The sequence below is a fragment of the Amycolatopsis pigmentata genome (genome assembly GCF_042684065.1).
Classification (GTDB): Bacteria; Actinomycetota; Actinomycetes; order Mycobacteriales; family Pseudonocardiaceae; genus Amycolatopsis_E; species Amycolatopsis_E pigmentata.
This window is the reverse complement of sequence record NZ_JBHUKR010000024.1, coordinates 169,503-224,205: the sequence shown is the minus strand read 5'-3', so window position 1 is coordinate 224,205 and position 54,703 is coordinate 169,503. Positions and strand designations below refer to the sequence as shown.

At 68.6% G+C, this 54,703-nt stretch carries 59 protein-coding genes (1 of these 59 running past the window's edge); 28 read left to right on the top strand and 31 right to left on the bottom strand.

Features of this window, described 5'->3' with window-relative positions; genetic code table 11:
- On the bottom strand, positions 1–1,097 hold the 5' portion of the coding sequence (glpK, locus tag ACFSXZ_RS37905; protein WP_378271027.1) for a glycerol kinase GlpK. 406 nt of this gene lie to the left of the window's left edge; only the first 1,097 of its 1,503 coding nucleotides appear in the window; its start codon is at positions 1,095–1,097; the stop codon falls past the left edge of the window.
- Between the two features lie 13 nt (positions 1,098–1,110).
- A complete protein-coding gene (locus ACFSXZ_RS37900) occupies positions 1,111–1,860 on the bottom strand; it encodes an MIP/aquaporin family protein (RefSeq protein ID WP_378271026.1) in 750 nt (249 codons plus the stop codon).
- A gap of 231 nt (positions 1,861–2,091) precedes the next feature.
- Here ACFSXZ_RS37900 and ACFSXZ_RS37895 point away from each other — a divergent pair, with 231 nt between their 5' ends.
- Positions 2,092–3,792, top strand: coding sequence for a glycerol-3-phosphate dehydrogenase/oxidase (locus tag ACFSXZ_RS37895; RefSeq protein ID WP_378271077.1), 1,701 nt, complete (start codon positions 2,092–2,094; stop codon positions 3,790–3,792).
- A 176-nt stretch (positions 3,793–3,968) separates the two neighbouring features.
- Here the strand turns inward: ACFSXZ_RS37895 and ACFSXZ_RS37890 are convergent, their stop codons facing one another.
- The 13 genes from ACFSXZ_RS37890 to ACFSXZ_RS37830 all read right to left on the bottom strand — a co-directional run bounded on the left by ACFSXZ_RS37890 (position 3,969) and on the right by ACFSXZ_RS37830 (position 15,266).
- On the bottom strand, positions 3,969–4,694 hold the full coding sequence (locus ACFSXZ_RS37890) for an AMP-binding protein (RefSeq protein WP_378271024.1): 726 nt from the start codon (positions 4,692–4,694) through the stop codon (positions 3,969–3,971).
- A gap of 92 nt (positions 4,695–4,786) precedes the next feature.
- On the bottom strand, positions 4,787–5,314 hold the full coding sequence (locus ACFSXZ_RS37885; protein ID WP_378271076.1) for a GNAT family N-acetyltransferase: 528 nt from the start codon (positions 5,312–5,314) through the stop codon (positions 4,787–4,789).
- Between the two features lie 20 nt (positions 5,315–5,334).
- Positions 5,335–5,679 carry a DUF1707 SHOCT-like domain-containing protein gene (locus tag ACFSXZ_RS37880; protein ID WP_378271075.1) on the bottom strand — a complete coding sequence of 115 codons (345 nt, stop codon included), beginning with the start codon at positions 5,677–5,679 and terminating at the stop codon, positions 5,335–5,337.
- A 22-nt stretch (positions 5,680–5,701) separates the two neighbouring features.
- Positions 5,702–6,232, bottom strand: a complete 531-nt coding sequence (locus tag ACFSXZ_RS37875; protein ID WP_378271023.1) for a DUF1707 SHOCT-like domain-containing protein — start codon at positions 6,230–6,232, stop codon at positions 5,702–5,704.
- Between the two features lie 82 nt (positions 6,233–6,314).
- Positions 6,315–8,093, bottom strand: a complete 1,779-nt coding sequence (locus ACFSXZ_RS37870; protein ID WP_378271022.1) for an acetyl/propionyl/methylcrotonyl-CoA carboxylase subunit alpha — start codon at positions 8,091–8,093, stop codon at positions 6,315–6,317.
- 138 nt (positions 8,094–8,231) lie between these two features.
- Positions 8,232–8,846 carry a Maf family protein gene (locus ACFSXZ_RS37865; RefSeq protein ID WP_378271021.1) on the bottom strand — a complete coding sequence of 205 codons (615 nt, stop codon included), beginning with the start codon at positions 8,844–8,846 and terminating at the stop codon, positions 8,232–8,234.
- A gap of 32 nt (positions 8,847–8,878) precedes the next feature.
- Positions 8,879–10,330 carry a DHA2 family efflux MFS transporter permease subunit gene (locus ACFSXZ_RS37860; RefSeq protein WP_378271020.1) on the bottom strand — a complete coding sequence of 484 codons (1,452 nt, stop codon included), beginning with the start codon at positions 10,328–10,330 and terminating at the stop codon, positions 8,879–8,881.
- Entirely contained in the window at positions 10,314–10,955 is a 642-nt protein-coding gene (locus ACFSXZ_RS37855; RefSeq protein WP_378271019.1) for a PadR family transcriptional regulator, read from the bottom strand. The genes ACFSXZ_RS37860 and ACFSXZ_RS37855 overlap by 17 nt, the downstream gene beginning before the upstream one ends.
- A 281-nt stretch (positions 10,956–11,236) precedes the next feature.
- Positions 11,237–11,455, bottom strand: coding sequence for an acyl-CoA carboxylase subunit epsilon (locus ACFSXZ_RS37850; RefSeq protein ID WP_378271018.1), 219 nt, complete (start codon positions 11,453–11,455; stop codon positions 11,237–11,239).
- A 62-nt stretch (positions 11,456–11,517) separates the two neighbouring features.
- Positions 11,518–13,158, bottom strand: a complete 1,641-nt coding sequence (locus ACFSXZ_RS37845) for an acyl-CoA carboxylase subunit beta (RefSeq protein WP_378271016.1) — start codon at positions 13,156–13,158, stop codon at positions 11,518–11,520.
- A 49-nt stretch (positions 13,159–13,207) separates the two neighbouring features.
- Positions 13,208–14,098 carry an SRPBCC family protein gene (locus ACFSXZ_RS37840; RefSeq protein WP_378271014.1) on the bottom strand — a complete coding sequence of 297 codons (891 nt, stop codon included), beginning with the start codon at positions 14,096–14,098 and terminating at the stop codon, positions 13,208–13,210.
- On the bottom strand, positions 14,099–14,422 hold the full coding sequence (locus tag ACFSXZ_RS37835; protein ID WP_378271013.1) for an ArsR/SmtB family transcription factor: 324 nt from the start codon (positions 14,420–14,422) through the stop codon (positions 14,099–14,101). It abuts the gene before it with no gap.
- Positions 14,423–14,453: 31 nt separating this feature from the next.
- Positions 14,454–15,266, bottom strand: a complete 813-nt coding sequence (locus ACFSXZ_RS37830; protein WP_378271012.1) for an AraC family transcriptional regulator — start codon at positions 15,264–15,266, stop codon at positions 14,454–14,456.
- 75 nt (positions 15,267–15,341) lie between these two features.
- On the opposite strand from ACFSXZ_RS37830, the gene ACFSXZ_RS37825 reads away from it, so the two are divergent.
- Positions 15,342–15,752, top strand: coding sequence for a DUF2000 family protein (locus ACFSXZ_RS37825; RefSeq protein WP_378271010.1), 411 nt, complete (start codon positions 15,342–15,344; stop codon positions 15,750–15,752).
- Positions 15,753–15,784: 32 nt separating this feature from the next.
- On the opposite strand, the gene ACFSXZ_RS37820 is transcribed toward ACFSXZ_RS37825, so the two are convergent.
- Positions 15,785–16,729, bottom strand: coding sequence for an NADP-dependent oxidoreductase (locus tag ACFSXZ_RS37820; protein ID WP_378271008.1), 945 nt, complete (start codon positions 16,727–16,729; stop codon positions 15,785–15,787).
- A 310-nt stretch (positions 16,730–17,039) separates the two neighbouring features.
- On the opposite strand from ACFSXZ_RS37820, the gene ACFSXZ_RS37815 reads away from it, so the two are divergent.
- A complete protein-coding gene (locus tag ACFSXZ_RS37815; protein ID WP_378271006.1) occupies positions 17,040–17,543 on the top strand; it encodes a MarR family winged helix-turn-helix transcriptional regulator in 504 nt (167 codons plus the stop codon).
- 168 nt (positions 17,544–17,711) lie between these two features.
- Positions 17,712–18,521, top strand: a complete 810-nt coding sequence (locus ACFSXZ_RS37810; RefSeq protein WP_378271004.1) for a class I SAM-dependent methyltransferase — start codon at positions 17,712–17,714, stop codon at positions 18,519–18,521.
- A gap of 32 nt (positions 18,522–18,553) precedes the next feature.
- Here ACFSXZ_RS37810 and ACFSXZ_RS37805 read toward each other — a convergent pair whose 3' ends face one another.
- On the bottom strand, positions 18,554–19,975 hold the full coding sequence (locus ACFSXZ_RS37805) for a nitrilase-related carbon-nitrogen hydrolase (protein WP_378271003.1): 1,422 nt from the start codon (positions 19,973–19,975) through the stop codon (positions 18,554–18,556).
- Positions 19,976–20,190: 215 nt separating this feature from the next.
- Here ACFSXZ_RS37805 and sigJ point away from each other — a divergent pair, with 215 nt between their 5' ends.
- The gene (gene sigJ / locus ACFSXZ_RS37800; RefSeq protein WP_378271074.1) at positions 20,191–20,997 is read left to right on the top strand and encodes an RNA polymerase sigma factor SigJ; all 807 of its coding nucleotides are present in this window, start codon (positions 20,191–20,193) and stop codon (positions 20,995–20,997) included.
- 72 nt (positions 20,998–21,069) lie between these two features.
- A complete protein-coding gene (locus tag ACFSXZ_RS37795; protein ID WP_378271002.1) occupies positions 21,070–22,182 on the top strand; it encodes an NAD(P)/FAD-dependent oxidoreductase in 1,113 nt (370 codons plus the stop codon).
- On the opposite strand, the gene ACFSXZ_RS37790 is transcribed toward ACFSXZ_RS37795, so the two are convergent.
- Positions 22,179–22,661 (bottom strand): DnaJ family domain-containing protein, encoded by a 483-nt coding sequence (locus ACFSXZ_RS37790; RefSeq protein WP_378271001.1) that lies wholly within the window; start codon positions 22,659–22,661, stop codon positions 22,179–22,181. The genes ACFSXZ_RS37795 and ACFSXZ_RS37790 overlap by 4 nt on opposite strands.
- Positions 22,662–22,956: 295 nt before the next feature.
- On the opposite strand from ACFSXZ_RS37790, the gene ACFSXZ_RS37785 reads away from it, so the two are divergent.
- Together ACFSXZ_RS37785 and ACFSXZ_RS37780 are read left to right on the top strand one after the other, a co-directional pair.
- Entirely contained in the window at positions 22,957–23,937 is a 981-nt protein-coding gene (locus tag ACFSXZ_RS37785) for an ATP-binding cassette domain-containing protein (protein ID WP_378270999.1), read from the top strand.
- Positions 23,934–24,737 carry an ABC transporter permease gene (locus ACFSXZ_RS37780; RefSeq protein ID WP_378270998.1) on the top strand — a complete coding sequence of 268 codons (804 nt, stop codon included), beginning with the start codon at positions 23,934–23,936 and terminating at the stop codon, positions 24,735–24,737. Before ACFSXZ_RS37785 ends, ACFSXZ_RS37780 begins: the two co-directional genes overlap by 4 nt.
- Positions 24,738–24,775: 38 nt before the next feature.
- Here ACFSXZ_RS37780 and ACFSXZ_RS37775 read toward each other — a convergent pair whose 3' ends face one another.
- Both ACFSXZ_RS37775 and ACFSXZ_RS37770 read right to left on the bottom strand, forming a co-directional pair.
- A complete protein-coding gene (locus ACFSXZ_RS37775; protein WP_378270996.1) occupies positions 24,776–25,741 on the bottom strand; it encodes an asparaginase in 966 nt (321 codons plus the stop codon).
- Between the two features lie 121 nt (positions 25,742–25,862).
- The gene (locus ACFSXZ_RS37770; protein ID WP_378270995.1) at positions 25,863–26,543 is read right to left on the bottom strand and encodes a VC0807 family protein; all 681 of its coding nucleotides are present in this window, start codon (positions 26,541–26,543) and stop codon (positions 25,863–25,865) included.
- A gap of 50 nt (positions 26,544–26,593) precedes the next feature.
- Here ACFSXZ_RS37770 and ACFSXZ_RS37765 point away from each other — a divergent pair, with 50 nt between their 5' ends.
- Entirely contained in the window at positions 26,594–27,181 is a 588-nt protein-coding gene (locus ACFSXZ_RS37765) for a PadR family transcriptional regulator (RefSeq protein WP_378270993.1), read from the top strand.
- A 39-nt stretch (positions 27,182–27,220) separates the two neighbouring features.
- Here ACFSXZ_RS37765 and ACFSXZ_RS37760 read toward each other — a convergent pair whose 3' ends face one another.
- Positions 27,221–28,339: a C40 family peptidase gene (locus ACFSXZ_RS37760; protein WP_378271073.1), complete on the bottom strand. Its 1,119-nt coding sequence runs from the start codon at positions 28,337–28,339 to the stop codon at positions 27,221–27,223.
- Positions 28,340–28,426: 87 nt separating this feature from the next.
- On the opposite strand from ACFSXZ_RS37760, the gene ACFSXZ_RS37755 reads away from it, so the two are divergent.
- The 7 genes from ACFSXZ_RS37755 (at position 28,427) to ACFSXZ_RS37725 (ending at position 34,041) form a co-directional block, all read left to right on the top strand.
- A complete protein-coding gene (locus ACFSXZ_RS37755; RefSeq protein WP_378270992.1) occupies positions 28,427–29,236 on the top strand; it encodes a biotin--[acetyl-CoA-carboxylase] ligase in 810 nt (269 codons plus the stop codon).
- A gap of 83 nt (positions 29,237–29,319) precedes the next feature.
- Complete coding sequence (locus ACFSXZ_RS37750; RefSeq protein WP_378270990.1) at positions 29,320–29,865, top strand: PH domain-containing protein; 546 nt, start codon at positions 29,320–29,322, stop codon at positions 29,863–29,865.
- Positions 29,865–30,806, top strand: a complete 942-nt coding sequence (locus ACFSXZ_RS37745) for a hydroxymethylglutaryl-CoA lyase (protein ID WP_378270988.1) — start codon at positions 29,865–29,867, stop codon at positions 30,804–30,806. Before ACFSXZ_RS37750 ends, ACFSXZ_RS37745 begins: the two co-directional genes overlap by 1 nt.
- A gap of 81 nt (positions 30,807–30,887) precedes the next feature.
- Positions 30,888–31,319: a YbaB/EbfC family nucleoid-associated protein gene (locus ACFSXZ_RS37740; protein ID WP_378270987.1), complete on the top strand. Its 432-nt coding sequence runs from the start codon at positions 30,888–30,890 to the stop codon at positions 31,317–31,319.
- Complete coding sequence (locus ACFSXZ_RS37735; RefSeq protein ID WP_378270985.1) at positions 31,316–31,636, top strand: hypothetical protein; 321 nt, start codon at positions 31,316–31,318, stop codon at positions 31,634–31,636. The genes ACFSXZ_RS37740 and ACFSXZ_RS37735 overlap by 4 nt, the downstream gene beginning before the upstream one ends.
- A 3-nt stretch (positions 31,637–31,639) precedes the next feature.
- On the top strand, positions 31,640–33,763 hold the full coding sequence (locus tag ACFSXZ_RS37730) for a TNT domain-containing protein (protein WP_378270984.1): 2,124 nt from the start codon (positions 31,640–31,642) through the stop codon (positions 33,761–33,763).
- Positions 33,760–34,041: a hypothetical protein gene (locus ACFSXZ_RS37725; protein WP_378270982.1), complete on the top strand. Its 282-nt coding sequence runs from the start codon at positions 33,760–33,762 to the stop codon at positions 34,039–34,041. The genes ACFSXZ_RS37730 and ACFSXZ_RS37725 overlap by 4 nt, the downstream gene beginning before the upstream one ends.
- 68 nt (positions 34,042–34,109) lie before the next feature.
- Here ACFSXZ_RS37725 and hisN read toward each other — a convergent pair whose 3' ends face one another.
- Complete coding sequence (hisN, locus tag ACFSXZ_RS37720; RefSeq protein ID WP_378270981.1) at positions 34,110–34,883, bottom strand: histidinol-phosphatase; 774 nt, start codon at positions 34,881–34,883, stop codon at positions 34,110–34,112.
- Between the two features lie 47 nt (positions 34,884–34,930).
- Here hisN and ACFSXZ_RS37715 point away from each other — a divergent pair, with 47 nt between their 5' ends.
- The gene (locus ACFSXZ_RS37715; RefSeq protein ID WP_378271071.1) at positions 34,931–35,623 is read left to right on the top strand and encodes a response regulator transcription factor; all 693 of its coding nucleotides are present in this window, start codon (positions 34,931–34,933) and stop codon (positions 35,621–35,623) included.
- A 9-nt stretch (positions 35,624–35,632) separates the two neighbouring features.
- Positions 35,633–36,925 (top strand): ATP-binding protein, encoded by a 1,293-nt coding sequence (locus ACFSXZ_RS37710; protein ID WP_378270979.1) that lies wholly within the window; start codon positions 35,633–35,635, stop codon positions 36,923–36,925.
- Between the two features lie 18 nt (positions 36,926–36,943).
- Here ACFSXZ_RS37710 and ACFSXZ_RS37705 read toward each other — a convergent pair whose 3' ends face one another.
- The 3 genes from ACFSXZ_RS37705 to ACFSXZ_RS37695 form a co-directional block, all read right to left on the bottom strand.
- Positions 36,944–37,489: a GtrA family protein gene (locus tag ACFSXZ_RS37705; protein WP_378270978.1), complete on the bottom strand. Its 546-nt coding sequence runs from the start codon at positions 37,487–37,489 to the stop codon at positions 36,944–36,946.
- Positions 37,490–37,572: 83 nt separating this feature from the next.
- Positions 37,573–38,121 carry a GtrA family protein gene (locus ACFSXZ_RS37700; RefSeq protein WP_378270977.1) on the bottom strand — a complete coding sequence of 183 codons (549 nt, stop codon included), beginning with the start codon at positions 38,119–38,121 and terminating at the stop codon, positions 37,573–37,575.
- Positions 38,122–38,155: 34 nt separating this feature from the next.
- A complete protein-coding gene (locus ACFSXZ_RS37695; protein ID WP_378270976.1) occupies positions 38,156–40,114 on the bottom strand; it encodes a sigma-70 family RNA polymerase sigma factor in 1,959 nt (652 codons plus the stop codon).
- Positions 40,115–40,444: 330 nt separating this feature from the next.
- Here ACFSXZ_RS37695 and ACFSXZ_RS37690 point away from each other — a divergent pair, with 330 nt between their 5' ends.
- From ACFSXZ_RS37690 to purE, 4 genes are all read left to right on the top strand, one after another.
- Entirely contained in the window at positions 40,445–41,776 is a 1,332-nt protein-coding gene (locus ACFSXZ_RS37690; RefSeq protein WP_378270974.1) for a glycosyltransferase 87 family protein, read from the top strand.
- 121 nt (positions 41,777–41,897) lie between these two features.
- A complete protein-coding gene (locus ACFSXZ_RS37685; protein ID WP_378270973.1) occupies positions 41,898–42,980 on the top strand; it encodes a glycosyltransferase 87 family protein in 1,083 nt (360 codons plus the stop codon).
- A gap of 7 nt (positions 42,981–42,987) precedes the next feature.
- A complete protein-coding gene (locus ACFSXZ_RS37680; RefSeq protein ID WP_378270971.1) occupies positions 42,988–44,169 on the top strand; it encodes a 5-(carboxyamino)imidazole ribonucleotide synthase in 1,182 nt (393 codons plus the stop codon).
- A 31-nt stretch (positions 44,170–44,200) separates the two neighbouring features.
- Positions 44,201–44,674 carry a 5-(carboxyamino)imidazole ribonucleotide mutase gene (gene purE, locus ACFSXZ_RS37675; protein WP_378271070.1) on the top strand — a complete coding sequence of 158 codons (474 nt, stop codon included), beginning with the start codon at positions 44,201–44,203 and terminating at the stop codon, positions 44,672–44,674.
- A 104-nt stretch (positions 44,675–44,778) separates the two neighbouring features.
- Here purE and ACFSXZ_RS37670 read toward each other — a convergent pair whose 3' ends face one another.
- A complete protein-coding gene (locus ACFSXZ_RS37670) occupies positions 44,779–45,690 on the bottom strand; it encodes an NADP-dependent oxidoreductase (protein ID WP_378270969.1) in 912 nt (303 codons plus the stop codon).
- Between the two features lie 105 nt (positions 45,691–45,795).
- Here ACFSXZ_RS37670 and ACFSXZ_RS37665 point away from each other — a divergent pair, with 105 nt between their 5' ends.
- Positions 45,796–46,782 (top strand): Lrp/AsnC family transcriptional regulator, encoded by a 987-nt coding sequence (locus ACFSXZ_RS37665; RefSeq protein WP_378270968.1) that lies wholly within the window; start codon positions 45,796–45,798, stop codon positions 46,780–46,782.
- Positions 46,783–46,790: 8 nt separating this feature from the next.
- On the opposite strand, the gene ACFSXZ_RS37660 is transcribed toward ACFSXZ_RS37665, so the two are convergent.
- Positions 46,791–48,473 carry a class I adenylate-forming enzyme family protein gene (locus ACFSXZ_RS37660; RefSeq protein ID WP_378270966.1) on the bottom strand — a complete coding sequence of 561 codons (1,683 nt, stop codon included), beginning with the start codon at positions 48,471–48,473 and terminating at the stop codon, positions 46,791–46,793.
- A gap of 101 nt (positions 48,474–48,574) precedes the next feature.
- Between ACFSXZ_RS37660 and ACFSXZ_RS37655 the strand changes: the two genes are divergently transcribed.
- Together ACFSXZ_RS37655 and ACFSXZ_RS37650 are read left to right on the top strand one after the other, a co-directional pair.
- The gene (locus ACFSXZ_RS37655; protein ID WP_378270965.1) at positions 48,575–49,738 is read left to right on the top strand and encodes an acyl-CoA dehydrogenase family protein; all 1,164 of its coding nucleotides are present in this window, start codon (positions 48,575–48,577) and stop codon (positions 49,736–49,738) included.
- Positions 49,739–49,904: 166 nt separating this feature from the next.
- Complete coding sequence (locus ACFSXZ_RS37650; RefSeq protein WP_378270963.1) at positions 49,905–50,141, top strand: hypothetical protein; 237 nt, start codon at positions 49,905–49,907, stop codon at positions 50,139–50,141.
- Between the two features lie 43 nt (positions 50,142–50,184).
- On the opposite strand, the gene ACFSXZ_RS37645 is transcribed toward ACFSXZ_RS37650, so the two are convergent.
- A complete protein-coding gene (locus tag ACFSXZ_RS37645; RefSeq protein ID WP_378270961.1) occupies positions 50,185–50,334 on the bottom strand; it encodes a hypothetical protein in 150 nt (49 codons plus the stop codon).
- Between the two features lie 357 nt (positions 50,335–50,691).
- Between ACFSXZ_RS37645 and ACFSXZ_RS37640 the strand changes: the two genes are divergently transcribed.
- Positions 50,692–51,216 carry a flavoprotein gene (locus ACFSXZ_RS37640; RefSeq protein WP_378270960.1) on the top strand — a complete coding sequence of 175 codons (525 nt, stop codon included), beginning with the start codon at positions 50,692–50,694 and terminating at the stop codon, positions 51,214–51,216.
- 7 nt (positions 51,217–51,223) lie between these two features.
- Here ACFSXZ_RS37640 and ACFSXZ_RS37635 read toward each other — a convergent pair whose 3' ends face one another.
- Complete coding sequence (locus ACFSXZ_RS37635; protein ID WP_378270959.1) at positions 51,224–51,679, bottom strand: GNAT family N-acetyltransferase; 456 nt, start codon at positions 51,677–51,679, stop codon at positions 51,224–51,226.
- 180 nt (positions 51,680–51,859) lie between these two features.
- On the opposite strand from ACFSXZ_RS37635, the gene ACFSXZ_RS37630 reads away from it, so the two are divergent.
- Entirely contained in the window at positions 51,860–52,288 is a 429-nt protein-coding gene (locus ACFSXZ_RS37630) for a GNAT family N-acetyltransferase (RefSeq protein ID WP_378270958.1), read from the top strand.
- Positions 52,289–52,375: 87 nt separating this feature from the next.
- Here the strand turns inward: ACFSXZ_RS37630 and ACFSXZ_RS37625 are convergent, their stop codons facing one another.
- Positions 52,376–52,885, bottom strand: coding sequence for an SRPBCC family protein (locus ACFSXZ_RS37625; protein ID WP_378270957.1), 510 nt, complete (start codon positions 52,883–52,885; stop codon positions 52,376–52,378).
- Between the two features lie 178 nt (positions 52,886–53,063).
- Between ACFSXZ_RS37625 and ACFSXZ_RS37620 the strand changes: the two genes are divergently transcribed.
- Complete coding sequence (locus ACFSXZ_RS37620; protein ID WP_378270955.1) at positions 53,064–53,921, top strand: LysR family transcriptional regulator; 858 nt, start codon at positions 53,064–53,066, stop codon at positions 53,919–53,921.
- A gap of 138 nt (positions 53,922–54,059) precedes the next feature.
- On the opposite strand, the gene ACFSXZ_RS37615 is transcribed toward ACFSXZ_RS37620, so the two are convergent.
- A complete protein-coding gene (locus ACFSXZ_RS37615; RefSeq protein WP_378270954.1) occupies positions 54,060–54,659 on the bottom strand; it encodes a DUF4190 domain-containing protein in 600 nt (199 codons plus the stop codon).
- Between the last annotated feature and the right edge of the window lie 44 nt (positions 54,660–54,703).

Here is a 54,703-nt window from a genome sequence, read left to right as displayed (position 1 = left end):
ATCGCGCCACGGGCATCGGAACGCCAGTACGGAGCGAAGAGCCCGGAGAACGCGGGCACGAAGTAGGCCCCGCCGTTGTCCTCGACGGACCGCGCCTGTTCTTCGACCTCGGCGGCACTGCCGATCATGCCGAGGTTGTCGCGCAGCCACTGCACGAGCGCACCGGTGACCGCGATGGAGCCTTCGAGCGCGTACACCGTGTCCTTCGAGCCGATCTTGTAACAGACCGTGGTGAGCAGGCCGTTCTCCGACATCACCTTCTCCGTGCCGGTGTTGAGCAGCACGAAGTTGCCGGTGCCGTAGGTGTTCTTGGCCTCGCCGGGGGACAGGCACGCCTGTCCGAAGGTGGCCGCCTGCTGGTCGCCCAGGATGCCGGCGATCGGCACTCCGGCCAGCACGCCGCGTTCGCGGACCTTGCCATACTCCTCCGAGGACGACCGGATTTCCGGCAACATCGACCCCGGAATGCCCATCTCACCGGCGATGTCGTGGTCCCAGGACAGCGTGTCGAGGTCCATCAGGAGGGTGCGCGAGGCGTTGGTCGGGTCGGTGACGTGTAACCCGCCCTCCGGGCCACCGGTCATGTTCCACAGCACCCAGGTGTCCATGTTGCCGAACAGCAGTTCCCCGGCCTCGGCTCGTTCGCGCACGCCGTCGACGTTGTCGAGGATCCATTTGATCTTCGGGCCGGAGAAGTAGGTGGCCAGCGGCAGGCCCGTCTTAGCGCGGTACCGCTCCTGGCCGCCGCCCAGCGCGCCCAGTTCCTCGACGATCTTGCCGGTCCTGGTGTCCTGCCAGACGATGGCGTTGTGGACGGGTTTGCCGGTCTTGCGGTCCCACACCAGAGTCGTCTCGCGCTGGTTGGTGATGCCGACCGCGGCGATGTCGCGGGCCGTCAGATCGGCCTTGGCCAGCGCCCTCGCGGTGACGGTACGGGTGTTCTCCCAGATCTCCTCCGCGTTGTGCTCCACCCACCCGGCCCGCGGGAAGATCTGCTCGTGCTCCTGCTGGTCGACGGCGACGACCTGACCGGAGTGGTCGAAGATCATGGCCCTGGTTGACGTCGTGCCCTGGTCTACGGCGGCGATGTAAGGCATGTTCTCTCCCATATCAGGTCAGGTTGTGCACTGCCAGGTAGAGGATGGCGGCGAGCGCGCCACCGGTGAGCGGCCCGACCACCGGAACCCACGAATACCCCCAGTTCGGGTCGGCCTTTCCCCTGATCGGCAACACGAACGCGTAGGCGAGACGCGGGCCGAGGTCGCGGGCGGGGTTGATGGCGTAGCCGGTCGGGCCGCCCAGCGACGTACCGATGACCAGCACGACGAACGCCACCCCGGCATAGCCGAGCGCGGAGTTGCCGAAACTGGGTGTGCCGTCGCCCGATGTCTTGACCGTGGGACTCAGCAGGATCCAGGCGACCAGCACGAACGTACCGATGATCTCGGTCACGAGATTCCACGCCTTGTTGGGGATCAGCGGGCCCGTGGAGAAGATGCCGAGCGTGTTCTCGGGCTCCGGGTGATCATCGAACTGGAGCTTGTAGGTCAGCCAGCACAGCACGGCTCCGAGGATCGCGCCCACCATCTGCCCCGCGACGTACACCGGGACCTCGCTCCATGGCGTCTTTCCCGCGATCGCCAGGCCCAGTGTGACCGCGGGGTTCAGATGCGCGCCGCTCGGCGACGCGAGGCTCGCACCGGCGAACACGGCGAACCCCCAGCCGACGGTGATGAACAGAAAGCCCGCGTTGTGCCCGTTGTTCTTTCGCAGCACGTGGTTGGCCACCACGCCGTTACCGAGGAGGATCAGTGTCGCGGTACCGAGCAACTCCCAGACGAATATGCCACCCGCACTCATTCCGCCCCTTCCCTGCAGTCGGTCGTGCTTCTCCGGGCAAGCGGCGGGCGGCCTCCGGCGCCGTTGCCGTTTACCACCCGGTGCACGTTACTTGTTAGTAGCCGTCATTCCAAGGCTGATTTCTCCGCGAGTGGAACGCCTGTACCAAAGTCGGCGGAGGTGGCGCCGGGCGTGCGATGCTGGTTGCGTGCAGGACCGGGGATCGACGAGGAGGCGTGAGTGACGGACGCGATGCTGGGGCCCGCCGCGAGGGAGGCAGCGTGGAAGCGGCTGGGTGAGGACAAGTTCGACGTGGTGGTGATCGGTGGCGGGGTGGTCGGGTGCGGTACCGCGCTGGACGCCGCCACCCGCGGTCTCAGGGTCGCGCTGGTGGAGGCACGTGACTTCGCCGCGGGCACCTCCAGCCGGTCGAGCAAACTGTTCCACGGCGGGCTTCGTTACCTCGAACAGCTCGAATTCGGTCTCGTGCGCGAGGCTCTTCGTGAGCGTGAGCTCATGCTGACGCGGCTCGCTCCCCATCTGGTCAAGCCCGTGAGCTTCCTCTATCCGCTGACTCACCGGCTCTGGGAGCGCCCGTACACCGCCGCGGGGCTGCTCCTTTACGACACCATGGGCGGCGCCCGCTCGGTGCCCGGGCAGAAGCATTTGACCAGGGCGGGTTCGCTGCGCATGGTTCCGGCACTGAAACGCGGCGCGCTCATCGGCGGGATCCGGTACTACGACGCGCAGTCCGACGACGCCCGCCACACGATGACCGTCGCGCGTACCGCGGCGCAGTACGGCGCCGTGGTCCGGACTTCGACCCAGGTCGTCGAGTTCCTCCGCGAAGCCGACCGCGTCTCCGGGGTGCGGGTGCGCGATGTGGAAGACGGCCGGGAAACCGAAATCGACGCCAACGCGGTGATCAACTGCACCGGGGTGTGGACCGACGAACTGCAGCGGCTTTCCGGCTCACGCGGCCGTTTCCGGGTGCGTGCGAGCAAGGGCGTCCACATCGTCGTGCCGCGGGACCGGATCGTCTCCGAATCGGGGCTCATCCTGCGTACCGAACAATCCGTGTTGTTCGTCATACCCTGGCGCAACCACTGGATCGTCGGCACCACCGACACCGACTGGCATCTCGACCTCGCGCACCCGGCGGCGACCAAGAACGACATCGACTACATCCTCGAACACGTCAACACCGTGCTCGCCACGCCGTTGACCCACGACGACATCGAGGGTGTGTACGCCGGGCTGCGGCCCCTGCTGGCCGGCGAAAGCGAAGAGACTTCGAAGTTGTCACGGGAACACGCGGTCGCCCGGGTGGCCCCCGGACTGGTCGCGATCGCGGGTGGCAAGTACACGACCTACCGCGTGATGGCCGCCGACGCGGTCAACGCGGCGTCAGTGGACCTGCCCGGCCGGTTGCAGTCGTCCATCACCGACCAGGTGCCGCTCGTGGGCGCGGACGGGTACCACGCGCTGGTCAACCAGGCCGACCATCTGGGCGCGCAGGTGGGCCTGCACCCCTACCGCGTGCGGCATCTGCTCGACCGGTACGGCTCGCTCGTGCGCGAGGTGCTCGATCAGGCCAAAGACCGGCCCGAACTGCTGCGTCCGATCGAGCACGCTCCGGATTACCTGGCCGTCGAGGCCGTTTATGCCGCCAGCCACGAAGGCGCGTTGCACCTGGAGGACGTGCTGGCACGGCGGACCCGGATCTCGATCGAGTACCCGCATCGCGGCGTGGACTGCGCCGAGCAGGTGGCGCGGCTGATGGGCGACGTCCTGGGCTGGCCGGAGGCGCGAATCCTGCATGAGGTGAAGGTCTACACCGCGCGAGTGGCGGCGGAGCGTGATTCCCAGTCCCAGCCGTCCGACGAGGCCGCTGATGCCCGCCGTTCCAACGCTCCGGAGGCGCGTGCCCGGCTCACCGAACCCGTCGGCTAGGCAGGCCCGCGCACGGCCGGGCCGACAGGGCGCGGCTGTCAGGGTGACCACAGAGCGCGCTGTCTTTGTCCGCTGTCGGGGCGGCAGGGCGCCCATCCCCCCGACGGGAACGTGTGACGGTAGAAGCGCCCCTGTCGACGCGATCGCGGGGGCGCGCGAACTCGCGGAGAAGGCTCCTAGCGTGCGGGTTTCGGGTTGTCCGGCAGGGGACGGGCCTGCCGCTGGACACGGCGTCCCGCACAGGGAACCCGGGCGACCCCGGCCGATGGCTCACGCATCGGAACGGACGGCTCGCCCACCTGCGTGGCGGGTGTTTCGGGGGAGTGGAGCACCACGGTGTCGCCGGAGAGCAGCGCCTTGCAGGTGATGCGGTTGCCGATGGGATGCGACATCGGCGCGATCAGCAGCACCCGGCGCGGGCCGTCGGGATGGGCGGCGCAGGTGCGGGCGAACTCCTCGTACTCGTCCCGGTAGGAGACGAGCCCCTCGTCGGCGGGGAAGAGGGTTTCGACCGAGCGGGGCAGAACCGAGTCCTCCTCGTCTGCGCCGGCCGGAGCGGATTTCCGCCGGCCGAGCACGAGCGGGTCTTCGGGGTCGGCCGAGACGACGTGGTCGGGGTTGAGGCCACCGAGCGCGCCCGGACACTCGACGTGAGCCACCCGGGCACCCCGCAACTGGGCCGCGATTTGCAGCAGAATGGTTTCCGGCATGTTTCCGCCGGTAATGGCGACGAGATCACCCGGTGCGACGCCTTCGCTTTTCAGCAAGCCGTGCAACCGTCTCAGTGCTTCGTAAGCGTCCCGATACGTCACGGCCGCGCTACCATGGGCGAAAGCGATTTCGTCGCCGCCGTCACAGAGCACGTCGAGAATCCGGGTCAGGAAGAGGCTCGACTCGGCCACGTTTCCCCCGTTCGGCGCTGAAACAGGTACCTGTCCCCAGATCATCACAAGAGACGGTGCCGGTGCGAGGAATTGTGTCCGCTCGCACAGCCCTATCGGGTCGATCGTAGACAACGGAGAAGTTTACGCCCGTCCGGCGACACCAGGGTATCGACGAAACGGAAACCGCACCGCCGCGCCACCGCGGCCGAGGCGTCGTTGCCCTCGTGATAGAGGTAGGCCACCTCTCGCAGGCCCAGTGCGTCCGTCCCGAATCGCACCGCCGCGTTCACCGCGGTCACCGCGACCCCCCGTCTTCGTTCGGCCGGATGAACCCAGATGGTCGCCTCCGCGGTGCCGGAGGCCCGATCGAGGTCCTTGAGACCGACCTCGCCGAGCAGGCGGCCCGTCACCGGTTCGGCGACGGCCCACGAGCATCGCTCTCCGCGCGCCCATTCCGCCGCGCGGCGGGCGATGTAGCGGTCGGCTTCCCCGGTGTTGCGTAACCGGTAGTTGAGTACGAAACGCTGATGGTCGGCGTCGGCGAAGGCCTCGATGAGGGCGGGCCGGTCGTCCAGCAGGTCGTCGGCGCGAAGCTGGCGCAGGTAATAGACCCCCGCGTTGATCTCGACCGGTTCCATCCGGTTCCCGTTCCCGGCACTCATCGGTTTCTGCTCGTCAGCAGGAGCGCGGCCACCGCGGGCAACAGGAACACCAGCCATATCCCCCGGGCCACGGTGAAGAACAACACGACCGCGATGAGCGCGGCGACCGGTACCACGCCCGGGGACAGGCGGCGAGCCGGAGCGGTCCTGACCGGGGCGTCGAGCACGGCCGGACGCGGCGCCGGCAGATCCGCGAACAGTGGCGCCAGGTCACGGCGGGTCTTCGCGGCGCTGGCCTTGGCCGAACGCGCACCGAACTCGTCGAGGTCCAGCCGTCCGGTGCGGACGTGCTCGGACAGTGCCTCGATCGCCTCATCGCGCTCAGCGTCGCTGAGCCGCATGTCCGCGGTCACAAGGCCGATTCTACGGGCGGCCACGGTGGCGGTCGCGAAGATCGCGCCGGTGTTCACGTTCGCGCTCGCGATCACCCCGCCGATGGTCACGTTCACGCTCGCGATCGGCTCGCCGGTCGTGTTCCCACTCGTGGCCCCACAGGCCCCGGCCGACGGCGGTGAGGATGAACGGCAAGGCCATGATCCACCAGAAGTGGGTGGTGACGCCGATGATGACCGCGACGACCCAGAACAGCGGAACGCCCGCGGCCACGGCCCGCTGGTTCAGCGGCCGGTCCGTCCAGGTGGCCGGCTGCGTGGAGGTGGCCGGCGCCGGCGCGGCCTGCTCGGCGGTGGGCGTGCCGGTACCGAACCTGGGGTGCGGTTCCGGAAGGTCGGTGAACAACGCGCCCAGGTCACCCCTGGTCTTCGCCGCGGTGACCTTGGCGGAGCGCTCGCCGTACTCGTCGATGGTGAGGCGGCCATGACTCATGTGCTCGCCCAGGGCGTGCAGTGCCTGTTCGCGGTCGGCGTCACCGATCCGGATTTCCGGGGAGTCCACGAACCAATGTTAGGTCCTATCGCGAAGTTCGTGTCCCCGTTCGCGGCAATGAGCGTCCGCGCCCGGGAAAACGCCCTGGAAACTAGTCTGTGATTTCCAGCAGGGCGGCGCCTTGCGTGACGGCGGTGCCGACCTCGACCGAAACGCCGGAGACCGTGCCGGATTTGTGTGCGGTGACGGGGTTTTCCATCTTCATCGCCTCGAGGACGACCACGAGGTCACCGGCCTCCACCTGCTGGCCCTCCTCGACCGCCACCTTGACGATCGTTCCCTGCATGGGCGCCGTCACGGCATCGCCGCCGGCCGTGGTCTTCGAGCCGCCCGCGCGTTTGCGCGGCTTCGCCTTCGTGGTGGTGCCGTTACCGCCGCCGATCGCGAGGTCACCGGGCAGGGAGACCTCGAGCCGTCGGCCGCCCACCTCGACGACCACGGTCTGCCGAGGCTCGGCGCCTTCACCGGACTCGGGCTCCGGGGCTTCGAAAGGCGGGATCTGGTTGTCGAACTCGGTTTCGATCCAGCGTGTGTGGACGGTGAAAGACTCGGCGAACGCGGGGTCCCGCACCACCGCACGGTGGAACGGCACCACCGTGGCCAGGCCTTCGACCGTGAGCTCGTCGAGGGCGCGGCGGCTGCGCTTGAGCGCCTGCTGCCGGTCGGCGCCGGTGACGATCAGTTTCGCCAGCATGGAGTCGAATTGGCCGCCGATCACGCTGCCGGTCTCCACCCCGGAATCCACCCGCACCCCGGGACCTTGGGGAAAGACCAGCTTCGTGACGGTGCCGGGCGCGGGCAGGAAGTTCCGGCCTGCGTCCTCGCCGTTGATCCGGAATTCGATGGCGTGGCCGCGTGGTTCGGGATCTTCGGTGATGTCCAGCTTCTCGCCGCGGGCGATTTTGAACATTTCGCGAACCAGATCGACGCCCGCCGTTTCCTCCGAAACCGGATGCTCGACCTGCAACCGCGTGTTGACCTCGAGAAAAGAAATCGTGCCGTCGGTTCCGACGAGGTATTCGACCGTGCCGGCGCCGGAATAACCCGCCTCCCGGCAGATGGCCTTGGCCGATTCGTGGATGGTCCGGCGCTGCTCGCCGGACAGGAACGGCGCGGGGGCCTCCTCGACGAGTTTCTGATGACGGCGCTGCAGGGAACAGTCCCGCGTGCCGACCACCACCACGGTGCCGTGCTTGTCGGCGAGCACCTGAGCTTCGACGTGCCGGGGCTTGTCGAGATAACGCTCGACGAAGCATTCACCGCGACCGAACGCGGCGATGGCCTCGCGGGTCGCGGATTCGAACAGCTCGGGGATCTCTTCCTTGGTACGGGCCACTTTCAGGCCGCGGCCCCCGCCGCCGAAGGCGGCCTTGATAGCGACCGGCAGGCCGTGCTCGTCGGCGAAGGCGACGATTTCCTCCGGGCCGTCCACCGGATCCTTGGTGCCGGGCACGAGTGGCGCGCCCGCCTTCAACGCGATGTGCCGCGCGGTCACCTTGTCGCCGAGGTCGCGGATCGCCTGCGGGCTCGGGCCGATCCAGGTCAGCCCGGCGTCGATCACGGCCTGTGCGAAGTCCGCGTTTTCGGACAGGAAGCCGTAGCCGGGATGCACGGAATCCGCGCCTGCCCGCTTGGCGACGTCGATGAGCTTGTCGATGACCAGATAGCTTTCGGCGGCAGTGTCGCCACCGAGCGCGAACGCTTCGTCGGCGAGCCGGACATGCGGCGCGTCCCGATCGGGATCGGCGTAGACGGCGACGCTCGCGAGCCCGGCGTCCTTGGCCGCCCTGATCACCCGGACCGCTATTTCGCCGCGGTTGGCGACGAGAACCTTGGTGACCGATCCGCCATGATTCGCTTGCTGCGGCACGCCCTACCTCCCGTGGTCCGAACGGCTTCACCCGAGCTTACGGCGGAGTAGTCCCCACGTGCTGAGAGGCAGCTCACGCCTACCTCACCCCGAGCCGGGGGGCTCTCCCGGGTGTCTTGCTCTCGGACCGGAATCGATTCAGGAGCGCCAGAGCTTCACCACGCTGACGCCGACCTCGGCGAGCAGGCGCCGGGTGAGCGGCAGGCTGATTCCGATGACGCTCGACGGGTCACCGTCGATGCCTTCGACGAACCAGCCGCCGAGTCCGTCGAGGGTGAAAGCACCGGCGACGTTGAGCGGTTCACCGGTGGCGAGGTACGCGTCGAGTTCGACTGGATCGGGGTCGGCGAAACGGACGGTCGTAGTCTGGCTGCCCACCGCGTGCCGCGTGCGGCCTCCGTTTTCGATCCGCAGGACCGCATGGCCGGTGAGCAGTTCGCCGGTGCCGCCGGCCATCTGGGCCCAGCGTTTGCGCGCGATCTCGGGTTCGCCCGGCTTTCCGACCAGTTCGCCACCGATGGAAAGCATCGAGTCACAGCCGACCACGACGGCCTCACTGTCGGCAACGGTGGCCGCGACAGCTTCCGCCTTCGCCATCGCCAGCGCGGTGACAATCTCACCGGGAGACCGGTCGGCCACCGAGGCGGCCAGGGCATCCTCGTCGACACCGGAGACCATCACGTCCGGTTCGATGCCGGCGGCGCGGAGCACGGCGAGGCGAGCGGGGGAGGCGGAAGCGAGTACGAAGCGCACGAGCCGCAGACTACCGCCTCCCGACTCTCCGGTTACGCGATCGCGGGCTCCGGCTGGGCGGGCTTCTCGGCCTGATGCCGGGGCGTGACGCGCCGCATGGCCATGGCCGCGAACATGCCCAGGACGAGTACCGCCACCGGCAGGATGAGGGTCTCGCGAGTGGCGTCGGTCAGCGCCTTGCCCACGTTGCCGTGCTCACCGGCCATCGACGCGGCGATACGTGCTTGGAGCAGCACGCCGGTCGCGGCGCTGCCGAGCACACCACCCACCTGCCTGGCGGTGTTGAAGATGCCGGACGCCGCACCGGCCAGCTTGGGCTGGACCGAGCCCATCGTCGCGTTGCTCATCGGCGCGAACACCGACCCGGTTCCGATGCCGCACACGAGCAGTCCGGGCACCATCGCCCAGGCGCCGCTGTCGGGACGCACCATGACCGCGATGAGGGTGAGTCCGGCCGCCAGCCCGAACAACCCGAACACCACCAGGTACTTGGGGTTGGTCTTGTCGGACAGCTTGCCGATGAACGGCGCGACGAGGCCGGACAGCAGGGACATCGGCGCGGTCAGCAGGCCCGCCTTGGTCGGTGAGAGTCCCATCACCTGCTGGATGTAGATGACCAGCGGCAGGAACATCGCGGTCATGGTGAACCCGACGGTGACCGAGGTGAGCGTGCCGGCGGAGAAGGTGCGGTTGCCGAAAAGACTCAGCGGCAGAAGCGGTTCCTTCGGGTTGAACCGTTGCCACACCACGAATCCGGCGAGCAGCGCCACCCCGGCGGCGATGAACTCGTAGATGGTGAACGGCCCGAAGACCCTGCCCCAGTCGTAGTACTGTCCATTTTGGAGTCCGAACACGAGCAGGCAGAGTCCGGCGGCGGAGAGCAGGATTCCCGGGACATCGAAGGAATGGGCGTGCTTCGGTTGCCAGTCGGGCACCAGCAGGACGGTCAGCACCATCCCGGCCACACCGATCGGGACGTTGACGAAGAAGATCCATTGCCAGCCCAGGCCGTCCACGAGCACGCCGCCGAGAAGGGGGCCGGCGATCGTGGCCAGGCCCGCGACGCCACCCCACAGCCCCATCGCGGGACCGCGTTTCGACGGCGGGAAAAGGTGCGTGATGAACGCCAGCGTCTGTGGTGTCATCAGCGCCGCGCCGAGTCCTTGCACCGCGCGCGCGGCGATCAGCGTGCCGGCGCTGCTGGAAAGACCACACCACAGCGACGCCAGGGTGAACACGATCAGTCCGGCGAGGAAGACCCGCTTCGGGCCGAACCGGTCGCCCAGCCTGCTGGTGAACAGCATCGGCACCGCGAAGGTGAGGAGGTAGACGCTCAGCACCCAGACAACCGAGTTGAGGTCGGTGTGCAGCCCGGTCACCATCGACGGAATCGCGATGGCCACGATGGTGGTGTCGAGCAGGATCATGAAGAATCCGACGCACAGCGCGAGAAGTGCGCTCCACGGGTTAGCTTGCCTGGTCATCCGTCTCGTCCTTGGTCTCCACAATGGACAGTTCTGGGCGTTGCTCCGGTTTCTCGTCCGGCCAGGTGATCCGGCCGGACTCCAGGTCCTCGATCAGCTTCTCCGTCCACTCCAGTTCGGACTTCCGCTGGTGGTTGACGTAGGCGAAGTCGACCCAGTACATGCGGTTCAGGTCCTCGCCGAGGAGGTGGTCGACGGCCACCTTGTCCGCGGCGAGTTGCTGGCGCAGGTTCATCACCCGGAGACCGAGTTGTTCGAGGAAGTCCTCGCGGGACAACTCGGTGCCCGCGGCCAACGCCATCGGGTATGGCGTGTAGTCCGGCGCCAGCGTGGCGAGCATTTCGCGGGCCTGTTCGGCGTAGGTGTCCCGTCCGAGCTCCGTGATGCCATAGACCGTGCGTTCGGGCCGGCGTCCTTGCCGCTGAGTGTCGACGACCTCGAGAAAGTCCTGCGATTCGAGCCGTTCGACGGTGTGGTACAGCGAACCCGGCCGCAGCTTGACCCGCCGGTCCGTCCGGCGCTGGCGCATCACCTGGGTCATCTCGTAGGGGTGCATCGGACGCTCGTGCAGGAGTTCGAGGACGGCCATCGCCAGCGCGGTCAACGGCTGATTCGACGAAGCCACCAATCGCTCCTCTCGGAAGGATCCACGTCGTTTATTCCATGTGGAATATATCGAAGTGGAGTGGTGGCGTCGACGGCCGGGCGGCCGCTACGCGGAGGTCGTTACGCATTCGTGGCGCGCCGAGCCGCGCCGTCCGCGTGCGGGAGCCCGCGACGGATTCGGCATCGTTCCTGCTCAGGCCGTCTCGTCAGGGCCGTGTTCCAGAGTGGTTCGGCCTCAGGTCTCCACACCAGGTGCGCCCGGGCGCACCTGGGGAAACGCGAGCGTGCTGAAGGAAATTTTCACCGAGGCAGCGAGGAAGCGCGCCAGGCGCCCTCGCCGGGGTGAAGCGGCCGGCGCACCATGGCGGCCCGGTCGGCCCACCACGAACGCCGCCGTGGCCTTTCCGGTGCCCGGCGTGCGGACTCCGCCGCCACGGCCGCCAGGACGACCGTCAGTGCGGCCAGTTCCGCGTCGTCGGGATTGCCTCGCACCACCCGCAGCGACGGACGTTCGCTCATGCCAGCCTCCTGTGTACCGGGGACAACAGGCCCTCCTGCGTTGACCGGGACACCCGCCCCGGTCAAAGAGGGATGTTTCCGTGCTTCTTGGGCGGAAGGGTTTCGCGCTTGTCGCGCAGGACGGCCAGGCCGCGAGCGACGTGGCCACGGGTGTGCGCGGGCACGATGACCGAGTCGACATAGCCGCGCTCGGCCGCCTCGTACGGGTTGAGCAGGGCGTCCTCGTACTCCTGGATCAACTCGGCCCGCAGGGCCTCGACGTCCTTGCCTTCGTCGGCGGCCTTCGCCAGCGTCTTGCGGTGGACGATGTTCGCCGCCCCTTGCGCGCCCATCACCGCGACCTGCGCCGTCGGCCACGCCAGGTTCAGGTCCGCTCCGAGGTGTTTCGAGCCCATCACGTCGTAGGCGCCGCCGTAGGCCTTGCGGGTGATGATGGTGACCAGCGGAACGGTCGCCTCGGCGTAGGCGTAGATCAGCTTCGCGCCACGCCGGATGATGCCGTTCCACTCCTGGTCCGTGCCCGGAAGGAAGCCCGGCACGTCGACGAAGGTCAGCACCGGCACATTGAACGCGTCACAGGTGCGGACGAAGCGCGCCGCCTTTTCGGCCGCGTCGATGTCGAGACAGCCCGCGAACTGCGTGGGCTGGTTCGCCACGACGCCGACACTGTGCCCGTCCAGCCGGCCGAACCCGATCAGCACGTTCGGCGCGAACAGCTCCTGGACCTCCAGGAACTCGCCGTCGTCGAGCACACGGGTGATCACCTCATGCATGTCGTAGGGCTGGTTCGGCGAGTCCGGGATCAGTGTGTTCAGCTCGAGGTCGGATTCGGTCACGCCGTCCGCGATGGACTCGCCCGCGGGCTCGGGAGCGTCGAAGACGGGCGGCTCCGAAAGGTTGTTGGACGGCAGGAAGGACAGCAGTTCCTTGACGTAGGAAATCGCGTCTTCCTCGTCGCTGCCGAGATAGTGCGCGTTGCCGGACTTGGTGTTGTGCGTCCGGGCGCCCCCGAGTTCCTCGAAGGTGACCTCTTCGCCGGTCACCGTCTTCACCACGTCCGGGCCGGTGATGAACATGTGCGAGGTCTGGTCGACCATCACGACGAAGTCGGTCAGCGCGGGGGAGTAGACGTGCCCGCCCGCGTTCGCGCCCATGATCAGGGAGATCTGCGGGACCACGCCGGAGGCCTGGGTGTTGCGCCGGAAGATCTCGCCGTAGAGGCCGAGCGACACGACGCCTTCCTGGATGCGTGCCCCACCGCCCTCGTTGATGCCGATGATCGGCCGGCCCGTCTTGATCGCCAGGTCCATCACCTTGACGATCTTCTCGCCGTAGACCTCGCCGAGCGAGCCGCCGAACACCGTGACGTCCTGGCTGAACACGCACACCGCGCGGCCGTCGACGGTGCCGTAGCCGGTCACCACGCCGTCGCCGTAGGGGCGGTTCTTCTCCTGCCCGAAGTTGGTCGACCGGTGCCGGGCCAGCTCGTCGAGTTCGACGAACGAACCGGGGTCGAGCAGCAGGTCGATCCGTTCACGAGCGGTCTTCTTGCCTCTCGCGTGCTGGCGCTCCACCGCCCGTGCCGACCCGGCGTGCACCGCTTCCTCGTAGCGCAGGTACAAGTCGGCCAGTTTGCCCGCCGTGGTGTGGATGTCCGGTTCCTCGTCCGGTGGCGTCCCGATCGGTTCCGTCGCGCTGCTCATGAATTCGCAGCTTAATCACTGTCGGGCACCGGCGTTTGTGGCTTGAGACTCAGTGCCCGGCGTCCGGTCCGTCGTTTTCGCCGGCAAACAGGGAGTCGAAGAACTTGTCGAGGTAGCGCCGCCAGTTGGCGAGCGCCGCCAGGCGGGACGCGGGTGGCCCGGTGTGGGTGAGTTCCAACCGCACGCCGAGCGCTCCGTCGTCGATGATCTCCCAGCGCACCCGTCCGGCCGGTTCGCCGTCGCGCCGCAACTGGTATTCCAGAAGGTGGGGAGCCTCGACCGCGGTGACGGGACCGGCCGGCACAGAGCTGCCGGTGGCCGACGCCGGGGGAAGCGCGCCCCGCTTGACCGGTTCCCCTCCGGTGAGGAGTTCCCAGACACGGTCGGCGGGCTGCCACACGACATCACGAGCGAAACGGATTTCGTCACCGTCGATCTCGGGCCGGTCGAGTTCGAACTTCTTGATGTAGTGCCGCATCGCCTGGAGCGAGTCGCCGTTCGCCACGGCGTCGCGGTTCCCGTCGAGAATCCCGGCGAGCGTTTCCAGACAGGTATCCCAGCCGGCCGCGTTGCGTCCCGCGGCGAGCCGTCCGATCGGCCCGCCGCCGAGGGTCTGGGAGAAGAACAGGCGGCAGCCGTCGCCGTCCGGGACCAGTTCGAAGCGAAGCACGTCGGCGTTCCAGCGGAACGTGTACACCTTCGGGGGGTCGAATTCGAGGACCTCGCCCTCGGTCATCTTGAGGTCGATCGGCGCCTCGTCCGGGAAGACGAATCGCATCTTCGCCCCCGCCTTCAACTCCGTTTCGATGGCGGCGGGAAACCAGTGCGCCATCTCGGCCGGGTCGGTGATCGCGTGCCAGACCTTGTGCACCGGATGCGCGAAGCGCCGCTCGAAGCGAAGGACCGCGTCGCCGCCGGTCGTGTCGAGTTCCGCGTCCATTCAGGACTCCTTTGTGGTGTCGGGCATGGCATCGAGATGACGTTCGAGGGCGTCGAAGCTGTCCTGCCACAGACGCCGGTAGGGGGCGAGCCATTCGTCGATCTCCGCCAGCGGCTCCGGACGGAGCCGGTAGTACCGGCGCTGGGAGTCCCGGCGTACGTCGACCAAACCGGCATCGAGCAGGATTTTCAGATGCTTCGACACCGCCGGCTGGGTCAGGGCGAGCCGGTCGACCAGGTCGCCGACCGGTCGCTCACCCCCGCGCAGGAGATCCAGGATTTCCCGTCGCCGCGGCTCGGCCAGCACTGCGAACGTTGATGCCATATGGGAAATATAACCAGTGTGGAATATTCGGTCAAGGGCGGACGGAGGCCTGGAAGACCGTCGGGGTGACGCCGTAGTAACGCTTGAACCACCTGGTCAGATGACTTTGGTCGGCAAACCCGGTCGCAGCCGCCGTCTCGGCCGCTGACTGGCCGGCCGCGAGGAGGCCTCGGGCCGCGCGGAGCCTGAGCTGTCGCTGGTAGTCGCTTGGCGCGAAGCCGTAGGCGGCGACGAAACCACGATGTACCGCGTACCGGCTGCACCCGGCGACTCCGGCCAGTTCGTCCACGCGGAGATCTTCGGCGAACGCGGCGTCGAGCAACTCCCGTGCTCGCGCGACGCCCGCCGGAACGCTCCGGGCGCGGGAGCGAGGCGGGCGCGTGGAACCGCGGCGCACGAGGGCACGCACGGCGTCGCCGAGAGCCTCGTCCTGTGCCAGTCGGCTCTCGCCTTCGAGCGTCGTGTGAAGACGGCGGAGCGCCATGGCGAGCACCGGGTCTTGCAGCACCGGTTCGGCGAACAGCGGCAGGCCGGCCGGGCGTTCCGCGGCGTCGGCGAGTGCTCCGGTGACCAGTTCGATGCCGAGGTGGATCATGCGGTAGGTGAAGCCGTTTTCGATCGCCGAGTGCCCGTCGTGCGGTTCATCCGGATTGAACGCCATCACCATTCCGGTCGCGCTGGTGCGCGCCGCGCCCCGGCAGGTGAACGCCTGTGCACCGGACTCGGTGAATCCGAACGAGTAGGTCTCGTGGCTGTGCCGGTGATACACGTGCCGTTCGAAATGAGCGTGCATCGTTTCCAGCGGCCGGTCCGGGGCGCGCCAGTAGCTCGCCCAATCGCCCATGCCCGCCATTGTCCCGCACCGTTCGCGCACGAGCGTTCAAGACCGCCGGGGTCCGGTGGCGGCATCCTGGACCCCGTGCAAGCCAAAACGAAGATCGCCGTGGTGGTGCGGGACGACCTCGCCACCTGGCAACGCCTCAACGTGACCGCCTTCATGGTCAGCGGGATCGCGGCGCGGTTCCCGGAAACCGTGGGCGAAGACTACGAAGACGGCTCCGGGCAGGCGTACCTGCCCATGTTCGGGCAACCGGTGCTGGTGTACGTGGCGGACGCGGACGCACTCCGGGCGGCGCACCGCAAGGCCGTCGACCGCGAACTCGATGTCGCCGTGTACACCGAGGAACTTTTCGCCACGGGGAACGACACGGACAACCGGGCGGCTGTCCAAGCGGTGCCCACGGAAAAACTCGCGTTGGTCGGCATCGGGGTGCACGGTGGCCGTAACGCGGTCGACAAGGCGCTCAAGGGACTTTCCCTGCACCCGTAACGGATGCCGCGGCCATGACGCCGCCGTCGCTGTCAGGCGGTGGGCGGGACGACGATGGCCTTGCCGTGTACCGCGCCCTCGGCCGCGCGGGCGTGCAGCGCGGGCAGCCCGGCCAGCGGCACCCGCTCGGCGACGGCGACGTGCAACTCGCCGCGGTCGACCAGCGAGACCAGTCGCGCCAGTTGCTCGGCGTCGCTGCGGACGAACAGGTCGATGCCGCGCACGCCGCGTTCCTCGTCGGTGGGCGCGGGCATCCAAACCGTCGTGTTGACCACGACACCGCCGGGGCGGACCAGGCCGGCCAGCGCGGCGAGTTCGGCCGGGTCGACCGGTGCGAGGTTGAGTACGACGTCGACCGGTTCGGTCACCGCGCCGGTCAGGCTGGTGGTGGTGTGGTCGATGACCTCGTCCGCGCCGGCGGCGGTGACCGCCGCGCTGCTGCGGGGGCTGGCCGTGGCGATCACGTGGGCCCCGGCGTTCTTGGCCAGTTGCACGGCGTAGCCGCCGACCGCGCCACCGGCGCCGTTGATCAGCACGCGTTGCCCCGCTGTCAGCTTGCCGTGGTCGAAGAGCGCCTGCCACGCGGTGAGGCCCACCAGCGGCAGGGCCGCGGCGTCGGCCAGCGGGATGCGATTCGGTGCGGGCGTCAGGACCTCGGCCGGCGCGAGGACGTACTGCGCGGCCGCGCCGTCGCGATCCATCGGCAGGAAACCGACGACGTAGTCGCCGATCGCGATGCCGTCAACGCCCTGGCCCAGCGCGTCGACCGTGCCGGCGACATCGAGGCCGGGAGTGTGGGGCAGTTCCACCGGAATGGGGCCACGCATGAAACCCCCGCGGATGTTGCCGTCGACGGAGTTGAACGACGTCGCGGCGACCCGGATCCGGACCTGGCCTGCGCCGGGCACCGGCAGGTCGACGTCTTCGTAGCGCAGGACGTCGGGGTCGCCGTACTCGTGGAAACGCACTGCCTTCATGGGAGTTCTCACCTTCACTGGGGTCGAAGTTGCTTGGAATTCGAAGCAACTGAGGATGAAGCTACTACTGCTTTGAATTCGAAGCAAGTGATGGTCGTCACCGCCGTTATGTGGACGGGTTCATCCCGGCGCCTGGGTCTCCCGTGGCCGGGCGGTGGTGTCGTCACCGGGGCGGCCCGAGGGCGACATTCCCGGACAACTCGGCGGCTTCGGCGAGCATCTGCGGTGTGATCTCGAAGCCCTCAGGGCGTGGCCGGCGTAGTGTCCCGACCGGCGGTACTCTTCGAATTCGAAGCAGTAGACTTCGGTCATGCCCGATTCACCGCCGTCGCTCGACCCCGTCCAGCTCGGTGCCTACTTCGACCTGATCGAGGTGACCAGCTTGCTCCGGCACGCGGTCGAGCAGCAGCTGCGCGAAGCCGGCGACCTCAGCTACGTGCAGTTCCAGCTGCTCGCCCGGCTCGGTGACTCGCCGACGGGGAGTCACCGGATGACCGACCTGGCCGACGGTGTCGTCTACAGCCGTAGCGGTCTGACTTACCAGGCGGGTTTGCTCGAGAAGGCGGGTCTGGTCGTGCGTGCTCCTTCTCCGGACGATGAGCGGAGCATCACGGTCACCATCACCGATGCCGGACGCGCGCTGCTCGCGAAGGTGCTCCCGGGCCATATCGAAGTGGTCAGCGGCCTGCTGTTCGAGCCGCTGTCGCGTGAGGACGTCAAGGCACTCGCCGGTCTGCTGGCGCCGGTGCGCGACCACATGCGCTCGTCACCGCCTCGCTCGGCAGCGCCTCGCCGACGCAAAAGCGGAGCGTAAGGACCGTTTTCGCCCATCGGACCTTCGACGGCCAGATGGGCTTGGCGAGAGGAGCCCGGATCGGCTGCGACCTGATGTCGCCCCGACTCGCCATGCTCTACCAGGTGACACCGCGGCCGACGGGAAAACCGATCGACGGACTGTGGGCGCGGTGTGATGCTCTCGGGCATGGAGGACTACGTCGCGGTCAACAAGGCGAGGTGGGACGAGCGGGCACCGGTGCACGCGGCGTCCGACGAGTACGAGTTCGACCGGTTCGTCGACGATCCCCGGCATCTGAGTCGCGTGGTGCGTTTCGACCAGCCCCGGCTGGGAGATTTGACCGGACTGCGTGGCGTGCACCTTCAGTGCCATATCGGCACGGACACGCTTTCGCTCGCGCGGCTCGGGGCCACGATGAGCGGGCTGGACTTCTCGTCCGAGTCGCTGGTGCAAGCGCGCCGGCTGGCTGAAGCGTCCGGGGCGGACATCGACTACGTCGAGGCCTCCGTCTATGACGCGGTCGAGGCGCTCGGCGGCGAGTCGTTCGACCTCGTCTACACCGGTGTCGGCGCGCTGTGCTGGTTGCCGGACGTGGCCCGTTGGGCGCGTGTGGTCGCCGGATTGCTTCGGCCGGGTGGCCGGCTCTTCATTCGTGAGGGTCATCCGGTGTTGTGGGCACTCGACCAGCAGCTATGCCTGACGTACCCGTACTTCGAGCACGCCGAGCCCCTGGTGTTCGACGACCCGAGCACCTACGTCACCACCGATGTGCCCCTCGAACACGGACTCAGCCATACCTGGAACCACGGCATCGGCGAGATCATCACCGGAGTGCTCGATGCCGGCCTCCGACTGACCGCGTTCGTCGAGCACGACAGTGTGCACTGGAACGCCTTACCGGGCCAGATGGTCGTCGACTCGTTGGGAGAGTGGTGCCTCCGCGAGGGCCCCGATCGGCTTCCGGCCACCTACACGCTCCAGGCGATCAGAGCCTGATCCACAAGTTGTCCACAGGTTGTCCACAATTGTCATGGAGCTGGGGACAACACGGAGGAGAACCGGAGACCCGCGAGCGTGACCAGCGCCAAACCGGTGGACAGCCAGGCGAACCAATCGCCGGACCGGGCGTAGAACGTCGGGCCGGTGCCGGCCGGCACATCGGCGACCGCCACCGCGAACGGAGAGGGCCCGCCGGTGTGCGTCTCGGCGAGGACCCGGCCGTGCGCGTCCGTCAGCGTCGGCATCCCGCGCTGCGCGCTCCAGGCGACACCGAAACCGTTTTCCACCGCACGCAAGAGAGCAGCGCGGCTGTGCTGCCAGCCGTCCACGTCTTCGTCGGACGCCGGAATCGCCGCCAGGCCGGCGCCCAGCCTGCCGTAATCGCGGCTGGGGCGGGGAAAGTTCACGTCCATGCAGACCTCCAGCGCGACACCGTCCGAAATGGACAGATCACGACCGGGTTCGATGTCCGGCGCGCCGCCGGTATTCCACTTCCGGTAGGTCAACGGTGCTCCGGTCGCGCGAAGGTCCAGGGCGGTGTTGAAACGGACGCCCTTCTCGCGGTCTATCAGGCCCGCGACGATGTCGGTCCCTTTGGCGCGCGCTGCCTGTGTCAGGGGGCCGGTCAGCAAGGGCAGGCTGGACTCGTCGGCGGCAAAGCTTCCTTCGGGAAGAACGACGATTCGGACGCCATCCGGCAGTCCCTCTATTGCGTCCACATAGGACTGAACTAGATCACGGCCGGCAGGTGTCGCGACATCGACGGCCCAATGCCGGTCCGTGCGCGCGAGTACGGCGACCCGCCGGGTGTGGTGTTGTTCATCTACAGTGGACAGACGTGCGAAACCGTAGCCGAGAACGGCGGCGAGTGTCACGGCGAGCAGCGCGGGAGCGCGGAGCCGGGCACGAGCGGGGATGCCCGGTGCGGCGAGGACCGCGAGGGCGGCCGGAGCCAGGATGACGAGGAATTCGATTCCCCAGGCGCCGGTGATCGAGGCGACCTGGATGACCGCGGGAAAGTCCGCCTGTGTCGTCGAAAGGGTCCCGATGACACCGGTCGGACTGGCCAGCGACGCCCCGTACAACGCCGTCACCCAGATCGACGGCACGGCGATCGCCGCGAGCAGCGGCCTGCCGTTGGCGAGCAGCGCACGGAAGACCAGGGTGGCCGCGGCGAACACCGCGGCGCTGCCGAGAACGATGACCAGTGCGGCCGGCAGCGGGATCGACAGCGAACGCAGGAAGTAGTCCCAGCTGTTCGTGCTGCCCAGCAGGGAAGCGGCGAAGGCCGAAGCGGCCGCCGTCTTCGCCCGGCATCGAGGGGCCAGAAGCAGTATCGGCAGTGGCGCGAGCCAGGCGAGCGCGGCGACCGGGTGCAACCCGACACCGAAAAAGAAAAGCGCGGCCGAAGCGGCCGTGGCGGCCATGCAGGTGAGATTCTTCTTGGTCAACGCGGAACTCCTTGTCCGTCGCGTCGGACCTTTCCAGGTGGATCACCGCTGATCACGGGGCCCTGCACGAGTGATCGAGGTAGGGCCTGCCCTACGAAGGGGGACACGATATTCCGGCGGACATCTGGTTTGCTGGGAGTGTGGGCGATGTGGACACCGAGAAGCTCGGCAGGTTCGAGGCCGAGCGAGGACGGCTTTTCGGCCTGGCGTATCGCATGCTCGGTGAGGCGTCCGAAGCCGAGGACGTGGTTCAGGACGCCTACCTCCGGTGGCGGCGCAGCGACTCGGTGACGGTGCCGGAGGCCTGGCTGACCAAGGTGGTCACCAATCTCTGTCTGAACCGGCTCACGTCGGCGCGCGCCCGCCGTGAGGTCTACGTCGGGCCGTGGCTGCCGGAGCCCGTCTTCACCAGCGAGCTCGGGCCACTGGAGATCGTGGAACAACGCGACACGGTGTCCCTCGGCATGCTGACGCTGCTGGAACGGCTGACTCCGCCGGAGCGGGCCGCCTTCGTGCTGCGCGAAGCCTTCGACTACAGCCACCGCGAGATCGCGGAGATCCTGGATGTCGACGAAGCCCACGCAAGGCAGTTGTACCGCCGCGCCCGGGAGCACGTGGGCGAGCCGCGCAAACGTTTCACCCCGAGCTCGGAGCAGCGGACCAAGATCGTGGAACGGTTTCTCGCCGCGACGGTCGAGGGCGATCTCGCGGGCCTTGAGCGGTTGCTCGCCGCCGATGTCGTGGCCTGGGCGGACGGTGGCGGCAAGGCCGCCGCCGCGCGGATTCCGGTGCGGGGCCGGGAGCGGGTCGTCCATCTGCTCGCCGGCCTGGCCAAACATCCGCGTGCGGCAGCCATGCGGATGTCGGTCGCCTCGGTGAACGGCGACCCGGCCATCGCCCTGCACGAAGCCGGCGCGCTCGCCTACATCATCGTTCCCGAGATCGTCGACGAGCGGATCGTGGCCGTCCGTACCGTCGCCAACCCGGACAAACTGGCCTACGCGGCCGGTCAGCGGGTGTGACGGTCGCCACTCGATGTCACGGACCGGGTCCTTCGCCGGTTCACCCTTCGACCGCGCAGAAGGGAGAACAACATGACGCACATCGTGGTACTGGGCGGTGGTTACGCCGGGCTTCTCGCCGCCAAGCTCACCGCCAAGCGAACGAACGCGAGGGTGACTCTGATCAACGCCGGCGACCGGTTCGTCGAGCGCGTGCGGTTGCACCAGCTCGCGTCCGGGCAGGCTCTGCGGGAACTGCCGCTGGCCGGACTGCTGCGGGGCACCGGTGTCGAGTTGGTGGTCGGCAAGGTGATCGGGATCGACGCCGAGAACCGGGTCGTCCGCCTGCACGGCATCCCGGAGACGGTGGGCTATGACGCCCTGTTCTACGCACTGGGCAGCCGGGCCGACCTCGATTCCGTGCCGGGTGCGGCCGAGCATGCTCACACCGTCGCCGATGCGGCGTCGGCCGCCCGTCTTCGGGAGCGTGTCCGGGAAGGTGGGGTCGTGGCGGTGGTCGGTGGTGGCCTCACCGGGATCGAAACCGCGACGGAACTGGCCGAAACCATGCCTGGCCTGAAGGTCCGGCTGGTGACCGGTGGCCGGTTCGGTGCCGCCTTCTCCGAGAACGGCCGCCGTTACCTGCGACGCGCGTTCGCGCGGCTCGGCATCGAAGTCACCGACCAGGTCCGGGTGGGCGAGGTCCAGGCGGACGGCGTGCGGCTGTCCGACGGCGGGCACGTCGCCGCCGACACTGTGATCTGGACCACTGGGTTCCGGGTGCCGGAACTGGCACGTGACGCCGGATTCGCCGTCGACCCGGCGGGCCGGATGATCGTCGACGAGACATTGCGCTCGGTGTCTCATCCGGAGGTCTACGCCATCGGTGACGCGGCCGCGGCGAGGCGGCCGGACGGGCAGGAACTGCGGATGGCATGCGCGACCGGGCTGCCGACCGCCGCGCAGGCCGTCGGCGCGTTCGCGGACCGTCTCGCCGGCCGTGACCCGAAACCGTTGCGCTTCCGCTACTTCACCCAGTGCGTGAGCCTCGGCCGCCACGACGGGCTCATCCAGTTCGTCAGCGCGGACGACAGCCCGGTCGGCACGGTGCTCACCGGCAGGGTCGCGGCGCTGGTGAAGGAATCCATTGTGCGGGGCACGGTTTCGCTCGAGCGCCATCCTGTCCTGGCGAAGCTGGTCTCCTAGAACCCCTTGCGGCGCCGGAAGAAACGGCGCCGAGGCGGGGTGCGTGGCGCACTGGGGGTAGGGCCGGGCCGTCTCTTGGCGTGCTCGGCCTTCCACGTCGTGACGACCGCGTCGGCGTCCACGGGCCGGACCGGGACACGGGGTCCCGACGGGGCCCGGAGGTGATCCATGATCCGTTTGTTCAGTTCGTCGACGACCTCACGAACCGCGGTTTCGGTGGGAAGCGGCCGGACCGTCTCGGGCAACCGCTCGATTTCCTTGCGCAGCCTCAACGGAGTCGGCAGCGCCGCCTCCGCGGAAAGCCCCTCACTCGCCATCTTTTGCCTGACCCACCACAACTCGTCGTAGGGCAGGCCGAGGCCGGGTAGCGGTTTGCCCGCACCGGGCAGATTGTCGAAGCGGCCCGCTTCCTGTGCCTCGCGAATCTGCCGCTCGACCCAGGACTCGATGCTGACACCGGGCGGTTTTCGTTCGGTCATGACTTCGATTGTGCCTGCCCACCACCGACGCCGCCCTCACGATCAGGGCCTCCTGCCTCACGTTGAGTAACTGAAGGAAGGAGCGTTTACTACGGACTATCCGTAGTAAACGCTCCTTGCTCCACAACAACCGCAATAGCCGCGCCGAAAACGGTCCTCTGGCGCTGCGGGGCAGGCGGCCCGGACACGGAAAGTGACTGGTCGTGTGCTCGACCGGGTCAGGGAAAAACCAGGAGGTTTTTGTCGGTAGGTGCCGTTACCTTGGCCGTGAACCTCCAGAGGGGAGCGGCGGACGATGACACGACCCGGCGCGCTCGCGGTCGAAGTGCGCGGGCTGGTCAAGCAGTACGGGGCCACCCGTGCGCTCGACGGTGTGGACCTCGAGATCCCGTCCGGCCAGGTACTCGGCCTGCTCGGGCCGAACGGCGCGGGCAAGACCACGATGGTGCGCATCCTGACCACGTTGCTGCGCCCGGATTCCGGCGACGCCATGGTGGCGGGGCACAACGTGCTGACCGAGCCCGACGCGGTCCGTCGTGCGATCGGGCTGTCCGGACAGTACGCGGCCGTCGACGAAAATCTCACCGGCTTCGAAAACCTTTACATGGTGGGGCGGCTCTACGGCCGCAAGAAGGCCGCCGCGCGGGCCCGCGCGCGGGAACTGCTCGACCGGTTCCGGCTGGCCGAGGCCGCGGACCGCCCGGCGAAGGGCTACTCGGGCGGGATGCGGCGCCGGCTCGACCTGGCCGGTGCGCTGGTCGCCGAGCCGAGCGTGGTGGTCCTCGACGAGCCCACGACCGGGCTTGATCCGGCCGGCAGGCTCGACACCTGGGATGTCATCAAGGAACTCGTCGCGGTCGGCACCACGGTCCTGCTCACCACGCAGTACCTGGAGGAGGCCGACCAGCTCGCGGACGCCATCGTGGTGATCGACAAGGGCAGGGTGATCGCGCGCGGCACCGCCGACGAGCTCAAGGCCCGGACCGGCGGCGAGCGGCTGGAACTGGTGGTCGACTCCGCCGGAGAGCTGCCCCTCGTCCAGGAGATCCTCCGCGAGGTCGGCACCGGAGAACCGCTCTGTGACGAGCACGCGCGCCGGGCCGAGATCCTCGTGGACACCGGTCCCAAGGCGCTCATCGAGGCGTTGCGCAGGCTGGACGCGCACAACATCACGGTGCACGACATCGCGTTGCACCGCCCGAGTCTGGACGACGTGTTTCTCGCACTGACCGGTCACGGTGCCGAGGCCGGCGAAGCGAACGGGGAATCTCGATGAACGGGCTTGCCAAGGGCATCTCCGACGGTGGCGTCATCACCTGGCGCAACCTGGTCAACGTCCGGCGCAACCCGGACTGGCTGATGGCCGCCACCGTGCAACCGATCATGTTCGTGCTGCTGTTCGCCTATGTCTTCGGTGGCGCGATCGGCGGCGCCGCGGGCGGTCAGGCCTACCGGGAGTTCCTGATCGCCGGGATCTTCGTGCAGACCGTGGCGTTCAATTCGGCGTTCACCGTGATCGGATTCGCCAACGACCTGCAGCGCGGGATCATCGACCGGTTCCGCTCGCTGCCCATGTCACGGCTCGCGGTGATCCTCGGCCGCACCACGTCCGATCTGGTGATCAGCGTGGTGGCGCTGGTGGTGATGTCACTGTGCGGATTGGTCGTCGGCTGGCGCATTCGCGGTAGCCTCGTCGACGCGGTGGGCGCCTACCTGGTGATCCTGTTGTTCGCCTGGTCGTTGACCTGGGTGGGCGCGCTGATCGGCCTGCTGGCCCGCAGCGTCGAGGTGGCGCAGAGCGCGGGCCTCATCTGGATGTTCCCGCTCACGTTCATTTCGTCGGCGTTCGTGCCGCTGGACACGTTGCCGGGCATTCTGAGGACCATCGCCGAGTGGAACCCGTTCACCGCGGTGATCAACGCGACGCGCCAGCTCTTCGGCAACAGTTTCGGGACCCCGCCGACGGGTTGGCCCTCCGAACACGCGGTGCTCTACTCGATCCTTTGCTGTATCGCGTTGATCGGGATTTTCGCCCCGCTGGCCACCGCGCGCTACCGTCGTGTGTCCAGCAGGTGACTGTCCTATCGGGACGATCGAGGAGGACGGGAAACAAGTCAGAGCGCGGAGAACCAGGTGCGCACCGCTTCCACTCCGCCCGCGCCGAGCGCGACCATGAGGGCGACGCGGGCATGTCCCGGGCTGAGCCCCCGTGCGCCGATGGCGCCGATCTTCGTGGCGAGGCCGCTCGCGTCGTGGGGATCGTCGAGAGCCGACGGGTGCGTGCGAGCGCGGGACGCCACGACGACGGGAATGCCCCATTCGGTCACCTCGCCGATGGTGGTGAACAGCTCCACGGGAACGTTTCCTTCGCCGGTGCCTTCGAGCACGATCCCCCGGGCACCGGCGTCGGCCGCAGCCGTCAGCAACATCGGCGTCATTCCGGGGTAGGTCTTGATCAACGCCACGTCGGATTCGGGTGCGCCTCGCACGTAAGGTGGCCGTGCTGGACGTTCCTGCGCGCTGGTGACGACTTCGCCGGAAGGCGTGACCCGGCCTAGCGGCGCGTAGGGCGCCGAGGAAAACGCCGACGCACGGGTGGCGTCGGTGAAGGTCGCCCACCGGGCCGCATGCAGTTCGTGATTGAAGCAGACGAGCGCGCCGAAGCCGCGGGTTCGTGGCGCGGCGGCGATGGCGGCGGCCAGGTTGCCCGGGCCTTCCCCACCGGGTTCGTCCAGACACTGCCGGGCGCCGGTGAAGACGATCCCGCCGCGTGCGACCGCGTCTCCGGCCATCAGGTCGGTGAGGAACGCGGTCTCTTCGAGCGTGTCCAGACCGTGGGTGACCACCACACCGTCGAAACCGTCGTCCAGCAGCGCCGTGCGCACCCGCCGCGCCAGTGACAGCATCGTGGCGGGCGAGGTGTCCCAACTGGGCTCGGCCATCACGTCTTCGACGTGTACGTCCGAAGTGGACTCTCCGGCGGCGGCAAGCAACTCGGCTCCCGAGGCGACACCCTGTTGCCCGGAGTGGCGGCGGTAGGCCATCACGTCACCGGTCGCCACGAGCAAAATCCGCTTCACGCCAAGAATCCTGTCACGATCGAGGTCGGTGCGGTGCGCCTGCCCGCGCGTGAGGAGGACCCGGCATCGCACGACGCGGTCACCTCGGCGTCGCATCAAGCAGGCAGGTCGGGTGGCTCGGTCACTTCGGGGCAACCGAGTCTCGCGGGCGATCGACGATCGACAGCACGATTCGCCTGGCCGGCACCATGAAACCGACCGCGGCGGCGACCTCGGCCACCCACATCACGGTGTTGACGATGTTGGCGATGTCGATCGCGTGGGCGACGTCGGAAAGCGGCTGGGCGTAAAGGATTCCCACCTGGATGGTGGAGCCGGTGAGCAGGATCAGGCCGATCGCCGCGGTCTGCGCCCGCATGATCAGCCGGTACCGCGGTACGGCACGCCAGGCCGACTCGAAGGCCCTGGCCCGTGCCGGATCCCCGAAACTGGCCAGGGAGGACGTGGTCACCGCGGTTATCGGCTGCTTACGCACCAGCGTGGCCAGGCAGAACAAGCCGCCGATCGACACGTAGACAGGGCCGCGAATGGCGGCGATGCGCGGATCGTGGGTGGTCAGCACGAGCGAGAGCGAGGCGGCGACCTCGAACAGGACAAGCAAACCCAGCATGTCGACGCGCCGGCGGCGCACCGTGGCGATGACCGCGACGATCGCGACGCCGATACCCGGCAAGGTCAGTGACCAGAACACGTCGATGCCCACGGCTCGCAGCACGTAGTACCCGCCGATGGAGATGGCGATCTCCAGCAGTATCGACAGTAGACCGCCCGCCTGCGGTCGTTTCGGCCCGCTCGTAGGCATAGTTCCCCCGGGTCTGCGATAGTACGTAACGGACTAGTACGCTACATCCTATGAAAGGTGAGGGGCAACTGTCGCCGGTCGTGATGGCGGTGTTGGCGCTGCTGGCCGGGGAACCCATGCACGTCTACCGCATGCAGCAACTGATCAAGGAACGCGGCGTGGACATGGTGGTCAACGTGCGCAACCGTTCAGGGCTCTACGCGGCCATCGAAAGGCTCGCCCGGGATGAACTGATCGACGTGCACGCCGTCGAACGCGATACCCGCCACCCGGAGCGCACGGTCTACGCGTTGACGCCGCGCGGCCGCGACGCGTTGTTGGCCGGTTTGCGGCAGAGCCTGGCCTCGCCGAACCCGGAGTTCCCGTCGTTCCCCGCCGCGGTCTCGTTTCTCTACCTGCTCTCCCCGTACGACGCTCGGCGACAGTTGAGCCAGCGTGCGGAAGAACTCGATACCCGGCTGGCCGGGACGCGACGGGTGATCGCGGAATCGGTGCGCCACGGGGTTCCCCGGTTGTACCTCCTGGAACACCAATACACCGAGGGCGTCATCGAAGCGGAACTGAACTGGATCCGCACCGTGTGCGCGGACATCGACGCCGGAACCCTGACCTGGGAGGAGCATTTCCGCACGAGCTGAAAGGTCGTGGGGACACGCGTTCACAGGACGCGGTAATGGTCAATTGGCGGGCCGGCCCGCACCCACGTAATCGTCACCACGGACGTGATAGGTGGCGATCTGCACCGCCATTCCCTCGGTCGGCGCGTTGATCATCAGTCCGTTGCCGAGGTAGATCCCGACATGGTGGATGAACGTGGCCGCGTTACCGTAGAAGACGAGGTCACCCATTTTCGGCTGTTCGCCGCCCGGTACCGCGGAAATGGCCCGGAACTGGGAATCGGCGGTACGCGGAAGGCCGATTCCCGCGCTCTGGTAAGCAGCCGAACTCAAGCCGGAACAGTCGAATCCCGCCGCCCCCGCCTTGGGGCCGTTTCCGCCCCAGACGTAGGGCAGGCCGATCTGGTCGAGGGCGAAACGGATGGCGCGGGCCGATGGCGCCGAGGCGGTCGCGGGAGCCAGCGAGAGCGTCGCGTAGAGCTGCGCGTTGCCCAGCACCTGTTGACGGAACAGCGGTGAGTCGCGGTAGGCCGCGATCGCGTTCCACCAGCCCTGACCCACCTGGAGGTCGGTACCTTTCGCGCACAACGCACGGCCGGCGGCGATCGCCGCGTCGTCGACGGACTGGATGTTCCCGGCGTGGTTGAACTGCTGCTGGGTGAGCTGCATCGGCCCGCCGCGCTGGTCGGCGGCGGCCTCGCCGGCGGCGCCCTGAAGAGGCGTCGGGCCCAGTGGCCTGCTCTCGGTGCCGTCGGGGCCGAGTTGGTCCCCGCCGTAGCGGCCGTGGTCGGAACTGGCTTTGCCGACCCCGGCCAGGGTCACCCACGACAGGTGACAGCCCGGCTGTTCCCGGCGCAGAGTCAACTCAGCGGTGGCGTAGCCGATCAGCGCTCGCTCGGGAATGTCGAGGGGGCCGCTCAGGTTCGCCGCCCATGCCTGGAGCGCGTTCGCGCCCTGCTGCTGCGGGGCCTGGGCCTGTACGGGTGCGCTGACCTGGAGTGCCGACGGCCCGGACTGGCCGGCCGCGGCGCCCGGGTTCTCGGGAACGGCCGCGGGAAGCACCGTCCGTGTGACGCTCGGACGCATGAACAACCAGCCGCCGGCCACCACGACCGCGACCATGCCCAGAGCGATCAGCGCGCGCCCCGCGGCACCCCGTGCCCAGGTCCGGAACCGAATCTCCACCCTCCCACCATCGTGAACAACGCACCGCGAGTCCACTCGTGCCCAACGAACGGAGCATCGACAGGTTATTAACCTTCCGTCATGCCCGGAATCGACGCCGCACGCCTTCGTACGGACCTTATCCCGCCCTACCGGGTGCTCGACGTGGTACCGAGCACTGGTTCGACCAACGCCGACCTGCGCGACGCGGTCGCACGGGGAGCGGTCGACAAAACCGTGCTGATCGCGGAGGAACAGACCGCCGGGGTGGGCAGGCGGGCGCGCACGTGGAGCTCACCATTGGGATCGGGGATCTACGTGAGTGTGCTGCTGAAGCCCGGTGGAGTGGCCTTCCGTGACCTCGGCACGCTGGCCGTCGTGGCCGGTCTCGCGGTGACGGATCTCACCAGTGAGCTAGGCGTCGACGCGGCGTTGAAGTGGCCCAACGACGTCCTGGCCGGTCCCGGGCGGGGCAAGTGCGCCGGCATCCTCGCCGAGGCGGTCGACGCGGACGGGCCTGCCGTGGTGCTCGGCATCGGACTCAACGTGCGGCCGCTCGGTCCAGGTGTCGAACCCGGCCCGGGTGCCCTCCCGCCTACCTCGCTGGCCGAGCAGGGCGCGCGCACCACGGACCGCACGGAGATCGCCGCGCTCCTGCTGAGGGCGCTGGCGGAACGGGAGGAGCGTTGGCGCTCCGCGGGCGGGGACCTCGACCGCGCCGGGTTGCTCGGTGAGTACCGGGCGCGTTGCGAGACGTTGGGCCGGCCCGTGCGGGTTCTCCTGCCGGGCGAGGCGACGCTGACCGGCGAGGCCGTGGACATCGACCTGTCGGGTCAGCTGATCGTGCTCGGCCAGGATCGTCGGCGGCACACCGTGTTCGCGGGCGATGTCGTCCACGTCCGCGCCGGCTAGCGGGCGCTGCCGGACACCGGAGATTCCGGGGGAAATCCCGCCAGGTGGCGTGCATCCGGCCGTGCTCAGAGTACGGTTACGCCATGGCATTTCCGGAGGATCTGCTCAGCGAGAACGAACAGGTCGTCGTGCACAGTCACCCGCACGCGAAGATGCTGATCGGACCGCTCTTCTGGCTCGTCGTGGTGCTCGGGCTCGGTGGCTGGCTCGCCACCCTGGCCCGGACCGCCGCCGCGCCATGGGGTTCGGTGTCGCTGATCGCCATCGCCGTGGTCGGCGTGGTGCTGGTCTGCTGGCTGTTCCTGGGGCCGCTGCTGCGGTGGCGCACCACGCATTTCGTGGTCACCACCGACCGGCTGATCGCTCGCGAAGGTGTGCTCAACCGCACGGGCATCGACATCCCGATGACCCGGATCAACTCGGTGCAGTTCGAGCACGGCCTGGTGGACCGGCTGTTCGGCTGCGGCACGCTGATCATCGAGTCGGCCTCGGACGAGCCGCTGCGTTTCGACGACATCCCCCGGGTCGAGCGCGTGCACACGTTGATCTACCGCGAGGTCAACGACAACCCCTACGACGACTTCGCCGGCCCGGCGGACGGAATGCCGCGCGGACGCGGAAAACGCTGATGGGCGCCAGGGAACTGGGGTTGCCGGAAACCGTCCCCTCGGCCGGTTTGCCTGGCCGGGTCACGATCTGGGAGGTCGGGGCGCGCGACGGGTTGCAGAACGAGCAGACCGTCGTGCCGGTCGAAGTCAAGGCCGAGTTCCTGGACCGGCTCGCGGACGCGGGGCTGACCGTGCTCGAGGCGACGAGCTTCGTTTCGCCGAAGTGGGTTCCGCAACTGGCCGACGCCGAGGAACTTCTGGCGCGGCTCAAGCCCCGTGAGGGCGTGAAATATCCGGTACTGGTGCCCAACGAACGCGGTCTGGAGCGGGCGCTGGCGGCGGGGCGCACGGACATCGCGATCTTCGCCAGCGCCACCGAGACCTTCGCGCACCGCAATCTCAATTCCACTGTGGACGGACAGTTCGAGCGCTTCGAACCGGTGGTGGCCAGGGCGCTCGACGCGGGCGTGCGCGTGCGCGGGTACCTGTCGATGTGCTTCGGCGACCCCTGGGAGGGCGCGGTGGACGTCGACCGGGTGGTGCGCGTGAGTAAGCGCTTACTCGCTCTCGGCTGTTTCCAGCTTTCCCTCGGTGACACGATCGGCGTGGCCACGCCGGGTCAGGTCGAGCGTCTGCTCGGCGCGCTCGGTGACGCCGGAATCGGCCCCGGGTCGCTGGCCGTGCACTTCCACGACACCTACGGCCAGGCACTGTCCAACACGCTGGCCGCGCTCCGCCAGGGAGTGTCCACTGTCGACTCTTCGGCCGGTGGTCTCGGCGGATGTCCCTACGCCGAGTCGGCGACGGGCAATCTCGCCACCGAGGACCTGATCTGGATGCTCGACGGCCTGGGCATCGAGCACGGTGTGGACCTCGGCGCACTGGTCGAGACGAGCGTGTGGATCGCGGGGCGGCTCGGCAGGCCCAGCCCGTCACGGGTGGTCCGGGCGCTGGCGAAGTAGCGTTCGGGTTGGCGGAACCGCCGCGTCGCCTTCCGCGTCAGACTCGAAGCCGATCGCCGTACCGACCCAGGGGAGGGCGCCGTGACCGAGCATCAGGCACAGGTCGACGAGTTGCTCGCGGACTACCGGCGCAGCCGTGACCGGCTGGCGGGTGTGCACCGGGAACTGGCGTCGGTCACCGCCTCGGCCGCCGATCCGGACGGTTTGATCACCGCGACGGTAGGCCCCCGCGGCACCTTGACCGGCCTGGTCATCGACGAAGGCGCGTACCGGAGATACCGGCCGGCCGAACTGGCCGAGCAGATCGTCCGGGCGACCGCCTCGGCCACGGTGCGGGCATTCGGCCAGGCGGCCGAAGTGCTGGCCCCGGCGCTGCCCGCGGGGACGGACCCGCAGGCGCTGCTGTTCGGCACCGCGGACCTCGACGCCGGTGCGATCACACCGCCGGAAAAGCCCCCTGCCGACGAGGAAAGTTTCGAGGACGAGAACTGGCTTCGGGAGCGTTCTCGGTGAGCGGCGGGTTCGAGGCCGACGCCGGGCGGCTCGCGGCACGCGCCCGTGACTTCGCCAGTCTGGTCGATCGCGCCGGTGAGATCGCCGCCGACCTCGACCGTGCGCTGGAGCGCGCGGAGACGGCCTGGGGCCATGACGTGGTAGGCCGGAGTTTCGCCGCCGCGCACGCGGAGCCGGCCCGGCGGGTCGCGGACCAGGTACGGGGACTCGCCACGGGACTGGACCATGTGGGCGGTTCGTTCGCCGAGGCCGCCCGGCGCTACCAGGAGGGCGACTCAGCCGCCGAGAACGCGATCAGTGACGCGGCCAGGGAATAGCCGATGGGCATCGAACTCCCGGACGAACTGGCCGGAGTCGCCTCGGCGACGGGTGCGGCGTGGCCGCAGGCCGACGAGGACAAGCTCCGCGAACAGGCGCGCGCCTGGCGCGATACCCAAAGCAGGCTCACCAGTCTCGCCAGTGACGCCGACCACGCCGCGACCGGCGGGGTCGGGGCCCTTTCGGGCACCGCCGCCGAAGCCGCCGGAACGCTCTGGTCCGGGTATGTGGATCCGGATCAAGGGGTCCTGACGGGAGCCGTCCGGGGCGCGGGAGCCGCGGCCGACCGGCTGGACCACGCGGCCGACCAGGTCGCCGCGGCGAAGGTGGAGATCGTCCGCCACCTCGTCGAGGCCGCCAAGAACACCGACGCCGCCCAAGCGGCCGCGTCGGCCGGGCATCCGTCGGCGTTGCTCGGGGTGGACACCGTGCTGAGAGGCACGGCGACCAATCTGTCCGCCCTGACGCAGGGTTTGGCCACGGCGGTCGGACCAGGGGGCGGGCCGTTGGACGTGAGCCCGCTGGTCGATCCTCACCCCGGCGTTCGTACCCAGGAAGGCCAGACCGGCCTGCTGGGCGCCGTCACCGGAGTGCCGGGCCACGTGCTGTCCGCCAGTGACGCCCTGATGACTCCCTTGGCGGATACGGTCAGGCCGGCCGCTGATCTCACCGGGCATGCTCTCGGCCCCGTGACCGGGGGGACGGGAGACCGTCCCGGCCTGGCCGACGTGGCGCTGGGGGCGGCCAACGACGTCACCGGTCACGCTCGTGGCGCCGTCGATGTCCCGGCCGGGGCGGTGGGAAGCACGGTCGGCCACGCCCTGCCCGCCGTCGACCACGCCGGTGACGGCGCCGCCGGATTCTTGGGGTCCACTATGGACACTCCGAGGCACCTGCCGGAGCCCGCCGCCCTCGGTGCGGCTCCCGACGCCGGAACGGGCCCCATTCACCTGCCCCCGGCCGCTTCCGGGCCCTACGGCGGTTTTCTCGATTCGCGAGGGTTCGATGACGTGGCAACGCCGCCGTCGGGCCTGCGGGCACCGGTGCCCGGCGTGACGGTCGCGTCCGGATTCGCCGATGCCGGCTACTCGCCCCCACCGGAGGTGCGGAACCCGGGTTTCGTACCGGGCATCGCGCCACCGCCCCCGGGTGCCGCGCCAGGCCCCACAGCGCCGCCGCCCTTCAGCGGTCCGCCACCGGTGGGGCCGGTCGCGCCACCTGTTTCGGGTCCGGGGGTGCCGGCGGGTGGTGTTGCCGGTGTGCCGGCTCCCGTGCGGCCACCGAGTGCGCCACCGCCCCGGCCCTTCGTGGCCGCACCTCCACAGCCACGGCCGTATGCCGTGCCGCCGTCGTCGCCGGTGCCGCAGCCCTCACCGGTGCCGCAGCCTTCGCCGGTGCCACGGCCGGAGCCAGCCCGGCCGGTTCCGCCGATGGGCACGCCACGCCAGGAACGTGAATCGGTCGTCGCGCTGTTCCTGGTGCACATGTTTCCCATCGGGCATCTGCCCGTACCGTCCGATCGTCCGGCGAGGCAGCTTCCCGTGCCACCCTCCGACGTCGATTACGCGCCTGGGCTGCGGTTCCCGCCGCATGATCACCCCCGGTCCGACCTGATCGAATCCTCCGGCGCGCTGGAGAAGGTCCAGGCCGGGCTCCGGCGCCTCGCCTCGCCCCCGACGTCGCCACCGGCCGCTGTGCTCGAAGGTCACGATCCGCTCGGCGGTCTGCCCGAGCGGGACTGGGACCGCCGTTTTCTGGTCGGGCTTCGCGACGGAGTCGCGGAGTACGCCTGGCCTCCCGGCGAGCTGTACCCCGAGGGCGGCATCGACGAGGGCGAGCCGCAGGTGCTGGTGGAAGGCACCCTCCTGGACCGGTTCGGCGATATCCGCGGGCGGGTCTTCGCGCCCGAAGGCACGCCGTTCGCACATCGGTCGCTGCCGCCGTCCGCGCGCGACGCCGGGTACCGGCGGTATCGGGTCCTGCAGGACGTGCCGATGTGGCAGGCGTTGTCCGCGGGCTGGTTCGGTCAGCCCGGTGGAGGGGTCCGCTACCGGGCGGTCTACTCCGCCGACGAGCTGGTCACCCTGGGATATCTGGCGGACGTGACCTTCGAGGAGCGGGCGTGAACAAGGAAACGATCGTGCGGTGGCTGGAAAGCATCGGCGTGCCGCGCGAAGTGGTCTCGATCGGCGCCGAGGCGGACAACACTTGGTGCCTGCTGCGCGTGGACGAGTCCGAGGAAGGCGCGCCCGTGTGGGAGGTCTTCTGGCGGGAGCAGGGAAATCGCTACGACTGGGCGCGGTTCACCAACGAGCAGGTCGCCTGCCACTACCTGTTCGGCAGGCTCGCCTGGTCCCAGGTCGCCCGCGGTGCCGTCGGCCTCCTCCCGGTCACCGCGCCCTGACGCCTCGTTGTGGAGCAAGGAGCGTTTACTACGGATAGTCCGTAGTAAACGCTCCTTCCTCCCAAACCTCACGCCTTGAGGATGTCGAGCGCGGCGTCGTGCAGCAGGCCGTTGGACGAAAGGGCGGAACCGCCGTCGAAGCGCGGCTGACCGGACAGGTCGCTGAAGCGGCCGCCCGCCTCCGTCACCAGCACCTGAACCGCCGCGACGTCCCACGGGTTCACGATCGCCTCGGCCGCGAGGTCCACCGCGCCCTCGGCGACGAGACAGTGTGACCAGAAATCCCCGAACGCGCGGTTTTCCCAGCAGGCATCGGTGAGCGCGAGATAGGCCTCTCGCGAGTGGTACTCCGTCCACGAGCCCAGGTGCGTCGTCGACAGATAGGCGTCAGCCAGTGACGACACTCCCGACACGGAAATCGCGCGTTCGCCCGCGGCGTCACGAAGCCAGGCACCCTCGCCCCGGAATGCCCACCAACGGCGGCCCAGCAACGGCGCGCTGATCATGCCGAGCACCGGTGTGCCGTCCTCGATCAGCGCGATGAGCGTCGCCCACACCGGCGCACCACGCAGGAAGTTCTTGGTCCCGTCGATCGGGTCCAGCAGCCAGGTGCGGCCCGAAGACCGAGTCGAGCCTCCGCGCTCCTCACCGGCGACGGCGTCACCCGGGCGTTCGGCGGCCAGAACCTCGCGCACCGCGTCTTCCACGGCCGTGTCCGCGTCGGTCACCGGGGTGCGGTCCGGCTTGCTGCGCACTCGGAGGTCGCGAGCGCGGAAGCGCGCGGTCGTGATCTTGTCGGCCACCTCGGCGAGGCGGGTGGCGAGCGTCAGGTCATCCGGCACGCGACGATGGTGTCACGGGGATCGGTCGTAGAGTTGGGCAGGTGAGTGTGGTGTTACTCGCCGAGGACGACCCGGCGATCGCGGAGCCGTTGTCGCGCGCGTTGCAACGGGAGGGTTACGACGTCCAGGTGGTCGGTGACGGCCCGTCGGCACTCGACGCGACTTCCGAACACCGGGTGGACCTTCTCGTGCTCGATCTCGGCTTGCCCGGAATGGACGGCCTGGAGGTTTGCCGCAGACTTCGCGCGAGCGGTACCGAGCTGCCCGTGCTGATGCTCACCGCTCGCACCGACGAGGTGGACTTCGTGGTCGGCCTCGACGCCGGCGCCGACGACTACGTGGCCAAACCGTTCCGGCTGGCCGAACTGCTCGCCCGGATCCGTGCCCTGCTGCGCCGTCGCGCTCCTGACGTGCTCGACGCCGGTGGGGTGCGGATGGACCTCGCGGCCCGCCTGGTGACCGTCGACGGCCGCGAGATCCAGCTGGCGAACAAGGAGTTCGAGCTGCTCAGGGTGCTGATGAGCCGCGCGGGTCAGGTGGTCAGCCGCGACGAGATCCTGGCCGAGGTATGGAACGAACTGGAGTCCAAGACGTCCAAGACGCTCGACATGCACATGTCGTGGTTGCGCCGCAAGCTGTCGGTGACCGGTGACGGCAAGGGGGCGGTGATCCACTCGGGCGACGGTGAGCGCCGGATCGCCACCGTGCGTGGCGTCGGCTTCCGGTTCAACGTCGATTAGGCACCTTCCATGCGCCGTCGCATCCTCCTCGCCATCCTCTTGGCCGTCGCCGTGACCGCCGCCGCGCTGGGCATCCCGCTCGGCGTGACGGCCTGGAAGCTGGTGGAGAGCATCAGCACGGAGGACCTGTCCGAGCGCGCGTCGCAGATCGCCGCGAACCTGGACAGTGCCATGGCGGACGGGACGCTCAGCCAGGAGGACGTGGCAGGCGTCGCGATCCTCATCCCCAACGGCGGACAGCTGACGGTCGACCTGCCGAGCCACCCGAAGGTCACCGAGGGCGCGGATCCGGGCACGGACGTGGTGGTCGGCTCGGCGGATCTGGCCAGAGGCGGCAAGCTTTCGGTGGCGATCCCGTCGGCTCCGCTGCGGTCCCGGCAGACCACGGTGACCTTCGCGGTGCTTCTGCTCGTCGTGCTGTCGGTGGGCATCGGCACGGTCGTGGCCACGGTGACCGCGCGAAGACTGGCGAAACCACTACGGCACGTCGCGGAGCGTGCCGCGAAACTCGGCGGCGGAGACTTCCGGCCGGACCCCAGCCGTTACGGGGTCGGCGAACTGGACATGGTCGCCGAGGCACTGGACACCTCCGGCCATGCGCTCGCGCTGCTGGTCCAGCGCGAACGCCAGCTCGTCGGTGACGTTTCGCACCAGCTGCGCAGCAGGCTCACGGCGCTGCAACTGCGCCTGGAATCGCTGGTCATCGTCGGTGACGGCGATGTCGCGGAGGAGGCGAGAGCCGCGCAGGAGCAGGCTGACCGGCTTTCCGAGGCCCTGGAAGAACTGCTCGCCGCCGCCCGTGCCGCCGCCGAGGTCGACACCGAAGCCATCGATCTGGCCAAGACCCTGCCGGAGGTCGCGCAGGAATGGCGGGACCTCCTGCGCGTGGAAGGACGGAACCTCCGACTGAGGATCGCGGAGGGGCTGATGGCGAGGGCCACTCCGGGGCGCATGCGTGAGGTCGTCGGGGTGTTGCTGGACAACGCTTTTCGTCACGGCGCCGGCACGGTGACACTCGCGGCGCGACGGGGCGAGGCCGAAGGCACCGTGGTCGTCGAGGTCAGCGACACCGGCTCCGGGATCCCGGACGAACTGGTGCCACACGTGTTCGAGCGCGGGTTCTCCGGAGGAGGCTCGACCGGGGTGGGGCTAGCGTTGGCCCGCGCTCTCGCGGAGGCCGACGGTGGACGACTCGAACTGTCGAGCCGGAGGCCCGCCGTGTTCAGCCTCTTCCTGCGTGCTCCCGGACCGGGCGACGTGCCGCCGGAAGTGCGCTGGCCCTCGGAGCGAGTGCCGCGTTAGCGCACACGCGGCCGGGTGTCACTCGTGGCTGGTATCGACCGGGTGGAGCGGGGTGACGGTGGCGTCGCGGCGACGCCTGCCCAGCTCGTCCGGGAAGACCCATTTCTTGAAGCCCCAGAAACGGAACGCCATCGCCAGCAGCATGCCGATGATCGAACCGCTGACGAAGTCCGCGATCTCCTGCACCCAGCGGTTCACGTGGGGCACCTCGAGGTGCAGGGCATAGCGCGACAGGTACAGCGGAATCAGGTTGATCACCACGGCGAGGCCGCTGATCACGAAGAACAGCGCGGCCTCGTGGTGACGTTCGCGACCGCCCCGGGTCCGGAACGACCATTCCCTGTTCAGGATGTAGGAAACGATGGTCGCGACAATGATGGCTATCGCCTTCGCGGTGGTCGGTTTCGGTTCCAGGACACCGAGTTTGAGGATGTACCACACGCCGTTGTCGACCACGAAGGTCGTTCCCCCGACAATGCCGAACTTGAGCAGCTCCCGATGTTTGATCAAGACCGAGCGCAACGGCTCGGGCGTGTGCGAGAGCACGCTTTCCACAACGGTCACCGAAGTAGTGTACGGAGGCCCGATTACCTGCCAATGGCGGAGTCCCGCGCACTTGGACAGGCCGGGTGCGGGCGGGATGTGGTTCAGGCGGCTCGTTCGTCGCGTTCCGCGACCGGTGGCATCGTGGCCCGCACCATCCGGGTTCGTGCCCCCTCCTGGGGAAACACCCATTTCTTGAAGGCCCACCAGCGGAAGACCATCGCTACCAGGGTGCCCAGAATGATGCCCGAGACGTAATCGGCTATCTCCTGCGTGAGCAGCCCGACATACGGCGTGCGGAGGCCGAGCAGGTAGTGCGATATGGCGAGCGGGACCTCGTTCAGTCCCGCGGCTATTCCGCTGATCACGAAGAACAGGGCCGCCTCGTGGTGACGTTCACGTCCGCCCCGGGTGCGGAACGACCACTCCCGGTTCAGCACGTAGGACACGACGGTCGCCACCAGGACGCCGATCGCGAGAGCGGTGATCGGCCGGCCGGTCAGCACGGTGAGCTTCGCCCCGTAGGTGACCACGTTCGTCACGACGAAGCAGATTCCTCCGACGGTAGCGAACTTCAGCAGCTCACGATGCTTGATCAGCAGCGACCGCAACGGCCGCGGCAGCAGGCCGAGCATCGTGTTGAGACCCACCATGCGGCCGACGCTACTCCTGCCCGCCGGGCCGGTTTCATCGCGGTGCGGAGGTCTTTTCGCTGCTCGTCTCGGGCGGAGCGGAGGGTGTCGCCGGCGGATCGGACGGGGTTTCCGTGACAGGTGGAGCGTGGCCCACCGAGACGGGGAGGTCCACCAGCGCGTGAGCGACGCCGTCCGCGGTGACCGTCCCGGTCAGTCTGCCGTCGCGGGTGCCCGGGTCGGCGACCAGCCGCAAGGCGAGCACGGCGGCCTCGCCGGGGCGGAGGCCATGGTCGATACCGCAGGTCACGGTGTCGCGGCCGACCGGGCACCCAGGGGCGATCGCGTGGATCCCCGGCGGGAGCGTGAGCTTCGCGGCGACCGCCGCGGAGGTCGTTCCGCCGTCGTTGCGGATCGTGAGCGCGAGCCGGACCGACACGCCGGCGGCCTGGATGTCGAGCCGCAGCGGCCCGATCGCGACGAGCCTCGGAGGACGTGGCGCGGGCTGCCCCGGCGGTGAGCCGGGTGGGGTCGTGCCGGGTGGGGTCGTGCCGGGTGGTTGCGGTGAGCCCGGTGGGGTCGTGCCGGGTGGTTCCGGTGAGCCCGGTGGGGTCGTCCCAGGTGGTTCCGGTGAACCGGGCGGGGTCGTACCGCCAGGCGCTGGGGACCCGGGTGGCTGGGACCCACCTGGTGCCGGGGCGCCTGGCGAACCCGGAGTGGACGGGCCGGACGGAGTCGTGCCCGGTCCGGGGGAACTCGGCTGGACGCCGGGCGAGGTGCTGCCGGGGACGACCAGGCCGGGAAGAGGGATGTTCGGCGGCGGAAACTCCGTGATGGGAGTTCCCGGGACCGGGAGGCCGGGAACGGGGCTGCCGACGGGCGGGAGCACCGACGGAACCGCGGGCGGCACGGCGGGCGTCGGCAGTTCGGGGCCTGGCGAGGGAGCGGGCTGTTGTCCGGCCTCGGGCACGGTCGCGGGGCCGCCCGTGGCCAGCGCCGTGGCGACCGCGGCGGCGATCGCGATGCCGGAGACGGCGAGTCCGACGAACTGCCGTGGCCCGCTCATCACCGCGCTCGCGCCCGATCCGCTCGCGCCCGATCCTCCCGCGGCCGGTGTGCTCGCGGCCGGCTCGTTCGCACTTGGTGTGCTCGCGCTCGGTGTGCTCGCGCTCGGGGGCATCGAGGCGCTCGACGCCATGCCCGACGTCGTGGCGGTGGATTTCAGGTAGGCGGAGGCCGCGCCGCCCAGCACGAGGGGGGCGAGAACGGTCCGCAGGGCGGTGTTGATGTCGGCGAGCTCGGCGGCCAGCGCGCGGCAGCTGTCGCAGTCGTCCAGATGCTTCTCCACCTGTGCGCGTTCACGTTTGGACAGGCCGTCACGGGTCCACGCGCCGAGCCGGTCGGCCACCGCTCGGCAGCGTTCGGCGGAAATCTGGTTGAGGTGCACCTGGAGGTAGGCCTGGCGCAGCCCTTCCCGGGCGCGATGGGCCAGTGCCGACACACCGTTGGCGCTCAGGCCCAGCAGGGGCGCGACCTCCGACGGGCCCTGGCGTTCGACCTCGGTGTGCCACAGGACGGCCTGCCAGCGTTCAGGGAGGCGGGCGAACGCCTTCGCCGCGAGTGTCCGTTCGAGGCCGGCCAGCGCGGGGTCGGCGAACGGCACGCGCAGGGTCTCGACGGCACCGCCGAGCGCGGCCATGTCGTCGCTGAGGTCGATCCGCTTGTCCTGCTTCGCTTTCGCGTAAGCGGTGTGGCGCAACGTCGTGAGGAGGTAGGCGCGAAACGCCGCGTCGGGTCCCTTGCCCGCGCGGATCGCGTCGAGCACCTTCGCGAACGCCTCGGAGACGAGGTCGTCGGCTTCGGCCCTCGACCGCGCGAGCTGGCGTGCGAGGTTCCCTGCGGCGGTGGAGTGGCGTTCGTACAGCGTGCCGTAGGCGGTGAGGTTTCCCGCCCGGACCGAGGCGATCAGGTCGGCATCACTCTGATCATCGATACCGGCGGGTTCGGCGGACACTGCTCTTTCCTCCCCGAAAGTGCGTAGCGGCGACAACGAGTGTGGCGGAAAGCGGCCAACCCGTCACCTTCCGGTGCCATTGATGACCCAGAGAGCGCAACGTCTCTCACACCAGCCTGGTGAACGGTCGTCACCCGCGCATCAGGGCACCCCGCCGAACGCACCCGTCCCCGCCACCTTTGACCTGCGGTGATTGGGGAGCAAGGGATGTTTACTACGGACTATCCGTAGTAAATCCACCTTGCTCCACTTCCCGTGAGCAGCCGGCGGGAGGCGGGCGGATTCCGGGGTCTCCGAACGGGCGAACCGGATTCGTGATTTCCTGGTGATGTGACGCAGTCCGTGTCTGCCACTCGTGAGGTCGTTGCGCACCCTCGTCTGGCATTGCGACGCTCGTTGGTCCGGCTGTCCGTGCGTCCGAGGTCGATCCTTCTGCTGTCGGCGGTTCCGGTGCTGGCGATCATGATCGGAATCCTCGGCGCGATCTTCGACTGGCGGCTCGGCGTCGACAGCGCCGTCTACCGCGCCGGGGCGCTGACGCTGATCCACGGCGATTCGCTCTACGACGCCAGCACGCTCGCCCCCGAACCCTGGTGGGCGCTTCTGCCGTTCACCTACGCGCCGTCGGCCGCGCTGCTGTTCGTCCCGCTCGCCTTGGTGCCCACCCAGATCGCCTGGGGAATGCTCACCGCGATCTCGGTTCTCTCGATGGCGCTGGTGATCCGCGTCGCGATCGGCTCGCTGCCCAAGACACCCACCACGTCGGCACGCTGGTGGTCCTCGCCCGCCCGCGCGACGCTGGTGTTTTCGGTGCTGATGCTGTGCCTGGAACCGGTCTGGCGCACGATCTTCCTCGGACAGATCAACCTGGTCCTGATGGCCATGGTGGTGCTCGACGTGCTGGTGGTCACCACGCGCGGGTCGCGGGCGGGCGGAATCCTGGTCGGGATCGCCGCGGCGGTGAAGCTGACTCCGCTCGTGTTCGTCGCGCACCTGTTCTTCACCGGCAAGCGTCGTGACGCGGTCCGCGCGCTGGCCACGTTCGTCGGCCTCCAGGCGTTCATGCTGCTGCTCATCCCGGGCGACACGATCCGCTACTGGACCAAGACGATCTACGACACCGGGCGGATCGGGCCGGTGCACTGGGCGGGCAACCAGTCGCTGAACGGCTTGATGAACCGCTTGACCGATCTGGCGCCGTGGGCGTCGAAGGCGGCGCTGGGCCTCAGTGCGCTGCTCGCGATCCCCGCGGTGTGGCTGGTGCTGCGTTTCCACCGGCGCGGCCAGGCTCTCGCGGCGTTGCTGGTCAGCGCGTTCTTCACGCTGCTCGCCTCGCCGATTTCCTGGTCGCACCACTGGGTCTGGGCGGTTCCGCTGATCGTGTTGCTGGTCTCGCGGCTCCCGCAGACCACTTTCGCGACCGCGTGGCGGCGCTGGCTCGGCACGGCCGCGGTGATCGCGGTGTTCATCAGCTGTGTCCTGCTCTTGCTGCCGAACGGGCGGAACATCGAACTGCACTGGAAGTTCTGGCAGGGAGTACTGGGCAACGCCTACATCCTGATGCCGTTCGTCCTGGCGGTGGTGCTGTGCACCCGCTGGTTCCTGTTACGGCAGCGGCGGAACGCCGCGCTCGCGGGGAGTCCCGGAGGACCAGCTGAGTGACGAGGGGTCAGGCCCGCTCAGACGGGCTGATTGGACGCACCGCCTGAGCGACAACGGCCGAGTTCCGGTCCGGTGGGGTTGGCCGCCCCGCAACGCGTTTCCTGTCGCGCTGCTTGTGCTAATGACTCTCGCGGTCGGCGTCGTCGGTTGGTCGAACGGCTGGCGGCTGGGCGCGGACAGTGCCGTCTATCGGGCCGGCGCGCTGACCTTCCTGCATGGTGAACCGCTCTACGACCTCCAGCGGCTGGCCGCGCTCCCGTCGTGGGTGGCGCTGCCGTTCACCTACCCGCCGGCCGCCGCTTTGCTGTTCGTGCCGCTGGCGGCGTTGCCGCCCGGGCTCGTCTGGGGTGTCGTGTCGGCCGCGTCGATGCTGTCGCTGGCCATCGTGATCCGGCTCTGTTCCCCCCTTCGCTCCTTCGCGCTGGCCGGGGTGACGGTGGGTGCGCTGGCGCTCGAACCGGTGTGGAAGACGCTGTTCCTGGGACAGATCAACCTGATCCTGATGACGCTGGTGATCGTGGACCTGCTCGGCCCCGCGGGGGCGCGCGGGCGCGGGGTGCTCACCGGCATCGCCGCCGCGGTGAAGCTGACACCGCTGATCTTCGTCGCGCATCTGTTCGTGATCGGCCGCACCCGCGACGGGCTTCGCGCGCTCGGTACGTTCGTCCTGCTCCAAGGCCTGATGTTCGTCCTGGCGCCCGGGGACGCGGTTCGTTACTGGACCGCCGCCGGGTTCGACCCGGGTCGTGTCGGTGGCGTGCACTGGATCTTCAACCAGTCCGTCAACGGCATGCTCAGCAGGTTCACCCGGGACGCCTCGTGGACACCGATGGGAGCCCTGCTGATCGGGGCACTCCTGGCGGTCCCGGCGGTGTGGCTGGTGCGACGGCTGCACGGCCGTGGTGACGCCCTGGGCGCGCTGCTGGTGACCGCGTTCCTCGGGTTGCTCATTTCGCCGGTTTCCTGGACACACCACTGGGTTTGGGCGGTGCCGCTGATCGCGTGGCTCTGCGTGCGGGGACGGCCCTGGCACGCGGCGGCGGTGGCCGTGCTTTTCGCCAGTTCCGTGGTGATGCTTGTGCCGAACGGGGGCACCACCGAGTTCGGCTGGGGCCCGATCTTGTCACTTCCCGGAAACGCCTACGTACTCGCCGCGGCACTCGGGATCCTCGGACTGACCGTGCGTGAGCTGCGGTTAAGGTGAGCTCATCATGGACTCTCGCACCGGGCTTCCCGTAGTCGGCATGGTGGGCGGCGGCCAGCTCGCCAGGATGACACACCAGGCCGCGATCTCGCTGGGTCAGTCGCTGCGGGTGCTGGCGGCGGACGAGAACGACTCCGCCGGTCTCGTCGCCGGTCAGGTCACCATCGGCCATCACACCGACCTCGACGCGTTGCGCGCGTTCGCGGCCGGGGTCGACGTCCTGACCTTCGACCACGAGCACGTGCCCGGCCCGCATCTGCGCACGCTGGCCGCCGAGGGCGTCGTGGTGCGTCCTGGGCCGGAGGCGCTGGCCTTCGCACAGAACAAGCTGGTCATGCGGGAACGGTTGTCGGCCACGGGATTTCCGTGCCCGCCCTACACCGCTGTGTCCGAAGTGGACGATGTGCTGAAGTTCGGTGCCGCACACTCCTGGCCCGTCGTCCTCAAAGCCACGCAGGGCGGGTACGACGGCCGTGGGGTGTGGATGCCCGGCTCCGCCGACGAAGCGCGCGAACTCGTGCCCGAACTGCTCGCCGGTGGCACCGACCTGCTCGTCGAACAGCGCGTGGACATGCGTCGTGAGCTGTCCGCACTGGTCGCGAGGTCACCGTTCGGACAGGGTGCCGCGTGGCCCGTGGTCGAAACGGTGCAGGAAGAGGGGATCAACACCGAGGTTCTCGCGCCCGCCCCCGGGCTCACTCCCGAGCAGGTCGACGAGGCGCAGGATCTCGCGTTGCGCATCGCCGCCGAGCTGGGCGTGGTGGGCCTGCTCGCGGTGGAGTTGTTCGAGACGCCCGGCGGGCTGGTGATCAACGAGCTCGCGATGCGGCCGCACAACTCCGGTCACTGGACGATGGACGGTTCGGCGACCTCGCAGTTCGAGCAGCACCTCCGGGCCGTGCTGGACTACCCCCTGGGCACGACGAACCTGCGCTCGCCGACCGTGATGGCGAACGTGCTCGGCGCGCCCGAGACGCCGAAGATGAGCCCGGACGAGCGCCTGCACCACCTGTTCGCCCGGTTCCCCGACGCGCGGGCGCACCTCTACGGCAAGGGCGAGCGGCCAGGCCGCAAACTGGGGCACGTCAACCTCGTCGGGACGGACATCGACGAGCTGCGGCCGCGGGCCAGGCTCGCCGCGCACTGGCTGTCTCACGCGGAATGGCTGGACGGCTACCGGATTCACTAGGGAGTTAGGCGTGCCGGATGTCGGCGTGATCATGGGAAGCGACTCGGACTGGCCGGTGCTCGAAGCCGCCGGCGCGGCCCTGGACGAGTTCGGTGTGTCCTACGAAGTAGGGGTCTACTCGGCGCACCGCACGCCGGGCCGGATGCTGGACTACGCGAAGGAGGCGGCGGACCGGGGGCTGAAGGTGATCATCGCGGGCGCGGGTGGCGCGGCACACCTGCCCGGGATGGTGGCGTCGGCGACGGTGCTGCCGGTGATCGGCGTGCCGGTGCCGCTGAAGTACCTCGACGGGCTGGACTCGCTGCTGTCGATCGTGCAGATGCCCGCCGGCGTTCCGGTCGCCACCGTGTCCGTCGGCGGTGCGCGCAACGCCGGCCTTCTCGCCGTGCGCATCCTCGCGGCGTCCGATCCCGCCCTGCGCGCTCGCATGGCCGACTTCCAGGCGAGCCTCGAGCAGCTCGTCCTGGACAAGGACGAGGCACTTCGCCGCCGCCTCGCGGAGTGATTCGTTGGGGAGGAAGGAGCGTTTACTACGAATCATCCGTAGTAAACGCTCCTTGCTCCCAAAAAACGCACGATTTCGGCGCTAACTCTGGCTGAACCGGCCCCTCATACGGTCACCACGATCTTTCCGCGGGCATGACCTTGTTCGCTCCGCGCGTGCGCCGCCGCGATGTCCGCGAACGGGAACACCCTGTCGATCACGGTAGGGAACTCGCCCGCCGCGGCCAACGGCACCACGGGCGCGAACGGCGCGGCGGTCGGCGCGGAGGGCCCGGTGGACGTCAGGACTCCGAGTGGTGCGGCATCGAAATCGGCGATGGTCAGCACTCGGCGTGAATCGCCGGTCAGTTCGATGCCGGTTGCCGCGAAGCCGTGCCCGGTCACGTCGTAAACCGCATCGATCGGACCACCGGCGAGAGCCCGGATTCTCGCTGCCGCGCCGGTGCCGTAGGTGACCGGGATCGCACCCAGCGCGGCCAGGTGATCGTGGTTGTGCTCGGACGCGGTCCCGATGACCGTGACGCCCCGCTTGAGAAGAAGTTGCACGACGGCGGTGCCGACCGCGCCGGCCGCTCCGTTGACCACCACGGTCCAGCCCGGCTTGACGCTCAGGGCGCTGATACCGCGTACCCCGGTTTCGACGGCGACCGGCAGCGTGACCGCGTGCACGAACGACAACGCGGCCGGCAGCACCGCGAGCGCCTCTGTGCGCGCGAGGGCATATTCCGCATAGGCGCCGGAGTCGGTGAAACCGACTACGCGATCGCCGACCGAGAAACCGTTCGTGTCCGCGCCCACGGCAGCCACGCTGCCGGCGACTTCCTTGCCGAGAATCGCGGGCAGCGAGGTGGGAAACGCGCGCTCGAGCGATCCGCTGCGAATCTTGCATTCCAGGCTGTTGATGCCGATGGCGCCGATGCGAACAAGGACCTGTCCCGGTCCGGGGATCGGTGTCGCGACATCGGCCATAACGAAGTTGTCCGCGCCGCCGAACGCGGTGAGAATCTGTGCCTTCACTGGAGCTCCTTGGATAGTCCGGCCGGCGACAAGCATCGGCCGTCTTCGGCCGGACAGGTCTCCCATGCGCCAATTCTGCAAGAATCAGACAGTGTGGGTGCTGTCGTGCGGGAATCCGTCATCTTGGACGACATCGATCGCGGGCTGCTGCACGCGTTGGTGGTCGACGGCCGGGCGTCGTTCGCGCGTATCAGCGAGGTGCTGGGGATTTCGGACCGCACGGTGGCCCGGCGCTACGGCCGGATGCGCGAGACCGACCTCGTCCGCGTTGTCGCGGAGGTCGATACCCGGGGCCTCGGCGGGGCCGAGTGGATCATCCGGGTGCACTGCAAACAGGGCTCGGCGGCGGACATCGCGCTCGCCTTGGCGCGCCGCGACGACACCCGCTGGGTGAACTTGCTTTCGGGGGGCACGGAGATCAGTGCCAGCCTGCGGTCGTGGTCACCGTCCGAACGCGACGAACTGATCCTGAATCGTCTCCAGCGCAGCGCTCAGGTGCTCTCCGTGACCGCGCACAATGTCTTGCACGTTTTCGGCGGCGGCCGGCAAGGTCTCGACGGGCCAGGTTCCCTCGGCCAGGAGCAGATCGCGGCCCTGCGCCCGGCGAAGAGCCGCGAGGAGACGACCACCTTCGCCGAGCCGGACCGTGCCCTGCTCCAGGCGCTCGCCCAGGACGGCCGTGCCTCGTACCCGGTCCTGGCCGCGGCGACCGGCTGGTCGCAGTCGCGGGTCGCGCGGCGAATCGACGCGTTGCGCGCCGCGGGACTGTTGTCCTTGGATGTCGACGTCGACACCGAACTGCTCGGCTACCGCTCCGACACCCGCCTCTGGATTTCGGTCTCGCCGGCGCACCTCGCCGAAACCGGTGCCATCATCGCGGGATATCCCGAGGTCGCGTTCTGCGCGGCGACCACCGGGCCGACCAACTTGCTGGCCTCGGCCGTCTGCCGGGACAGCACCGACCTCTACCGCTTCCTCACCGACCGGCTCGGCACGCTCCCACAGATCCACACCGTCGAAACCGCCCCGGTCATTCGCGCCATCAAGCGCGCGGGTGCCTCCTTCCGGGCCCAGAGTGCGAAGAGGAACTGAGTAGCCGTTCAGCTTTCGGTGGGCAGGGGAGAGTCCAAGCGGGCGCGGAGGTCGCGTTTGAGGATCTTGCCCGCGGCGGACACCGGGATCTCGTCGACGAAGTGGAGCTCGCGCAGCCGCTGATACGGCAGCACTTTCTCGTTGATCGCGCCGGTGAGTTCCTCCTCGGTCAGCCCGTTCGCACCGGGCGTGCGGACCACGAACGCCACCGGCAGCTCACCGACGTCGGTGCGGTGGCGGCCCACGACCGCGGCGGAGGCGACACCGGGCTGTGACATCAGTAGCTCTTCCAACTCGCGCGGGTAGACGTTGTAGCCCTTGTAGATCAGCATGTCCTTCTTGCGGTCCACAATGGACAGATAGCCGTCGGCGTCGAGAATGCCGATGTCACCGCTGTGCAGCCAGCCGTCCACCAGCGTGGCGGCGGTCTCGTCGGGACGCTCGTGGTAGCCCGCCATCACCTGCGGACCGCGGATACAGACCTCGCCCCGTTCGCCGGGCGGCAACGGGTCTTCACCGCCGTCGGCCGCCACGATCTTGATTTCGGTGTCGAACACGGGAAGGCCGACCGTGCCCGGCTTGCGGGTGGCCGAGCGTGCGCACGGGCCCTGCGTGGCGCCCATGGTCACCTCGGTCATCCCGTAGCCCTCGGCGATCACCACCCCGGGGAACCGGCGGTGCAGCGCGTCGAGCATTTCGTGGGGCATCGGGGCGGCGCCGGAGGTGATCGTCCGGACCGATGACAGGTCGCGTGTCGCGAGGTCGGGACAGGCCAGCAACGCGGCGAACAACGCCGGGGCGCCACCCAGCGAGGTCACCCGCCGCCGCTCGGCTTCGGCCAGATACGCGGGCGGATCGAACCGGTCGTGCAGCACGAGGGTGGTGCCCGACAGCATCGGTACGTTCAGGCCACCGATCGTGCCCATCGCGTGGAACCACGGGGTCAGGTTGATCATGCACCCGGTGCCCAGCCGCACCGGCCATTCGTCCTCGTCGCCGATCTGGTCGAGCACCGGATTCCCCTCGGCGTCGAGAACCGGCACCGAGCCGGATCCCCAGCAGGCGTACTGCAACGAGTTCACCACGACGTTCCGGTGGAACAGCCGCACTCCCTTCGACCGGCCGGTCGTGCCGCCGGTATAGGCCAGATGCGCGAGGGCGGTGCGGGGATCGACGACCACCTCGGGTGGATCGGCCGGGTGATTGTCGTGGAACTCGGCGAAATCCTGGTGTCCGGCCGTGAGTTCGCCGTCCGGCTCGGCGACCACGACAAGCCGGATCCGGGTCTGGTCCTTGACGTCCGCCAGCGCTTTCGCGCCGCGCCCGAAGGTGACCGCGGCGACCGCTCCGGAGTCGGCGAGCTGGGCGGCCAGGGCGGGCCAGGGAAGTAGGGGATTCGCCGGGGTGAAGGCCGCACCGGCCAGCAGGATTCCGTAGTAGGCGACCGGGTAGGCGAGACAGTTCGGCAAGTGGATCGCGATCGTGTCACCAGGCCCGAACCCGTGCGCTCTCAAGGCGTTCGCGAACCGGCAGGCGCCGCGGTAGACGTCGGCGAAGCTCAGTTCCCGGCCGCGGTGCGTGAACGCGGTCCGGTCGCCGTAACGCGCGGCGGCGCCGGCCACGATCGACCCGGCGGGTACGTCCGGATAGGTGAGCGAGCCGGCGGGGGCCAAAGGCCAAGTGATCGCCATCACCCCACCCTAGGCGCAGATTGCGGCAAACGACACAGGAGGACGCGGGTGAACGAGCGCTAACATCGGACGAGGCACGCGAGCGTGAGGAAGGTGAGCGGGTGTCGGACGAGCGTGGGCTCTACCAGCTTGCGGAAGAGCACGACGAACTGCGGGCCGCGGTGCGTGCCCTGGCGGAAAAGGAGATCGCGCCCCACGCCGCGGACGTCGACGAGCAGGAGCGGTATCCGTCCGAGGCCTACGCGGCGCTGGTCAAGTCCGGCTTCCAGGCCGTGCATATTCCCGAGGCCTACGCGGGGCAGGGTGCGGACGCGATCGCCGCGTGCATCGTGATCGAAGAGGTGGCGCGGGTCGACGCCTCGGCCTCGCTGATCCCCGCCGTGAACAAGCTGGGTACCCAGCCGATTCTGCTTTCGGCGTCCGAAGAGCTGAAGAAGCAGGTGCTGCCGTCGATCGCGTCAGGCGAGGCCGCCGCTTCCTATGCGTTGTCCGAGCGTGAAGCGGGTTCCGACACCGCGTCGATGCGCACCCGGGCCCGGCTCGACGGCGACTCCTGGGTGCTCAACGGCACGAAATGCTGGATCACCAACGCCGGCGAGTCGACCTGGTACACCGTGATGGCGGTGACCGACCCGAACGCGGAGAAGAAGTCGAACGGCATCTCGGCGTTCGTGGTCCACAAGGACGATCCGGGCTTCTCGGTCGGCCCGAAGGAACGCAAACTGGGCATCAAGGGCTCGCCGACGCGGGAGATCTACTTCGAGGACTGCACCATCCCGGCGGACCGGATCATCGGTGAGCCCGGCACCGGGTTGAAAACCGCCCTCCGAACCCTCGACCACACCCGCCCGACCATCGGCGCGCAGGCGCTGGGCATCGCGCAGGGCGCGCTGGACGCGGCGATCGCCTACGTCAAGGAGCGCAAGCAGTTCGGCAAGGCCATCGCGGACTTCCAGGGCGTCCAGTTCATGCTGGCCGACATGGGCACCAAGATCGAAGCCGCCCGTCACCTGGTCTACGCGTCGGCAGCCGCGACCGAGCGCGGCGACGCGCGCGCGGGCTTCATGGCCAGCGCCGCGAAGACCTTCGCTTCCGACACCGCCATGGAGGTCACCACCGACGCGGTCCAGCTCTTCGGCGGCGCCGGCTACACCCGCGACTTCCCGGTGGAGCGCATGATGCGTGACGCGAAGATCACCCAGATCTACGAAGGGACGAACCAGATCCAGCGCATGGTCATGGCCCGGGCGCTGCTCAAGGGCTGACCCCGTCGTGGGATCCGGGGTCGCCAATGCATTCCTGACCGCCGCTCGTACTATCCCGGAAATTCTCCGGGATCGGGCGATAATTACGCGGTGGGACGACCCGAGCGCACTTGAGGATTTCCGTGTCGGTGGCCTCGCGGGTCACCTTGCGGCGCAGGTATTGGTGGTGCCTGGCGTCCTGCGGGATGGCCAGGCCAGCGGTGCTCCGGTAAGTCTGCGCGATCACTACGAGCGTGTCGAGTGGGTCGATGCCGATATCCAGGCTCCTGAGCTACCGGACGAGGTGGTATGTCCCGTGGTCAACCTCCTCACCGACCTTTCTCTGCGCAGGCACGGGCAGGCGGCCCTGCTTCGCGCGTTGACCCGGGCGGAGCGGGCCCCGGCATCGATCTCCGCATTCTGATCAACAAATCGAGTACGGCAGCCTTGCCAGGTGGCGTGACCGCTCACCGGTTCGGTTTTTCGACTTCCCCGGTCCGGTCTCCGGTGATCCGGCGCGCTTCTTCCTCGCTTGCCGTTCGTACCACGAAGGTGCCCTTGGGCCTGAGTGTCACCACCAAACCCTCGTTGCGCAGGATTTCGGTTGCCCGTCGCATTGTCCTCGAAGGAGACCCCGGGTAGCCTCGCCGCCGCGTGGATGTATCGGGAGTCCGAGGTTCGCGACCTCCAGGCCGAAGCCATGGCCGTCGCCGAACGGCTCGGCGGCGACCGAAACGAGAACTGGAACGCCTTTGGCCCGACCAATGTGCGAATCTGGAAAGTGTCCACTCTCGCCGCCATGCAAGGAGGTGGTCGCGTGATCGAATCCGCCGGCGCGATCAGACGGCGCCGGCCGAGATCCGTTGCCGCGAGTCCACCCGTAATCTGCTCACCGACCTCATCCGTGCCTATCCTCAGCACAGCAGTCCGCCCATCCGCCTCGTCAAGGTCGCCACCGCCGCAGGAGTCACCGTATGACCGACCAGCGTGTCCTTTACGTCATCGCGTGCGCCACCCCGGCCGCGGGAGATGTCGGCAAACTGGTCGGTCTCGCCCAGGATCGGGGCTGGACGGTCTGTGTCGTCACGACGCCGAAGGGCACGCGCTTCATCGACCAGGACGCGCTTGAGCGGCAAACCGGTTTCCCGGTCCGCAGTGACTACAAGCAGCCAGGAACACCGGACCTCTTGCCCCCCGCCAACGCCATGATCGCCGCCCCCGCGAGCTTCAACACGGTGAACAAATGGGCGGCCGGGATCTCCGACACCTTGGCCGTGGGCCTGCTTACCGAAGCCGTGGGCCTTGGTCTCCCGCTGGTGGCGCTGCCGTTCCTCAACCGGGCGCAGGCCGCGCACCCGGCGTTTTCCCGGAGTGTCAAGGAACTGCGCGAAATGGGTGTCAAGGTGCTCCTCGGCGAGGAGGGCTTCACACCACGCGAGCCGGGGCACGGGGATGTGGAAGGTTTTCCCTGGGAGTTGGCCCTGAAAGCGTTGGCCTGAAACGGGTTCAGAGCAGCCTTGTCATGAAAACGCTGTTCGGGTCGGGCTGGTAGTCGGCGAAATGGTCGCAGTAGCCGAACCCGAACTTTTCGTAGAGCTTTCTGGCGGGCAGGAAGACAGCGGCCGATCCTGTCTCCAGGCTAAGCCGTTTGAAGCCCATGCGCTTGGTTTCGGCGAGGATGTGTTCCAACAGCGCGGAGGCGATCCCGCTTCGCTTGCGGTCTGCAGCGGTGCGCATCGACTTCAGTTCCGCATGGTCAGGATCCAGCCTTTTGATCGCGCCGCAGCCGACCACGGTGTTCCGCTCCATCACGGACCAGAAGGTGACTTCGGGCACGCGGAGACTGTCGAGGTCGAGGGCATGCACGCTTTCCGGAGGAGTAAGGGACCGCATCTGCCGGATGTGCTCGTCGAGAAACTCGGCGATCTGAGGCCCGGACAGGTCGTCCACAACGATTTTCATTGCGCTCGCTTATCCATCCACGCCGTCCGTGCCTCGCGCATCTCCGAGAAAGGAGTTGCCACGCAGTCACCATGATCCCAGTGTAAGCAAAACGCAAGCAGTCACTCAGAGTCCAGCCGTGCGCCCTGTCTCACCCTAAAATCACTGGCGCCGTCGGTGAAAAGGCGACACCATCGCGGCGTGGATTACGAGCTTGACGACGACCCGGCCCGTATCGACGTGGACGTGGTGTGGAGGTTCATGTCCACCGAGGCCTACTGGGGTCGCTGGCGCGATCGTGCCAAGGTCGAACGTCAGCTTGCTGGATCTTGGCGTGTGGTCGGTGCCTATCGCGCCGACACCGGCGCCATGGTCGGCTTCGCCCGCGCGGTCTCCGATGGGGTTGCCCTCGCCTACCTCGCCGACGTGTTCGTTCTTGCCGAAGCGCGCGGTGGGGGCGTTGGCAAGGCGCTGATCCGCACGATGATCGATGAGGGCCCTGGCGCTGATTTCCGGTGGATGCTGCACACCGCTGACGCCCATGGCCTCTATCGGAGTTTCGGCTTCCGCGAGCCCGATACGACCTATCTCGAGCGGCCAGGCAAACAGGCTCCGATCAGCGAGCCATGACGGCAGTTCACCGATCGACCTCGTCACTGTCCCCGGCGATTCTCGGGAACGGGGCCATAACTGTGCGGTGCGACGGCGTCCTTCGTATCACTTTTCCGAGCGTCGCTTGACCTCCGCGAGCGTCGAATTCATCCCACCCTCGATTTCGCGCAATCGATAGGACATGACCTCTTCCTCCTTGTCGGGTTCTTGCTCGATCGTGGCCGACAGTCCCCCCGTTCCCGGCCCCACCTGTACCCACTGCCGGAGGCTCGTGCCACCCTCGGACGGCTCGAGTGTGAATCGCCACCGTGTAGCGGGCACTTGGTTGTCGCCAATGACATCCCAGGCAATCACCTCGGGTCTTGCGTAAGCGATGATCCGTGACGTGGTCTGCCACTCTCCGACGAGTGGATGACTGTTGTAGCCGACGAACAGCGCTCCCTCTGCCGGCCCGGTAGCACCGTCGAGCCACTCCACTCGCTGCAACTCAGTACTGATCGACGCCATCGCCTCGATGTCGGAGATCTCCGACCAGACCCGCTCAGGCGGTGCATCCACCCAAATCGCGATCTCGAGACTCGGCGTGTCAGCGTATCGCGTAGCAGTCCATCCCATGACTAATTGCTCCCCGACAAATCGGCGTACCCGTGCTTGTCTGTGATGTCCGGCGTCTCCGGGGCGCCGCGAAGAAAGAGTTCGGTCACGGGTTCAGATCCTCCAATACGACGGCCCACTGGGACAGACCGATCTCGGCATGGAAAGCGATGCCGCGAGGGCATGGGAGACTGAGGCGATGACCGACATCGATCTTCGTCAGCTGCGTTATCTCGTGGCTGTCGCCGAGAAGGGCGGCATTACCCGAGCCGCCGAGCGGCTCGGGATAACGCAGCCCGCCCTGTCGCGAGCCATCGCCAGTCTGGAGCGGAGTATCGGAGTCCCGCTGGTCGAACGACGGCCCCGCGGCACGGTTCTGACCGCTGCCGGCGAGGTACTGGCCGAGCGTGCCCGCGCCATCGACCGGCAGGTATCGATGGCTGTGTGGCAGGCCCGTGAGACCAGCGACGTGGTGCCACCGATACGGATCAGCGCCCGCGCGTGCGAGTTCGAGATCCTCCGCGAGCTGATCAGCGAATATGTCGCGGCACACCCCGGGCAGAGCGTCGAGGCGGTCATGGCGGACTGGCGTACCCAACTGTCGATTCTGCGTTCCGGCGGGACCGAACTCGCTCTTGTCAGCGGCGAGTTCGACGACGAAGCCCTGGACAGTGTGGTGCTCACCGTTCACGAACGAGTGGCGGTGTTGCCGGCCGGGCACCGGGTGGCCGGCCGGGAGATCGTCGACCGTGCCGAGTTGCTGCCGGACCCGGTGATCGGCTGGGCCGGCAGCAGCCCCGCGGAGCGCGCGTACTGGCTGGACGGCGCGCCGCTGGCCGGTCCCGAGGTCGAGGACCTGCTCCAACTGCTGGTTCAGGTACGGCTGGGTGACGGCATCGCTTTCGTGCCCCGGCTGATGCTGGACGACATCCCGCTCTTGCCAGGCGTCGCCGTCGTCCGCGTCAACGGATTGGCTCCGGCCTGTCTACGACTGGTCTGGGCGGAGCAGCGGACATCGGCCGCCGTCGACCGCTTCGTAAAACACGTTGCCGCGTGAAACCCGCGCTCAGTGGCCGGATTGTGCCGGCCGGCGCCGATGGTGAATCCGATCGTCGCTCACGGGGCGGCAAGCCGTTCACCTCCGTCGTCGGGCTGGTCGCGACGACGCCCGCCGCCACGGCTGAACCGCGCCCGGTCAGAAGCCGTCGCAGGAGGCGACGGCGAACGGGCCGGAAGCGGTGGAGGTCCTGGTCGTCTTGCCGTTGACGACGACCGCGCAGGTGATCGTCCCGCCACCGGCGCCGGTGGTGATGGTCAGCGCGCTGGCCTTGAGCTTGCCCTTGATCTGAATGTCCTTGGACCAGGGCAGGGCCGTCGCGTTCTCCTGATCGGTCGCGCTGCCGTCGTCGCCGAAGGTGGAGTAGGTGATCGTGGGGTCGTTCGCGGTCCCGGTCACCTCGTACCGCACGTCGGTCACGTCACGGGCATCCCGGCTGACGAAACTGGCGACCCCGGCCGTCCAGGCGACGCAGACGATCAGCCCGAGCGCCGAAAGCACGACGCCGATGACGGCCAGGCTCGCGTGCGGCGCGCTGCCCCGCCTGACGCGGATGAGCCCGAGCGTGCCGAAGACCACGCCGAGGATGACCAGGGGCCACGCGACCAGTCCGATGACGGGAATCAGCGAAAAGATCAATCCCACCATGCCGAGGACGAAGCCGGCGATGGCGAAGCCGTTACGGCTGACCGCCGGCGGCGGGCCGTCCCTGCCGGGCGGGGTGGACCGATCGTTCATCGGGCCTCCTTGGCGGCTGCGCCGTGAAATAAAGGAGCCCTCTG

Bases quoted from the DNA above. Each gene is read 5' to 3' on its own strand.
- ACFSXZ_RS37900 (WP_378271026.1), bottom strand. From the start codon at position 1,860: ATGAGTGCGGGTGGCATATTCGTCTGGGAGTTGCTCGGTACCGCGACA.
- ACFSXZ_RS37895 (WP_378271077.1), top strand. From the start codon at position 2,092: ATGCTGGGGCCCGCCGCGAGGGAGGCAGCGTGGAAGCGGCTGGGTGAG.
- ACFSXZ_RS37885 (WP_378271076.1), bottom strand. From the start codon at position 5,314: ATGGAACCGGTCGAGATCAACGCGGGGGTCTATTACCTGCGCCAGCTT.
- ACFSXZ_RS37880 (WP_378271075.1), bottom strand. From the start codon at position 5,679: ATGCGGCTCAGCGACGCTGAGCGCGATGAGGCGATCGAGGCACTGTCC.
- ACFSXZ_RS37860 (WP_378271020.1), bottom strand. From the start codon at position 10,330: ATGACCAGGCAAGCTAACCCGTGGAGCGCACTTCTCGCGCTGTGCGTC.
- ACFSXZ_RS37850 (WP_378271018.1), bottom strand. From the start codon at position 11,455: ATGAGCGAACGTCCGTCGCTGCGGGTGGTGCGAGGCAATCCCGACGAC.
- ACFSXZ_RS37845 (WP_378271016.1), bottom strand. From the start codon at position 13,158: ATGAGCAGCGCGACGGAACCGATCGGGACGCCACCGGACGAGGAACCG.
- ACFSXZ_RS37840 (WP_378271014.1), bottom strand. From the start codon at position 14,098: ATGGACGCGGAACTCGACACGACCGGCGGCGACGCGGTCCTTCGCTTC.
- ACFSXZ_RS37835 (WP_378271013.1), bottom strand. From the start codon at position 14,422: ATGGCATCAACGTTCGCAGTGCTGGCCGAGCCGCGGCGACGGGAAATC.
- ACFSXZ_RS37830 (WP_378271012.1), bottom strand. From the start codon at position 15,266: ATGGGCGATTGGGCGAGCTACTGGCGCGCCCCGGACCGGCCGCTGGAA.
- ACFSXZ_RS37820 (WP_378271008.1), bottom strand. From the start codon at position 16,729: ATGAAGGCAGTGCGTTTCCACGAGTACGGCGACCCCGACGTCCTGCGC.
- ACFSXZ_RS37815 (WP_378271006.1), top strand. From the start codon at position 17,040: ATGCCCGATTCACCGCCGTCGCTCGACCCCGTCCAGCTCGGTGCCTAC.
- ACFSXZ_RS37810 (WP_378271004.1), top strand. From the start codon at position 17,712: ATGGAGGACTACGTCGCGGTCAACAAGGCGAGGTGGGACGAGCGGGCA.
- sigJ (WP_378271074.1), top strand. From the start codon at position 20,191: ATGCTCGGTGAGGCGTCCGAAGCCGAGGACGTGGTTCAGGACGCCTAC.
- ACFSXZ_RS37795 (WP_378271002.1), top strand. From the start codon at position 21,070: ATGACGCACATCGTGGTACTGGGCGGTGGTTACGCCGGGCTTCTCGCC.
- ACFSXZ_RS37790 (WP_378271001.1), bottom strand. From the start codon at position 22,661: ATGACCGAACGAAAACCGCCCGGTGTCAGCATCGAGTCCTGGGTCGAG.
- ACFSXZ_RS37785 (WP_378270999.1), top strand. From the start codon at position 22,957: ATGACACGACCCGGCGCGCTCGCGGTCGAAGTGCGCGGGCTGGTCAAG.
- ACFSXZ_RS37780 (WP_378270998.1), top strand. From the start codon at position 23,934: ATGAACGGGCTTGCCAAGGGCATCTCCGACGGTGGCGTCATCACCTGG.
- ACFSXZ_RS37770 (WP_378270995.1), bottom strand. From the start codon at position 26,543: ATGCCTACGAGCGGGCCGAAACGACCGCAGGCGGGCGGTCTACTGTCG.
- ACFSXZ_RS37765 (WP_378270993.1), top strand. From the start codon at position 26,594: ATGAAAGGTGAGGGGCAACTGTCGCCGGTCGTGATGGCGGTGTTGGCG.
- ACFSXZ_RS37755 (WP_378270992.1), top strand. From the start codon at position 28,427: ATGCCCGGAATCGACGCCGCACGCCTTCGTACGGACCTTATCCCGCCC.
- ACFSXZ_RS37750 (WP_378270990.1), top strand. From the start codon at position 29,320: ATGGCATTTCCGGAGGATCTGCTCAGCGAGAACGAACAGGTCGTCGTG.
- ACFSXZ_RS37745 (WP_378270988.1), top strand. From the start codon at position 29,865: ATGGGCGCCAGGGAACTGGGGTTGCCGGAAACCGTCCCCTCGGCCGGT.
- ACFSXZ_RS37730 (WP_378270984.1), top strand. From the start codon at position 31,640: ATGGGCATCGAACTCCCGGACGAACTGGCCGGAGTCGCCTCGGCGACG.
- ACFSXZ_RS37710 (WP_378270979.1), top strand. From the start codon at position 35,633: ATGCGCCGTCGCATCCTCCTCGCCATCCTCTTGGCCGTCGCCGTGACC.
- ACFSXZ_RS37700 (WP_378270977.1), bottom strand. From the start codon at position 38,121: ATGGTGGGTCTCAACACGATGCTCGGCCTGCTGCCGCGGCCGTTGCGG.
- ACFSXZ_RS37685 (WP_378270973.1), top strand. From the start codon at position 41,898: ATGACTCTCGCGGTCGGCGTCGTCGGTTGGTCGAACGGCTGGCGGCTG.
- ACFSXZ_RS37680 (WP_378270971.1), top strand. From the start codon at position 42,988: ATGGACTCTCGCACCGGGCTTCCCGTAGTCGGCATGGTGGGCGGCGGC.
- purE (WP_378271070.1), top strand. From the start codon at position 44,201: ATGGGAAGCGACTCGGACTGGCCGGTGCTCGAAGCCGCCGGCGCGGCC.
- ACFSXZ_RS37660 (WP_378270966.1), bottom strand. From the start codon at position 48,473: ATGGCGATCACTTGGCCTTTGGCCCCCGCCGGCTCGCTCACCTATCCG.
- ACFSXZ_RS37645 (WP_378270961.1), bottom strand. From the start codon at position 50,334: ATGCGACGGGCAACCGAAATCCTGCGCAACGAGGGTTTGGTGGTGACA.
- ACFSXZ_RS37640 (WP_378270960.1), top strand. From the start codon at position 50,692: ATGACCGACCAGCGTGTCCTTTACGTCATCGCGTGCGCCACCCCGGCC.
- ACFSXZ_RS37635 (WP_378270959.1), bottom strand. From the start codon at position 51,679: ATGAAAATCGTTGTGGACGACCTGTCCGGGCCTCAGATCGCCGAGTTT.
- ACFSXZ_RS37625 (WP_378270957.1), bottom strand. From the start codon at position 52,885: ATGGGATGGACTGCTACGCGATACGCTGACACGCCGAGTCTCGAGATC.
- ACFSXZ_RS37620 (WP_378270955.1), top strand. From the start codon at position 53,064: ATGACCGACATCGATCTTCGTCAGCTGCGTTATCTCGTGGCTGTCGCC.
- ACFSXZ_RS37615 (WP_378270954.1), bottom strand. From the start codon at position 54,659: ATGAACGATCGGTCCACCCCGCCCGGCAGGGACGGCCCGCCGCCGGCG.